At 52.6% G+C, this 56691-nt stretch carries 57 protein-coding genes and 1 tRNA gene (2 of these 58 only partly in view); 26 read left to right on the forward strand and 32 right to left on the reverse strand.

Annotated elements, in window-relative coordinates; all coding sequences use genetic code 11:
- A protein-coding gene (locus K7P01_RS14455) for a macro domain-containing protein (RefSeq protein WP_267294153.1) crosses the window boundary here: on the forward strand, nt 1-101 show its 3' end. 370 nt of this gene lie to the left of the window's left edge; 101 of the gene's 471 nt are visible here — the last part of the coding sequence; its start codon lies beyond the left edge, outside the window; its stop codon occupies nt 99-101.
- A gap of 76 nt (nt 102-177) precedes the next feature.
- The gene (locus K7P01_RS14460; protein ID WP_267294156.1) at nt 178-510 is read left to right on the forward strand and encodes a hypothetical protein; all 333 of its coding nucleotides are present in this window, start codon (nt 178-180) and stop codon (nt 508-510) included.
- 147 nt (nt 511-657) lie between these two features.
- Here the strand turns inward: K7P01_RS14460 and K7P01_RS14465 are convergent, their stop codons facing one another.
- The 3 genes from K7P01_RS14465 to K7P01_RS14475 form a co-directional block, all read right to left on the reverse strand.
- Nucleotides 658-1119 (reverse strand): hypothetical protein, encoded by a 462-nt coding sequence (locus tag K7P01_RS14465; protein WP_267294158.1) that lies wholly within the window; start codon nt 1117-1119, stop codon nt 658-660.
- A 239-nt stretch (nt 1120-1358) separates the two neighbouring features.
- A tRNA-Ser gene (locus tag K7P01_RS14470) sits at nt 1359-1443 on the reverse strand.
- Nucleotides 1444-1535: 92 nt separating this feature from the next.
- Nucleotides 1536-3074: a hypothetical protein gene (locus K7P01_RS14475; protein WP_267294160.1), complete on the reverse strand. Its 1539-nt coding sequence runs from the start codon at nt 3072-3074 to the stop codon at nt 1536-1538.
- 67 nt (nt 3075-3141) lie between these two features.
- Between K7P01_RS14475 and K7P01_RS14480 the strand changes: the two genes are divergently transcribed.
- Together K7P01_RS14480 and K7P01_RS14485 are read left to right on the forward strand one after the other, a co-directional pair.
- Complete coding sequence (locus K7P01_RS14480) at nt 3142-3519, forward strand: MGMT family protein (RefSeq protein ID WP_267294162.1); 378 nt, start codon at nt 3142-3144, stop codon at nt 3517-3519.
- 90 nt (nt 3520-3609) lie between these two features.
- Nucleotides 3610-3924, forward strand: a complete 315-nt coding sequence (locus K7P01_RS14485) for a hypothetical protein (RefSeq protein ID WP_267294164.1) — start codon at nt 3610-3612, stop codon at nt 3922-3924.
- Between the two features lie 104 nt (nt 3925-4028).
- Here K7P01_RS14485 and K7P01_RS14490 read toward each other — a convergent pair whose 3' ends face one another.
- Complete coding sequence (locus tag K7P01_RS14490; RefSeq protein ID WP_267294166.1) at nt 4029-5492, reverse strand: sodium:solute symporter; 1464 nt, start codon at nt 5490-5492, stop codon at nt 4029-4031.
- Nucleotides 5493-5612: 120 nt separating this feature from the next.
- Between K7P01_RS14490 and K7P01_RS14495 the strand changes: the two genes are divergently transcribed.
- The 4 genes from K7P01_RS14495 to K7P01_RS14510 all read left to right on the forward strand — a co-directional run bounded on the left by K7P01_RS14495 (nt 5613) and on the right by K7P01_RS14510 (nt 8823).
- Nucleotides 5613-5894, forward strand: coding sequence for an ATP-dependent Clp protease adaptor ClpS (locus tag K7P01_RS14495; RefSeq protein WP_254085300.1), 282 nt, complete (start codon nt 5613-5615; stop codon nt 5892-5894).
- 53 nt (nt 5895-5947) lie between these two features.
- Complete coding sequence (gene recR / locus K7P01_RS14500) at nt 5948-6562, forward strand: recombination mediator RecR (RefSeq protein ID WP_267294170.1); 615 nt, start codon at nt 5948-5950, stop codon at nt 6560-6562.
- Between the two features lie 353 nt (nt 6563-6915).
- A complete protein-coding gene (locus tag K7P01_RS14505) occupies nt 6916-7479 on the forward strand; it encodes a hypothetical protein (RefSeq protein ID WP_267294172.1) in 564 nt (187 codons plus the stop codon).
- Between the two features lie 147 nt (nt 7480-7626).
- Nucleotides 7627-8823, forward strand: a complete 1197-nt coding sequence (locus K7P01_RS14510) for a pyridoxal phosphate-dependent aminotransferase (protein WP_267294174.1) — start codon at nt 7627-7629, stop codon at nt 8821-8823.
- Between the two features lie 52 nt (nt 8824-8875).
- On the opposite strand, the gene K7P01_RS14515 is transcribed toward K7P01_RS14510, so the two are convergent.
- The 6 genes from K7P01_RS14515 to K7P01_RS14540 form a co-directional block, all read right to left on the reverse strand.
- Complete coding sequence (locus tag K7P01_RS14515) at nt 8876-9277, reverse strand: response regulator (protein ID WP_267294176.1); 402 nt, start codon at nt 9275-9277, stop codon at nt 8876-8878.
- Nucleotides 9274-10566, reverse strand: coding sequence for a sensor histidine kinase (locus K7P01_RS14520; protein WP_267294178.1), 1293 nt, complete (start codon nt 10564-10566; stop codon nt 9274-9276). Before K7P01_RS14520 ends, K7P01_RS14515 begins: the two co-directional genes overlap by 4 nt.
- A 4-nt stretch (nt 10567-10570) precedes the next feature.
- Nucleotides 10571-10864: a circadian clock KaiB family protein gene (locus K7P01_RS14525; RefSeq protein ID WP_267294180.1), complete on the reverse strand. Its 294-nt coding sequence runs from the start codon at nt 10862-10864 to the stop codon at nt 10571-10573.
- Between the two features lie 22 nt (nt 10865-10886).
- On the reverse strand, nt 10887-11180 hold the full coding sequence (kaiB, locus tag K7P01_RS14530) for a circadian clock protein KaiB (RefSeq protein ID WP_267294182.1): 294 nt from the start codon (nt 11178-11180) through the stop codon (nt 10887-10889).
- Nucleotides 11164-12921, reverse strand: coding sequence for a circadian clock protein KaiC (gene kaiC, locus K7P01_RS14535; RefSeq protein ID WP_267294184.1), 1758 nt, complete (start codon nt 12919-12921; stop codon nt 11164-11166). The genes kaiB and kaiC overlap by 17 nt, the downstream gene beginning before the upstream one ends.
- A gap of 211 nt (nt 12922-13132) precedes the next feature.
- Nucleotides 13133-14347, reverse strand: coding sequence for a carboxypeptidase-like regulatory domain-containing protein (locus K7P01_RS14540; RefSeq protein ID WP_267294186.1), 1215 nt, complete (start codon nt 14345-14347; stop codon nt 13133-13135).
- Between the two features lie 154 nt (nt 14348-14501).
- On the opposite strand from K7P01_RS14540, the gene K7P01_RS14545 reads away from it, so the two are divergent.
- Together K7P01_RS14545 and K7P01_RS14550 are read left to right on the forward strand one after the other, a co-directional pair.
- Nucleotides 14502-15605 carry a sensor histidine kinase gene (locus tag K7P01_RS14545; RefSeq protein WP_267294188.1) on the forward strand — a complete coding sequence of 368 codons (1104 nt, stop codon included), beginning with the start codon at nt 14502-14504 and terminating at the stop codon, nt 15603-15605.
- A 54-nt stretch (nt 15606-15659) separates the two neighbouring features.
- Nucleotides 15660-16403, forward strand: coding sequence for a LytR/AlgR family response regulator transcription factor (locus tag K7P01_RS14550; RefSeq protein WP_267294190.1), 744 nt, complete (start codon nt 15660-15662; stop codon nt 16401-16403).
- 58 nt (nt 16404-16461) lie between these two features.
- On the opposite strand, the gene K7P01_RS14555 is transcribed toward K7P01_RS14550, so the two are convergent.
- Genes K7P01_RS14555 through gloA2 form a run of 3 tightly spaced genes read right to left on the reverse strand, consistent with a single transcriptional unit; the run spans nt 16462 to nt 18122 of the window.
- On the reverse strand, nt 16462-17112 hold the full coding sequence (locus K7P01_RS14555) for a DUF4230 domain-containing protein (protein ID WP_267294192.1): 651 nt from the start codon (nt 17110-17112) through the stop codon (nt 16462-16464).
- Nucleotides 17113-17116: 4 nt separating this feature from the next.
- Nucleotides 17117-17743 carry a DapH/DapD/GlmU-related protein gene (locus tag K7P01_RS14560; RefSeq protein WP_267294194.1) on the reverse strand — a complete coding sequence of 209 codons (627 nt, stop codon included), beginning with the start codon at nt 17741-17743 and terminating at the stop codon, nt 17117-17119.
- Entirely contained in the window at nt 17733-18122 is a 390-nt protein-coding gene (gene gloA2 / locus K7P01_RS14565) for an SMU1112c/YaeR family gloxylase I-like metalloprotein (RefSeq protein WP_267294196.1), read from the reverse strand. The genes K7P01_RS14560 and gloA2 overlap by 11 nt, the downstream gene beginning before the upstream one ends.
- 86 nt (nt 18123-18208) lie before the next feature.
- Here gloA2 and K7P01_RS14570 point away from each other — a divergent pair, with 86 nt between their 5' ends.
- Entirely contained in the window at nt 18209-18661 is a 453-nt protein-coding gene (locus tag K7P01_RS14570) for an acyl-CoA thioesterase (protein WP_267294198.1), read from the forward strand.
- Between the two features lie 6 nt (nt 18662-18667).
- Here K7P01_RS14570 and K7P01_RS14575 read toward each other — a convergent pair whose 3' ends face one another.
- From K7P01_RS14575 to K7P01_RS14585, 3 genes are read right to left on the reverse strand one after another with little or no spacing between them, the layout of a single operon-like run.
- Nucleotides 18668-20644 carry a sensor histidine kinase gene (locus K7P01_RS14575; RefSeq protein ID WP_267294200.1) on the reverse strand — a complete coding sequence of 659 codons (1977 nt, stop codon included), beginning with the start codon at nt 20642-20644 and terminating at the stop codon, nt 18668-18670.
- Nucleotides 20645-20687: 43 nt separating this feature from the next.
- The gene (gene hemB, locus K7P01_RS14580; protein ID WP_267294202.1) at nt 20688-21671 is read right to left on the reverse strand and encodes a porphobilinogen synthase; all 984 of its coding nucleotides are present in this window, start codon (nt 21669-21671) and stop codon (nt 20688-20690) included.
- A gap of 22 nt (nt 21672-21693) precedes the next feature.
- Complete coding sequence (locus tag K7P01_RS14585; RefSeq protein WP_267294204.1) at nt 21694-22563, reverse strand: DUF3667 domain-containing protein; 870 nt, start codon at nt 22561-22563, stop codon at nt 21694-21696.
- Nucleotides 22564-22782: 219 nt separating this feature from the next.
- Here K7P01_RS14585 and K7P01_RS14590 point away from each other — a divergent pair, with 219 nt between their 5' ends.
- Nucleotides 22783-23730 (forward strand): alpha/beta hydrolase, encoded by a 948-nt coding sequence (locus tag K7P01_RS14590; protein WP_267294206.1) that lies wholly within the window; start codon nt 22783-22785, stop codon nt 23728-23730.
- On the opposite strand, the gene mazG is transcribed toward K7P01_RS14590, so the two are convergent.
- Nucleotides 23714-24529 carry a nucleoside triphosphate pyrophosphohydrolase gene (gene mazG, locus K7P01_RS14595; protein WP_267294208.1) on the reverse strand — a complete coding sequence of 272 codons (816 nt, stop codon included), beginning with the start codon at nt 24527-24529 and terminating at the stop codon, nt 23714-23716. The genes K7P01_RS14590 and mazG overlap by 17 nt on opposite strands.
- Before the next feature lie 150 nt (nt 24530-24679).
- On the opposite strand from mazG, the gene glmM reads away from it, so the two are divergent.
- The 4 genes from glmM to K7P01_RS14615 all read left to right on the forward strand — a co-directional run bounded on the left by glmM (nt 24680) and on the right by K7P01_RS14615 (nt 28963).
- Nucleotides 24680-26059 (forward strand): phosphoglucosamine mutase, encoded by a 1380-nt coding sequence (glmM, locus tag K7P01_RS14600; protein ID WP_267294210.1) that lies wholly within the window; start codon nt 24680-24682, stop codon nt 26057-26059.
- Between the two features lie 66 nt (nt 26060-26125).
- On the forward strand, nt 26126-27265 hold the full coding sequence (locus tag K7P01_RS14605) for a cysteine desulfurase family protein (protein ID WP_267294212.1): 1140 nt from the start codon (nt 26126-26128) through the stop codon (nt 27263-27265).
- A gap of 41 nt (nt 27266-27306) precedes the next feature.
- A complete protein-coding gene (locus K7P01_RS14610) occupies nt 27307-28254 on the forward strand; it encodes an NHL repeat-containing protein (protein ID WP_267294214.1) in 948 nt (315 codons plus the stop codon).
- A 265-nt stretch (nt 28255-28519) separates the two neighbouring features.
- Nucleotides 28520-28963, forward strand: coding sequence for a cold-shock protein (locus tag K7P01_RS14615; RefSeq protein WP_267294216.1), 444 nt, complete (start codon nt 28520-28522; stop codon nt 28961-28963).
- Between the two features lie 4 nt (nt 28964-28967).
- Here K7P01_RS14615 and K7P01_RS14620 read toward each other — a convergent pair whose 3' ends face one another.
- Both K7P01_RS14620 and K7P01_RS14625 read right to left on the reverse strand, forming a co-directional pair.
- A complete protein-coding gene (locus K7P01_RS14620; protein WP_267294218.1) occupies nt 28968-30755 on the reverse strand; it encodes a MutS-related protein in 1788 nt (595 codons plus the stop codon).
- An 11-nt stretch (nt 30756-30766) separates the two neighbouring features.
- Nucleotides 30767-31249 (reverse strand): GAF domain-containing protein, encoded by a 483-nt coding sequence (locus tag K7P01_RS14625; protein WP_267294220.1) that lies wholly within the window; start codon nt 31247-31249, stop codon nt 30767-30769.
- Between the two features lie 113 nt (nt 31250-31362).
- Between K7P01_RS14625 and K7P01_RS14630 the strand changes: the two genes are divergently transcribed.
- Nucleotides 31363-32094, forward strand: a complete 732-nt coding sequence (locus K7P01_RS14630) for a glutamine amidotransferase-related protein (RefSeq protein ID WP_267294222.1) — start codon at nt 31363-31365, stop codon at nt 32092-32094.
- On the opposite strand, the gene ribD is transcribed toward K7P01_RS14630, so the two are convergent.
- A complete protein-coding gene (ribD, locus tag K7P01_RS14635) occupies nt 32054-33100 on the reverse strand; it encodes a bifunctional diaminohydroxyphosphoribosylaminopyrimidine deaminase/5-amino-6-(5-phosphoribosylamino)uracil reductase RibD (protein WP_267294224.1) in 1047 nt (348 codons plus the stop codon). The two genes, K7P01_RS14630 and ribD, sit on opposite strands and share 41 nt — an antisense overlap.
- A gap of 46 nt (nt 33101-33146) precedes the next feature.
- Between ribD and prmC the strand changes: the two genes are divergently transcribed.
- Nucleotides 33147-33986 carry a peptide chain release factor N(5)-glutamine methyltransferase gene (gene prmC, locus K7P01_RS14640; protein WP_267294226.1) on the forward strand — a complete coding sequence of 280 codons (840 nt, stop codon included), beginning with the start codon at nt 33147-33149 and terminating at the stop codon, nt 33984-33986.
- Between the two features lie 9 nt (nt 33987-33995).
- On the opposite strand, the gene K7P01_RS14645 is transcribed toward prmC, so the two are convergent.
- The 10 genes from K7P01_RS14645 to K7P01_RS14690 are packed head-to-tail and all read right to left on the reverse strand — an operon-like array spanning nt 33996 to nt 39934.
- A complete protein-coding gene (locus K7P01_RS14645) occupies nt 33996-34349 on the reverse strand; it encodes a 2Fe-2S iron-sulfur cluster-binding family protein (protein ID WP_267294228.1) in 354 nt (117 codons plus the stop codon).
- Nucleotides 34350-34358: 9 nt separating this feature from the next.
- Nucleotides 34359-34583, reverse strand: a complete 225-nt coding sequence (locus K7P01_RS14650) for a hemerythrin domain-containing protein (RefSeq protein ID WP_267294230.1) — start codon at nt 34581-34583, stop codon at nt 34359-34361.
- The gene (locus K7P01_RS14655; RefSeq protein ID WP_267294232.1) at nt 34580-35092 is read right to left on the reverse strand and encodes a DUF542 domain-containing protein; all 513 of its coding nucleotides are present in this window, start codon (nt 35090-35092) and stop codon (nt 34580-34582) included. The genes K7P01_RS14650 and K7P01_RS14655 overlap by 4 nt, the downstream gene beginning before the upstream one ends.
- A complete protein-coding gene (locus tag K7P01_RS14660) occupies nt 35080-35520 on the reverse strand; it encodes a hypothetical protein (RefSeq protein WP_267294234.1) in 441 nt (146 codons plus the stop codon). Before K7P01_RS14660 ends, K7P01_RS14655 begins: the two co-directional genes overlap by 13 nt.
- Entirely contained in the window at nt 35517-35933 is a 417-nt protein-coding gene (locus K7P01_RS14665) for a group III truncated hemoglobin (RefSeq protein ID WP_267294236.1), read from the reverse strand. The genes K7P01_RS14660 and K7P01_RS14665 overlap by 4 nt, the downstream gene beginning before the upstream one ends.
- A complete protein-coding gene (locus K7P01_RS14670) occupies nt 35930-36337 on the reverse strand; it encodes a cytochrome C (protein WP_267294238.1) in 408 nt (135 codons plus the stop codon). Before K7P01_RS14670 ends, K7P01_RS14665 begins: the two co-directional genes overlap by 4 nt.
- Complete coding sequence (locus K7P01_RS14675) at nt 36334-36600, reverse strand: hypothetical protein (RefSeq protein WP_267294240.1); 267 nt, start codon at nt 36598-36600, stop codon at nt 36334-36336. The genes K7P01_RS14670 and K7P01_RS14675 overlap by 4 nt, the downstream gene beginning before the upstream one ends.
- Before the next feature lie 4 nt (nt 36601-36604).
- A complete protein-coding gene (locus tag K7P01_RS32250) occupies nt 36605-37633 on the reverse strand; it encodes a cytochrome c (RefSeq protein WP_267294242.1) in 1029 nt (342 codons plus the stop codon).
- Between the two features lie 13 nt (nt 37634-37646).
- Nucleotides 37647-39452 (reverse strand): cbb3-type cytochrome c oxidase subunit I, encoded by a 1806-nt coding sequence (locus K7P01_RS14685; protein ID WP_267294244.1) that lies wholly within the window; start codon nt 39450-39452, stop codon nt 37647-37649.
- Nucleotides 39453-39499: 47 nt separating this feature from the next.
- Nucleotides 39500-39934, reverse strand: coding sequence for an RrF2 family transcriptional regulator (locus K7P01_RS14690; RefSeq protein ID WP_267294246.1), 435 nt, complete (start codon nt 39932-39934; stop codon nt 39500-39502).
- Nucleotides 39935-40091: 157 nt separating this feature from the next.
- Between K7P01_RS14690 and K7P01_RS14695 the strand changes: the two genes are divergently transcribed.
- Nucleotides 40092-40868, forward strand: a complete 777-nt coding sequence (locus tag K7P01_RS14695) for a Rossmann-like and DUF2520 domain-containing protein (protein WP_267294248.1) — start codon at nt 40092-40094, stop codon at nt 40866-40868.
- Nucleotides 40869-40872: 4 nt separating this feature from the next.
- Here the strand turns inward: K7P01_RS14695 and K7P01_RS14700 are convergent, their stop codons facing one another.
- Nucleotides 40873-42660, reverse strand: a complete 1788-nt coding sequence (locus K7P01_RS14700) for a M2 family metallopeptidase (protein ID WP_267294251.1) — start codon at nt 42658-42660, stop codon at nt 40873-40875.
- Nucleotides 42661-43178: 518 nt separating this feature from the next.
- On the opposite strand from K7P01_RS14700, the gene K7P01_RS14705 reads away from it, so the two are divergent.
- The 7 genes from K7P01_RS14705 (at nt 43179) to K7P01_RS14735 (ending at nt 56463) form a co-directional block, all read left to right on the forward strand.
- Nucleotides 43179-44459 (forward strand): sensor histidine kinase, encoded by a 1281-nt coding sequence (locus K7P01_RS14705; protein WP_267294253.1) that lies wholly within the window; start codon nt 43179-43181, stop codon nt 44457-44459.
- 129 nt (nt 44460-44588) lie between these two features.
- Nucleotides 44589-46127: a glycine--tRNA ligase gene (locus K7P01_RS14710; RefSeq protein ID WP_267294255.1), complete on the forward strand. Its 1539-nt coding sequence runs from the start codon at nt 44589-44591 to the stop codon at nt 46125-46127.
- A gap of 163 nt (nt 46128-46290) precedes the next feature.
- Nucleotides 46291-47616: a deoxyguanosinetriphosphate triphosphohydrolase gene (locus K7P01_RS14715; RefSeq protein ID WP_267294257.1), complete on the forward strand. Its 1326-nt coding sequence runs from the start codon at nt 46291-46293 to the stop codon at nt 47614-47616.
- 344 nt (nt 47617-47960) lie between these two features.
- The gene (locus K7P01_RS14720; RefSeq protein ID WP_267294259.1) at nt 47961-50423 is read left to right on the forward strand and encodes an efflux RND transporter permease subunit; all 2463 of its coding nucleotides are present in this window, start codon (nt 47961-47963) and stop codon (nt 50421-50423) included.
- 149 nt (nt 50424-50572) lie between these two features.
- Complete coding sequence (gene ileS / locus K7P01_RS14725; RefSeq protein ID WP_267294261.1) at nt 50573-54046, forward strand: isoleucine--tRNA ligase; 3474 nt, start codon at nt 50573-50575, stop codon at nt 54044-54046.
- A 21-nt stretch (nt 54047-54067) separates the two neighbouring features.
- Complete coding sequence (locus K7P01_RS14730; protein ID WP_267294263.1) at nt 54068-54760, forward strand: lipoprotein signal peptidase; 693 nt, start codon at nt 54068-54070, stop codon at nt 54758-54760.
- 191 nt (nt 54761-54951) lie between these two features.
- Complete coding sequence (locus K7P01_RS14735) at nt 54952-56463, forward strand: APC family permease (protein WP_267294265.1); 1512 nt, start codon at nt 54952-54954, stop codon at nt 56461-56463.
- An 81-nt stretch (nt 56464-56544) separates the two neighbouring features.
- On the opposite strand, the gene ndk is transcribed toward K7P01_RS14735, so the two are convergent.
- Nucleotides 56545-56691: the 3' portion of a nucleoside-diphosphate kinase gene (gene ndk / locus K7P01_RS14740; protein WP_267294267.1), read on the reverse strand. 273 nt of this gene lie beyond the right edge of the window; the window shows 147 of its 420 coding nt (coding positions 274-420); the start codon falls outside the window, past its right edge; it ends in the stop codon at nt 56545-56547.

Here is a 56691-nt window from a genome sequence, read left to right on the forward strand (position 1 = left end):
GCTGTGGGCTGGCCGGAGGAACCTGGGACCAGATAGAGCCTGGTATTACAGTTGAATTGACCGGTGAAGGCGTGGCGACCATCGTGTACGATTTCAGTTGACGGTTTGTTTACTGCTGGTCGCTTGATTCAATGCCATGACTACTTCGTATACTTGTGCGACGAACGATACACTGCCATGGACGGATTATACCCGGATCTTGAGGATTATATTTACGAATACTGCGGCGATTTTAAGACTTCTCACGAGCAGTTGGCCTCGAAGACGCTTATTTACAACCCTGACGCTGAGTCGCTGCGTGCCATGATGTTAAGATATGGGTGGATAAGCAACGACCCCGCTGTTCTGGAGTTGATCGCAGACGGTTATGAAGCCTTCAAAAGCAGAACAACAACTCCTCTGGATTACCGCTCCTCCCACCCAAAAAAAATCGTCTCATTGGATTTTAGTGCAAACAAACAATACCAATCGCTAAGTGACGGAGCTACATTTATCAGCCGCCAGCAGTAATCGATTTCTTTTTCATGGATTCTCCAATGGCGGAGGTCGCGTATTGCGATAGTTCCTGATTTCAGAGAAGAGATATTCAGTTTAGCTAGAAGGAAATCCTCGACTTTTTGATGCAGGAGATTTGGACGTACCTACTATTTTCTTGCATTACGTTCCATGTTGCTCAACACGAACAACGATTCCATCTCTGAATTCAACTATTAACACATCGGGATCTATTTTCAGCAACTGCGGGCGAAAACCCAGGTAATAGCTCCAGTGGTTACCTTGACCTGTATTTCCTTCATCCCCAAGCAAGCGCCGAATTTCGGGCTTCGTCTTGCCTAGCAAGACTTCGCTCTCGATTAAATCTTTTGAGAGTTCGAAGCGCTTTTCCTGATCGTTTAGCCACTGTTGGCGGTTGAATTCTCGCGATGGATAATAGCTGATGCTAAGTATCCAGATTATTCCGATTGAAATGTAGAGTAATGGTGTGAGGAGTATCGTTGCGATCCATGTGATTTGTATTCGGCGGTGATCGACTTCTATAAATCGCTTGAGGAGCCAGCGCAAAAAGAAATAGACCGGGGTGCCGAGTGCGAGATTGATGAAATAGACTTCGATGCTCATTGGAAGCTTCGGGAGTAGCGTATAGGGGGATTAAACGGGGCGTTGCAGATTCTGTTGCGGGCTTTTTACCACGAGCGCTTTGTGTGGCGGGGGGCGAGGGAACGTGTCAGTCTCAACAACTCAAAGTTCGCTGACGCTCATTTTTTGTTTTATCGGCTGTCCTCATTGAAATGAGGCGCTTACGGCCAGCCGATAAACAAAAACCCCAGCGGAGCTGGGGCTTTGAGTTGTTGAGGCTGCAGAGGAGGAGGGATTCGAACCCCCGGACCTGTTACGGTCTCCGGTTTTCAAGACCGGTGCAATAAACCGCTCTACCACTCCTCTGTGTACCGGTTTATTTTAAGGATGGCAAAGGTAGCAGTTTCTGCCTTTTTGGCAAAAAAGCTGCCTTTTTTCTTTTTCTGTACTAAACAGCCCTATTTCTCCTCGTCCGCGAAGTCGACAAACGTCTTTTTGATGTCACGATCGTCGACCTTGGCTACGTTCTTGTGATATGCGTCCAGTTCCAGCAGCACAATGCGCTGGTCGTTCAAAATGGCGCGTAGTTTTTCGATCTCCTTATCAAAATCCGGTTTCCGACGCTCCGATTTCAGCGAATAACGGCGCGCAAACTCGTCGCCCGAAGACTGAATGCGGTTCCGGATATCGATGCTGATCTTAATCTTCTCCAGGATGGCGTCTTTCGAACGGCCGATTACTTCAGTGGCCTCCAGCGTACCCATGGTCAACACCGTCGTCCCGCCCACAGCCGACACAATCTTCGACTGATCTGCATTGTCTACCATCGCCGGTGTAAAACCCGTCACGGCACCCAGTGAGGCATTGACGATAGAGCGGTGCTTTTTGCCTTTTTTGGCAGACTTGTAGTCGGCGTTCAGTTTCTTTTGATTGGCATCCAGCTGTTGGATCAGAATCATGGCGTCTACCAGGTTGGTGCGGTATTTCTGGAACAGGTGGGCATCCTTCTTAATCAGGTTTTCGGTATCGGCGATTTTGATGCGAATCCTTCTTTGCGTCCGGTTGTTGGACTTGTCGAGCACGAAGAATACCAGCTCTATTGTGCGCGATACCTGGGCGTCGTCTACGAAATCGTAGCCCGGTGTCCAGGTAAACTCGGACTGCAGGGCAGTGTTTTCTTTCAATGCCGACGCGGGCACGCGCTTGTCGCTGGAGACGAAGCCTACGTTGCGTACGTTATCGTCGCCGTTGGGATCGGAGATATAAATCTTCAGGTTGAGGGTTTCGTCTTCTTTAATGGAGAACAGTGTATCGACGGGTACCACCAAAATATCCGGGGGCAGGTCTTGTTGGGTCTGGGCTACTTTGATGCGGCCCTTCGTTTCTGCTTTGTCGGGTTGATCCTGGACGACAAACTCCAGCGTGAGCGGATTGCCGCGAAGGCCGGCGAACTGGCTGCGCGAGGGTGTCCAGGTCAGCTGGCCAAGCGATGACAACGAAGAACCTTCCGGCATCTGTGATTGAATGGAACGAAACACCAGCGGGTCGCCGTCGGGGTCGTATACATACTCGCCGGCCACCTGGAAGGTGTTGGGGCTGGCCTGCTTGACGTAGAAGACAGGCAACTCTTCCACTACTGGCGGGCGGTTGATGTGGCGGACGGTGAATGTTATCGTTCTTCGGTCGCGCTTGCCGTCGCTGTAGGCGCATTGGAAGATTACGGAGAAATCTTTTTGAAGGCTCACACGATCTACGAGGTCGTAGGAGGGTCTCCAATAGAAATTGCCAAGCGAGTCGAACTGGATGCCGAGACCATCGGCGCCGTCGAGGGTGAAATATTTTGTGGCAGTGGCGTGAGATTTTACCTGGAAGCGCAGCTCGCGGTTTTCGTCCAGCACATTCCAGCCAGTCGAGTCAGGAAAGATCAAATGCGAAGACTGTCCAAACGCAGCAGCACAGCACAGAGACAGAAAAAGAACAAGAGCGGATTGCTTCACAAGAATCTAGTTTGCTTATTTAAAGGTCGTAAAGTTAATAAGATCGAGTTTTTGTGACATGCCAGGTATGAAAAAGACGCAATCTGCATCCAATTTCTTCGACGATGTGTATGAAGTATGCCGTCTGATACCGCCTGGGCGGGTGACCAGCTACGGGTCAATCGCACACTATTTAGGAGCGAAATCGGGTGCGAGGATGGTCGGATGGGCCATGCACGGCTGTCCAAAAGACGTTCCTGCCCACCGCGTGGTGAATAGCAGCGGGCTGTTGACAGGTAAGGTTCACTTTAAACCGCCCACCGCCATGGCGTCGCGACTCAAAAAAGAGGGCGTGAAGGTGGTGAACGACAAAATTCAGCACTTCAACGACGTATTCTGGGACCCATCGACCGAACTCACCCTCGATAAACCCAAAGCAAGAAAACGCGCTCCCAAAAAGGGATAAAATTTTCAGGCCAACCCGCTATTTACGCTGATTTGCGCCAATTGGCGCATGGCACAGCGTTCGCATTACCGTTGTCAAAAGACACTAACTATGAAACCCCTCATCAGAGTTTTTGTTGTCGGCCTTCTCTTCTTCGCTGCCCCCGTGCAGCGTTCACATGCGAAAGATGCTGTGGTGCCTGCGCCTCCTGCGGCCCGTGAAAGCAGCCTCTTTATTCTCAAAGCAGAGAAAGATTTTGTCGGCGCAACGGTGGAGATATTCCATGTCAGCGGTGATCTGCTGGCTTCTCAGCAACTGCAGAAACGTAAGGTTGTGATTGATTTCGGAAGTGTTCAGTATGGTACTTACATCATACGCCTGACGAAAGGGGATAAGATACAGGAGTATCAGTATACTAAGAAATAATACCATGCAAGTTCCGCTTACCTGAGCGGGCTCATGTCAAGAAATAGTGGGGTTGGTTTTAATCGGGTTTAGGCTGCTTCGTCCAAGAGGTAGCCTTTTCCTTTTTACACCGTTATGCGGGCTTCTTTGGGTTGTGAGATTAGCAGTAGGCCCAGGAACGTCAGTGTTCCATTCAATAGAATTACTTCTAATCCGAATTTGTAGCCGCCGAGCCAGGTTTCTGAGGTTGTGGCAATGGCGTATGTTACGGCGGGTGAGAGTACGCAGATTATCGGCACCAGTTTGCCGCGGACTTGCAGCTTGGTGAGCAGTCCAAAGGAGAACAATCCTAGTAAGGGGCCATAGGTATAGCCGGCGATCTTCAGCACGGCGTCGATTACGGATTGTTTGTTGATTTCATTGAATACAATGATGATCAACAGAAAGAGTAACGAGAAGCCCAAGTGCACAATGAACTTCTGCCGGCGCTTTTGTTTTTCGTCTTTGTTCTTGAAATTCAGGAAGTCGATGCAGAACGATGTGGTCAAGCCTGCGAGTGCGGAGTCGGCGCTGGCGTATGATGATGCCGTTATGCCCAAGAGGAAAAATACGCTTACGGCCAGGCCCAGTTTGTCGAGGGCGAGCATGGGGAAGAGGTGGTCGCTGGAGGTGGGCACCGCGATGTCGGGGTTGGCGGCCATATAGAGGTATAGCAACGCACCCAGGGTAAGGAAGAGCAGGTTCATGGCGACCGACATGAGGCTGAACCAGAACATGTTTTTCTGTGCACCGCCCAGTGTTTTTACTGTCAGATTTTTTTGCATCAGTTCCTGGTCCATGCCGGTCATGGTAAGGGTGATAAAGACGCCGCCCAAAAATTCTTTGAAGAAAAAGCTGGGTGCTTTCGGATCGTCGAGGTAAAACATTTTGGAGTAGTTGCTGTTCTTAATCGTCTCGATCAGGCTGCCGGGAGAGAGGCCGAGTTGTGAAGAAATCTGCCACACAGCGATGCATACGGCCGAGACGAGGAACAGTGTTTGAAAGCTGTCTGTCCACACGATAGTCTTCACGCCGCCCTTGAAAGTATATACCCAAATGAGCAGGATGGTGATGGCGACTGTTACGTAGAACGGTACGTGCCACTCGTCGAACAGAAAGAGCTGAAGCACGGTGGCCGCCAGGTAGAGGCGCAGCGACGAGCCAATGGTGCGTGATACGACGAAGAAGAAAGCGCCGGTTTTGTACGCGGCAGTGCCGAGGCGTTGCTCCAGGTAGGTGTAGATCGAGACGAGGTTGAGTCGATAGTAGAGCGGCATGAGTACGCCGAGGATGAGCCAGTAGCCGACGAGGTTGCCCATGATCACCTGGAAATAGCCATACCCGTAAATGCCCACCTTGCCGGGCACGGAAATGAAGGTAAGACCGGAGAGGGACGAGCCGATCATGCCGAAGGCCACCAGATACCACGGGCTTTGGCGGTTGCCCGTGAAGAAGGTGTTGGTGTCGGCGCCGCGTGATGTGAGGTAGGCGATCAGGATCAGCATGCCAAAATAGACAGCCATGATGGTGGCAACCAGGGTGGGGGTCATAGATTTTCGGTCAATTCGGGAACAAAATCAGCAAATTCCTGTTAAAACCAAATCGGCGGAGCGCTGCTCGCACTTCCGCCGGGAAATCATTACCTTTGTAATAAAACTTTAGAGTCATACATGATCCCCGAATACCAGGAAGAAACGTTAACCGATGTACTGGAAGCCGTCGAGACGACCGACCTCATGGACCTGGTCGTGTTCAATGACGATTTCAATACGTTTGAGCACGTGATCCAAACGCTGATCCGTGTGTGTAAGCATACCAACGAGCAGGCAGAGCAGTGCACGTATCTTATTCATTATAAAGGCAAGTGCACCGTGAAACACGGGACTTTCGATTTTCTGCGCCCCATGCGTGAGGCGATCTGTGAAGAGGGCATTGACGCCCGCATTATGTAAGCAGGCACCGTCCTGCCTGTAGACCAACTTGATTAAACCGTTCCGTAAGCGCCGTGGAGTACCCGTCGAGATTGATAGAAGAGGCTGTTAACCAAATCGCGAAACTACCCGGGATAGGCAAAAAAACGGCCCTGCGCCTCGTACTGCATCTTATCAAAGGCAAGGAAATTCACACGTACGCCCTAACCGACGCCCTCAATAACCTGCGTGCGAATATTAAATTCTGTGGCCGTTGCCACACCATCTGCGATGGCGAAACGTGCTCCATTTGCGCCAGCCATCGCCGCGACCGCGGTATGATCTGCGTCGTAGAAGATGTGAAGGATGTGATGGCGATTGAAAATACCGCTCAATACACGGGCTTGTACCATGTGCTGGGGGGCATTATTTCTCCCGTAAACGGCATTGGTCCGGCGGATCTTAAAATCGAATCACTGGTGCAGCGGTTGAGCCCCGGGCAGGGCTCCGAGCCGGTGCGGGAAGTCATCCTCGCCCTGAGCCCGACGATGGAAGGTGATACCACGGCCTTTTACATCAACCGCCGGATCAAAGACCTTGATTTGCGCATCAGCGTCATAGCCCGTGGGGTTCCTGTCGGCGGAGATCTGGAGTATGCCGATGAAATCACCCTCGGACGGAGCATCACCGGCCGCACCCTCTTCAACTAGCCAACCTTAGGGCATACTTATCACCATAGCTATGGCATACCTATACCATAGCTATGGATACCTTATTGTAAGCTTATAGTGAGTATGGTACAATGCACCCGAGCTCACCCCGAACCCAAGCCTGACAGTGTGGCACGAGTAGCACGTTTTTAGCGAGGTTTTTTCGCAATTGTTACTCCATAGTAAAGCCGTACTAAAGCCCTGTCGAAGTGCTATCAATCCGGCCGACCTGAGAAAGCGGAAATTTTGGCAGACACTAAGCTGTAGCATATAAGAATTACTGCGAACGCTAAGCTTTTAGATTGTGATTTCTGGCATCGGCCTTGCAGGCAGGGACTATATAATCCCACCCTATGAAACCCTGGATAGTGATTACCTGCCTCTCACTGATCGGCTGCACCACCGTCGCCCAGCAGCCGCAACCGACAATAACAACGTACGGTCATTTTAAACTCGACGGTCAGGAGCTGATCTGGCAGCACGTCATCGATACGACACTCCGCCCGGAAGATGTTCGTACGTTTTACAATCACCTTTCGCGCATGTCGGACATAACCTTGGAAGATAACACGCTGCTCGCGTCGTTCGACATGCTCACGTTCGACGGCAACCGGTATGGCGGCATCGCCTTTGGCCATTGGGCGCTGGTAAGCTCAACGCCGCTCCTCTCAGGCAGGCTGAAAATAGATCTGAAAAACGACCGCTACCGCATCACAGTGTACGACCTGCGCTTCATCGACTATCCGGAAGACAAGTCATGCGCCCCCAGATACCAATCTGCCTCCCACGCCTTACTGATGCGTGAGGCACGATCCATCAAACCAACAGCCGCTGTACCGGATGTGCTGGGCGTATACGACCGCTTCTTCCAGGAATACTTTCCGGTGCACGCCTCTGCCCGGGAGGACGATTTTTAGTCGGCCGGGACCGCTGCGCCGGCTAATTTTTGCACGAAAAACAACGTCTAACCCCCTCTAATACGAATTTTTCAATTCTGCGGCCTGCGGTTCCATGTTCGGGCATTAATGCTTTTCTTTGCTCGCTTTTTTGAAAACTGCGTAACCATGAACAAACTTTCCAATCGCATTGAAGCCATTCAGGAATCCGCCACACTGGCGATGGCTGCCAAGGCTCGTGAGCTGAAGACAAAAGGATTCGACGTTATCGGCCTGAGCCTCGGCGAACCCGATTTCAAAACCCCTGCGCACATCTGTGATGCTGCCAAGAAAGCGATTGATGACGGTAAGTACTTTGCCTATCCTCCCGTAGCCGGCTACCAGGACCTGCGCGAAGCACTGGCCGCCAAATACCAGAAAGAAAACAACGTGCCCTACAAGGCCGAACATATTGTCGTTTCCAACGGCGCCAAGCAGTCTATTGCCAACGCCATGCTGGCCCTGCTGAACCCGGAGGACGAAGCCGTCATCTTCTCGCCCTACTGGGTGAGCTACGACGCCCTCGTACGCCTGACCGAAGCCACGCCGGTACTCGTTAAAGGTACCATCGAAAACGATTTTAAAGTGACAGCCGCGCAATTAGAGGCTGCGATCACGCCGAAAACCCGCATCGTGATCTTCTCGTCGCCTTGTAACCCGACAGGCTCCGTATTCTCGCGCAAAGAACTTGAAGCTATTGCACAAGTAGTGCTGAAGCACGAACGCGTTATTGTGATAGCTGACGAGATCTACGAACACATCAACTATACGGGCGAGCAAGTGAGCATCGCGTCACTGCCTGGCATGTTCGACAAGACTATTACGGTAAACGGCTTTGCAAAAGGCTACGCCATGACAGGCTGGCGCGTGGGCTACATCGCCGCTCCCAAGTGGATTGCCGATGGCTGTAACAAAGTACAAGGCCAGATCACTTCGGCCAACTGCTCGATCGCACAACGCGCTGCACTGGCAGCCGTGACCGGCGACATCACCCCAACCAACAAAATGGTGGAGGAATACCGCCGCCGTCGCGACGTGGTATACGAGCTGTTGAAAGAAATTCCAGGCATCAAAGCGAACTACCCCGAAGGTGCATTCTACTTCTTCCCCGACGTAAGCTATTACTACGGCAAGAGCGACGGCACGCGTACCATTCAGACCGGCGATGACTTCTGCATGTATATGCTGGAGAAAGCACATGTGTCGCTGGTAACAGGCGACGCCTTTGGTGAGCCGAACTGCATTCGCCTGTCGTATGCCGCATCGGAAAAAGACCTGCGCGAAGCGCTGAAGCGTATCAAAGAAGCGCTGGCGCAATTGAAATAAAATTGTATTTATACCTATGCTACAAAGAGAGGCCACCAAAAGTGGCCTTTTTTTACTTCCGCACCAGCTGCAGGAAATTATCCATCATTTTCAGGTATCCCTCTTCCGTTATAGGCTTCACCGCGACCATCCCTGCACCCAGCTTTTTGCACTCGATGATCAGGTTGCTGTCGGCATAGGTGGAATAAATCACCGCCACGATGTTGGCAAACCGCTCGTTTGCTTTTAAAAAGGCCAGCGTTTGCCGTCCGTTCATCATCGGCATGTTCTGGTCAAGTATGATGAGGTCGGGCAGTGCCTCGTCGGCACCGAGGTTTTGCAGATACTCCACCAGCTCCACACCGTTTGCCATGGCGGGCAGCAGTTTCAGGTGTTTGCGGGAGGAGAAAAAAGAATAGAACATATCCCGATCGTCGGGATCGTCCTCCACCAATACTACACGCGTGATGGTCATCTCAGGTTGGTCTGCTTCAGCGGTAAAATAATACTAAACTCCGATCCTTTGCCTGGTGCACTTTTGGCAATGATCAGTCCGTGGTGTTTGTCGATGATCTTTTTGGCAATGGCCAGTCCGATGCCCGACCCTTCAAAGGTAGATTTATGGTGCAGCTTTTCAAACAGGCTGAAAATGGCATACGCAAATTTTTCATCGAAGCCGATGCCATTGTCGCGTATGCTGATGTGACAATATTCCTCTTCGTTCAGTAAGGCAACGCCCAGCTCTACGGCCTTCACAGGCTTGGCGGTTACAGAAATATAGGGTTTGCTGCCGGGGGTAGAAAATTTGAGCGCATTGCTCAGCAGGTTATAAAACACTTGCCGAAGTTGACCCCGGTTTCCTTCTACAACGGGCAGCTCGCCCACATCGATGACAGCATGCTGTTCAACGATCTTCAGGTCAAAATCTTCCAGGATTTCATCTACCAGCCGCTGTAAGTTTACTACTCCGGGCTGTGCGTCATTCGCCGACAGCCGGGAATAGGTGAGGATGTCGACGATAAGCGTCTTCATTCGGTTTGAGGCCGAAATGATTTTATCGATATACTGTTTGGAGGAATCAGTCAGCGCGTGGTAGCTGCGCTCCATTAGAAAATTGGAGAATACCTGGATCTTCCGCAGCGGTTCCTGCAGGTCGTGCGAAGCGACCGAGGCGAATTGCTGCAGGTCGTGATTGCTGCTCAGTAAGGCATTGTTCAGCGCTTCCAGCTGCTCATTTTTATGTTTCAGCTCTTCCTCCGTTTTTTTCTGTTGCGTCAGGTCGGTGATGATCATGCTCAGCGTTTTGTCGCCATCAAAATCCAGCACCTTCAACGACAGCTGTACCGGCAGCGACTCCATGTCGCCTAACAAAACCTCTTCGCGTTTGGCAGAGTCCTGCCAGGCCGCCGATAGTACCTGCTCAAATAGTGGGCGGTCGGCCGCAGCAACAAATTGTATAAAGGGGCAGCCTAGCACCTTTGACAACGGTTGCCGTACCATGGCGGCAAACTGCGCATTACTAAACAGAATGATGCCGGCGGCGTTCAACGTCACCGCGCCTTCTGTCATTTCCTCGACAAAGATCCGGTAGGTGTGATCTGCCGACCGCAGTGTATACAGCGCATGTCCATCGTCGCCCTTCACTACCAGTGCATCGATCTGGCCGGTGCGGATCGCGTCGAGCGTATCGTTGGCTTCTTCCAGTTGCGTCTTCAGTGCATCGATTTCGGCCTGCAGTGTATGGATGGAGGATTGTGGTTCCATGACGTTACCCATTTATGCCTAAGCCGTTTAGAACTTTGCGAAGGTCAGACATGTCTCCGATGAGCCTTCGTGCCGGTAGGGGACTGTCTTTGATCAGCATCGGTAGCGCGATGATCTGTTGCTGTTCCGCTACGGCGGCATCCTGGCGCACGTCGATGATCGTGAGGTGATAGCGACCCGCGAGGTGGGTTTCCAGTATATGCTGTAGATTATCGATGGCTCGCAGGGAATTGGGAGACGCGCCCGAAACATATAATTTCAGGACGTATTCGTGGGCAGAATGTGCAGGTGCTCCCATAGCGCGTTGGTACGTTAACGTATTACTGGCGGGCTGGACGAATGTCGAGGCCTACCAGTACCTTCTCTTCGTTGGAAAGGTCGCCGATGATCTTGCGTACGGGTTCCGGCACTTTTTTTACAAGCGTGGGGATGGCCAGGATCTGATCGCCTTCGGCCAGCTGGGGGTTCACCAGCAGATCGATCACTTCGATCTCATAAATACCTTTCAGATGCTCTTCACAATATCGCTTGAGATTGTTCAGGGCGGTAACAGATCGTGGTGTATTGCCGGCAATGTATAGCCGCAGCTCGTATTTTTTACTTGCTTTTGCCATTGCCTTTTCCGCTTTTTGATGCGTTTTCATTTAAGTACCGCTTTTTGACCAATTCCATCCTGTTCTTTTCCAGGATCTCCTGCCGCAGCTGCTCTTCCTGTTGGGTACGGTATAGCTCATCTTTCAACGACTCGAATTCCTCCTGAAGGCTGGCGATCTTGGCTTCGAGCACGGTCTTCTTGCGCTGAATCTCGCGGTCGCGGCGAGTGTGCCCATGTGATTTCAATGCCTGGCCTGTTACTTCTTCCAACTGCTGCGCTTCGCGCGCCGAGCCGATGAGTATGCCATTAGGCCCCAGGTAGACATCCACCAGCTCCAGCCCTTTACGGGTAATGATGAACTCACGCACCTGGTTGGAGTGTTTCATGCCCCGGGACTTCATGATGTATAGGCCGCGGTTGCGCTCGCCGTTCGACTCGAGATCCCGCACGGTAATCCAACTATCTACTAGCGATGACACGCCTTCATCCGTTTGCTCTGTTACAGAACTGTTTAAGGTCAGCGCTGTAAACAGCACCGTTATCTGCTTCCTCTGCAGAAAGTCAATAAGCCGTATCAGCATCGCCTTGACCTCGCTGACCGTTCCGATCGTGACCAGGTTGGTAATCGGGTCGAGTATGATGACGCGGGGATTAAACTGTTGGATCTTTTTGTGGATCTCTACCAGGTGCATTTCCAGGCCGTGCACGGTAGGCCGTGAAGAATGGAACTGTAGCAGGCCGTTTTCGACGTGCGCCTCGAGGTTCATGCCAATGGACCGCATGTTGCGCACGATTTGCTGGGGAGATTCCTCAAAGGCAAAGAACAGGCACCGCTCTTTGCGCAGGCATGCCGCGTTGGCGAAAGACGCCGCAATGCTGGTTTTGCCGGTGCCGGCCGTTCCCGAAATCAGGATACTGGACCCGCGGAAAAATCCCCTGCCCTCGTCCAGCATCTGGTCGAGCGATGGTATACCCGACGCGATTTTATCCCGGGATACAGGATATTTCAGCTCCAGCGAAGTGATCGGCAATACTGAAATGCCATCTTCATCAATCAAGAAAGGATATTCATTTGTGCCGTGCACCGTGCCCCGGTATTTCACCACCCGTAGCAGGCGGGTTGACACCTGGTTCCGCACGCGATGCTCCAACAAGATCACACAGTCCGATACGTACTCTTCCAACCCCTGCCGTGTCAGGGTATTGATGCCCCGTTCGCCGGTAATGATCGTGGTAACACCTTTGTCTTTTAGCCACTGGAACAACCGTCGTATTTCCGAGCGCAGGATGCCGTCGTTTGACAAACCACCGAATAAGTTCTCGATCGTATCCAGCACAACGCGCTTTGCACCGATGCTCGTGATGGCATGTTCCAGGCGGATAAACAGGCCCGAAAGATCATACTCGCCGGTTTCTTCGATCTCGGTCTTATCGACGTGTACATAATCGATCTTGATCTTTTTATCCCGCTGCAGCTTGCTGAGATCGAACCCGAGCGAGGCCACGTTTGTAGCAAGCTCATCGCTCTTCTCCTCAAACGCAACGATCACGCCGGGTTCTTTGAACTTCAATGCGCCGTTCACGATGAATTCGATCCCCAATAAGGTTTTGCCAGAGCCGGGACCCCCACAAATAAGTGTCGGTCGTCCCTGGGGCAAGCCCCCATGGGTAATCTCGTCAAGGCCAGTGATGCCAGTGGGGGATTTTTTTAATTGTTTGTCCGTCAAAACGGGTTGTAGACTCCTTTTGCTTTTTGCCATGCGCAATAAATTGAAACGACAATAACGGATCAGCAAAATATAAACGAGACAAGCTGATGCGTACCGCGGAAGGAAGATTTCTGATAGAATGCTAAAAGTAGTGAAACTCCCGAAAATAACTAGGGCTAATCAGCGAACGGGAAAATTATAGTAATTAAAGACACTTTTGCAAACGTCCCTCGGGCAGTCGGTACGGGTTTATCCGGAACTGTTATTCGTCTGCAAACTGCTGCTCCAACGGCGCGATCTTCTCCAGGTCTTCCCGGATTTTTGCGTCCAGCGTCGTTTCCTTTAGTACGTTATAGCTCGCCCAAAACTCTTTGTTGTACGGATAGTCCTGGTATTGCAGCCCATAGCTGCGCATCTTCTCCGTAGCGCCGATGCGGCTTTTGGTATCGGCGTGAATCTCGTTGATTACTAAATGCTGTACTAATTCAGTTTCAAACTTCGGCTCGTCTGTCCGTTCATCGTGCCAGCGTTCGCGGGAGTTGACAGTGATGTAGTTCAGGTACATCTTGCCCTGGTAGCGGCGGAAGTCGATGGCTTTGGTATACTTGAGGTATTTGCTGACCATGCCCTTTCGGATCGCCAGGTTGTCGCCGGCAGTCTCCATTTCAAATTCCAGGTGGACGATGGAGTAATCGGTCTTGTCGATATATACTTTCAGGAAGAACTGGTCGGTGGTGCTGACGACGAAAATGTCGTGTCCGTTGTAATGCGAGTCGGGCTCGCGGGTCATGCTGGCGAGGAACTCTTCGTCGGCCTCGATCTGGCGGTAACGGATGTTGTTGTGCAGCAGTAAGTCTTCGAGGAGGTTGGTCTGGCCAAAGTAAGAGGTAAATTTGTTGTCGTAGCCAATGCTCTTGCGTACCTCTACCAGCTTGACACGTTCGCGCAATTTGTTTTTGTTACGGGGCTCGGCGTAGTTGTCGTCGTATATCTTGACAGCAGCTTCCAGTAGGGCGATGCTGGTGCCGCCGATCTTTTTTACGTCGCGGTAAAAGCCGTCCATCAGGAACGGCTGCATGGGGAAGTTCTGGTCGATGCGCGACAGCGCTATACGGAAGATTTCGCCGCCTTTATCCAGCGAGTCGGTTACGACCACTTCCTCGAGCATCGTGATCGACTTGGTAAGCCGGATCTGAAGGGGTTGTTCGGCCAGGAGCGACCAGACGGGGGCTTCGTAGTTGAGGTACCCCAGCATACTAATGACCAGGATGTCATTGCGATAGGCAGCCTCAAAGTAGAAATCAAATTCACCCTGCAGGTTGGCAATGGTGCCCACGGGCTTGCCTTTAATCGCCATAGAGGCATAGGGCAGGGGTTCACCCGTGTCGGTATCGGAAACCTTTCCGGTTAAGGCTATTTTCTGCGTCCAACCCGGTAAAATGACGCAGAAGAGGCCAATAATGAGGATAAACCGCATGCAGAGAGTAGCAATAAGCGGTCAAGTTGACCATTAAACCGTTTCTTTCAAATACTTTGTAGGATAATCCCTCATTTTGCAGATTTAACGCCAATAATTCAGCCTAAACGTATTTGCATTTCATTGCTTACTTTTAATCATGAATTTGCCGGGCTTGAAGTCATTAGAAGAAATACCCCGTATCTGGAAAAGAGCCTACCTGGTGCTTTGCTTCTGGTTTGCCGCCAATTACGGCGTGGGCACCTTTATGAAGTGGAAGCTTGAAAACCAGCCGACCTATATCTTCTGGAATGCCCTGCAGTTGTTTGAGGCGCTCTGTATTTTTATCATCATCATCTTTTTCTATACCAACTGGCTGTTTCGTTTTAATATCTATGTGCAAATAGCCGGTCACGCAGTGGGAGCCATGTTCCACTTCCTGGCAATGGGTACCCTGTCTTATTACCTGGAAACCTATGTTGAGGGCTATACTGGCTGGGACTACTGGCGCGAGCACATCATCGGGCTGCTGAAATGGGAGGGGCTCCACTTCCACGACCAGTATATCATTACCATTGGCGTGTACTACGTCATTCGCTATTTCCAGGGCGTGCAGCACCAGGAGCAAGAGAAAAGCGAACTAGCCCTCAAGAACCGGGAAATGCAGATTTCACTGCTCAAATCGCAGATCAACCCGCACTTTCTGTTTAATACCCTTAACTCCATTAATACCCTGATCGGGTCCAGTAAAGAGCAGGCCCGCAAGGTGATCACCCAACTGTCCGATATCTTCCGTTATGCGCTCGACTCGCATGGCGACCAGATGGTCAAGCTCATACACGAGCTGGACTTTATCGACAACTATATTCGCATTCAGCAGGTACGTTTTGGCGACCGTCTGAAGTTCGTCAAGCAGGTCGATTTCTCATGCCTGAGTGTGGAAATCCCGCCGATGATCCTTCAGCCGCTGGTGGAGAACTCGGTAAAATATGGTATCGCCCCCAAGGATGATGGCGGTACGATTATTTTAACCGTGAAGCGTTTTAACAATATGATATTTTTCGAGGTCAAAGATGACGGTCTTGGCTCTAATGCCAAGAAGGTAATGGACGGCAGCTCCAGTGGGGTAGGTATGAAGAACACGGACGAGCGCCTGAAAAGTATCTTTGGTCCCGGTTCGGGCTTGCGGATACACTCCAATGAATGGGGGTATTCTGTCAGCTTCTTCATACCGTTTGAGGAGCCCGCCGTCGCGGAGCTCAATAGTAAAGCCGTGTAGACCCCTCTATGAAAACAGAATATATCAACCTCACCATAACTAAATTGTAGTTTCATGAATATAACCTGTGTTATCGTAGACGATGAAAAACTGGCCCGTGACCTGCTTCAGGAATATATACAGCAGATCCCGAACATCCAGATCATTGGTGAAGCTTCCAAAGGGAAGGAAGCCGTAGAGTTGATCGACAAAGAAAAACCCGACCTGGTGTTTCTCGACGTACAGATGCCTGGCATGACCGGCTTTGATGTGCTGGACGAGATCACCCACGACCCCTATGTTATATTTTGCACGGCCTACGACCAGTATGCCATCAAGGCCTTTGAGAAAAACGCCGTAGATTATATCCTCAAGCCACTGGACCAGGAACGGTTCAAACAGGGTGTTGAGCGCGCCATTGCCCGCATGAAGATGGAGCAAAATAATGTGGGCGAGCTGCTGCGCAACATGAAGACAGAAAACAAGACTTCGTACGACTCACACATCTTCGTACAAAAGTCTGAAAAGCTGCTCAACCTGCCGGTAGATGAAATTGTATACCTCGAAGCCTCCGGCGATTATACCATCCTCACGACCAAAAACGATCAATTCGTAAGCTCGTCGGGTATTGGTAAACTGGAAGAAATTCTGAACCCGGAAATTTTTATCCGTGTGCACCGCAGTACGATCATCAACATCAACAGCCTGAAAGAAATCGAAAAGCATTTCAACGGCGGCATGGTGGTAAAGATGCAGAACGGCAAAAGCTTCCCGGTAAGCCGCACGTATGCGAAGCTGATCCGGAAAAAGGTTGTTTAAATTGTCCTGTAATAACCAGACGGGATGTAAGCCACTCTACGGAGTGGCTTTTTTTATGTCAGCGCCGCTCGATTGTTTCGGTGGATGTATAGCGGATCACGGCATGCTTGTCGTGTTGTTTCAGGATTTCACGTATGCGAACCTCAAATGCCTTTTGCGCGTCGGCGACAAAGGGCGCCTGTTCGGCATACCGCCGGGCATCGGCCGAATACGCATTCATGGCCGCGGAGCGGTCAGCGGCATCGACCCAGTTCCAAATACCATTTTCGTCACGGAAGGTAACGTCGGGCTGCGATTCGAGCGACAGCAACTGCGGCGCGGGCAGGGTTACCGTGGCCACGGTGTCGTCTATGGAAATGGCGAATTTTTTCTGCAGATCAAACCCAGCCTTGGCTTCGAATGTACCCGTGATCTCGATCTTTTTTGTGCTCTTCATCCACGTGTTGCGCCACTCGTACCGGTGTTGAAACTTCTGCGACAGCGTAGCCAGCTCCAGAATAGGGATTTGTTGCTGCAGTACGACTGTGTTGTTGACCGTCACCTCGGGTGTAAAATGAAACGCCTCACGAAAGTCTTGTCCCAATTGTCGCGCGCCGGCGTAGGCCTTCTCGGCCAGGCGTGCCGGGATGACGACAATCAATACATAGGCCGTGATGCTGAGCGTGATCAGCAGGATGATGACGAGGACGATCTTGCGGTTTGAAAACATGCCGTTATGCCGGGTAGGTTACTTGTTCCACCAGCTCCAACCGGCGTACAATGCTGCGGGGTGTAAGAATGGTGCCAGGTGAAAGTACGGCGTTGGCACCGATTCTGGTATTGTCGCCTACCAACGCGCCGAACTTGGTAATGCCGGTGGCATAGCGATGGCCCTGGAGCATGACGTCGATAAGTTTGTCCGTGCGTTCGTTGTAGTGGTTGGCAATGATGGAGCCGGCCTCCATGTTGACGCCGGTACCGATAATAGAGTCGCCGGCAAAGTTGAAGTGCGCGAGTGCAGCACCCGGCATAATAAAACTGGACTTTACTTCGCAGCCCGGGCCGATGCTGGTCTTCTCACCAATATACACGCCGTTGCGTATGTACGCATGCGCGCCGATAAAACAGCCCGCGGAGATGATGACGGGTCCTTTGAGAATAACATGCTCTTCCACCCGGGCATCTTTATGAATAGCCACCAATCCCTGCACGGCATAGTCGTCGGGCAACATTTTGATCTTGTCACTCAGGATTTCCGACGCGGCAGCGACGACCTGCCAGGGCAGCAGGTGCGACAGGTCGGGAAATAACGTATTGAACCGGGCGACGTAGTCGCTGAGGCGAAGCATTTCAGGACTCATAAAGCTCCAGGGGTAAATTGTCAGGATCGCGAAAGAATGTAAACTGCTTGCCGGTATATTCGTCGATGCGTATGGGCTCGGGCGTTATGCCATTCTTCTGCAGCGTGGCTACGGCGGCCTCGATGTCGGTTACGGCAAAGGCCAGGTGGCGCAGGCCACAGGCCTCGGGGCCCGAGGGCCGCGGGGGCGGGTTCGGGAAAGAAAACAACTCCAGTGTATAGGTGTCGTTCAGCGCCAGGTCGAGCTTATACGAGTTGCGCTCGGCGCGGTAATACTCGCCCACGACGGTAAAGCCCAGGATTTCTGTATAAAACCGTTTGGAGGCTTCGTACGATGAGCAGATGATGGCGATGTGATGAACGTGGCGCAACGAAAGCATAAACAAGCAAAGGTTTACCTGCTAAAGTTCTATAAAATAATGTTCCCAAAATAGTACCTTGACCACTGTTAATGTCGATACATCCCATGGAAAAATTTATCCTGCCCATACAGATCCGCTGGTCTGACATCGATCAGAATCGCCACATGCGCCACTCGGTGTACTACGACTACGGCGCCATGATGCGCATGGCCTTGCTGTCGTCGGAAGGCCTGACTACCGCCAAGCTCGAAGAATTAAAGATCGGCCCCATTCTTTTTCGCGAGGAGGCCGTCTTTCGTCGTGAGATCAAGCTCGAAGATAAGATCACGATAGACGCCGAAGTAATCAAGGCGACACGCGATTACGGCCGTTGGAGCCTGCGTCATAACATTACGCGTGAAGATGGTGCGGTGTGCGCGATCCTTACCGTAGACGGCGCCTGGATCGATATGGAAAAACGCAAGCTGACGATTCCGAGCGAGTTTGTTCACGGGGCCTTTGCCAAGTTTCCGCAGGCCCCCGACTTTCAATGGGTAGAAGCCAAACAGCCGCAGTAGACGCGCCTATCCGTTTGCCATACTCTGGCGTATAGCCAGGTCGCTTTCCGGCAGCGAGAAGAAGAATGTGGTGCCTTTGCCTTCCGCGGTCTCAAACCAAATGCGGCCGCCGTTCTTTTCAACGAACTCGCGGCATAGCAGCAGGCCGAGGCCGGTACCTTTTTCTTTGCTGGTGCCCGGCGTAGTAATGCTGTTGAGCGTAAACAGCCGGTTGCGATGTGACGCCGGTATCCCTACACCCGTGTCGGCCACAGAGATAATCACCTGGCGGTCTGTGCGGAGGAAAGAAAGTGTAATCATGCCATCCTCACCGGTAAACTTAATGGCATTGGTAAACAGGTTGCGCAGCACTGACCGGACCATGTTCAGGTCGGCATACGCTTGTAGCTTATAGCTATGGAGATTGTTGCGTACGGTAATGTTCTTGCGCTTGATCTCGGTAGTCAGCAGAGACACGGTTTCGTCGGCAATGTCGGACAGGTTGATTTGTGACGGTTCGTACGACTCGCCCTTCAGCTGGAGCGTAGCCCACTGCAATAAGTTTTCGATGAACTCCGTGGTGTGGCTGAAGCGCTCCTCCAGGGAGTTGGAGAGCTGTTGGAATTCTTTGGCGCTTACGTCGCCGGCACGCAGTAACGAGAGTGCCAGTTGCAATGAGCTGAGCGGTCCTTTGATATCGTGTGATACAACGGAGAACAACTTGTCTTTTACCCGGTTTACCTCTTCGAGGCGCTCGCTCTTGTTTTGGATCTCTTCGGTGCGTAACAACACTTCTTTTTCCAGGCGCTCGTTCTCGTCCTGATTGCGTTTTAGCTCCAGTTCTTTGGCACGACGATTTTCCTTCTCCAGAATATTCCAGCGGTCGCCGAGCGCAAAGGAGATGAACAGCATCTGCAAGATGCAGCCGATCATCAGGCCGCTGTAGTTTGTGCTCATATACCCGGGCACAAATCCCAGGTTGCTCATGGTAAAGACAGACGTGGCGGTGAGGATGGTGATCCAGGCCATCAGGTAATAGCGGGCCGACCGGTATTTTTTATAGAAGCAATACCCTGCGCTGATCAGGGACAACATGCAGTGGATCAGGATAAAGTAATGATGGTACTGGTACGAGATCTTGCGGAAGAAAATAAACATCAGAATGCCCGCCAGAACATTCAGCGACATATTCAGCAACATGAGACGGTCCAGTAAGCGGCTGAATTTGGGCAGGTTCAGGAACGACCGTGTCAACATGGTGGAGGCTGTGACAAATGCCGGCCCCGAGAACATGGCAAAGACGTCGTTTAAAACAGGCGTCTGGGGAAAGATGTACAGGAAGGTATATCCTTGAAAGTACGCGACGATATTGATCATCGTCAGCAGCGTGCAGACATAGTAGAATGTGATCTTATCCCGTACGGAAAAGAACAGGAACAGCTGGTAAAGCATCATCAGGATCATGCCTCCATAGAAGAGGCCGTTTATCAACTGAATGTTATAAATACCGTTGAGGAATGCCCGGCGATGCCAGAAGGTTACGGGCAACTGCACCGACGACACGGTATGCACGCGCAAATAAATGGACTTCGACTCGCCTGGCTGCAGGCTGAACGTAAACACGGGGTGGCGATGGCGCAGGGTGCGGGAGGAGATCGGCAGGGTGTCACCACAAATCTTGTGCACCCATGTCAGCGACGAGTCCGAAGCCATGTAAAAGTCGATGTGGTCGAGCGGTGCGTAGTTCACCTCCATCATCCAGTCCTTTTCGTGCGAGTCGTTTGTTACATCAAACCGGAACCAATGCACCGCCCGGTCGAACCCAAAGTTGGGTGCGTCAGCCGGCGGTAGCGAGTCGAGCTGCATCTCGCGGATACGATCGATGGTCAGCTCGCCGGTGGCGTCGCGCCAATGCATCATGTTTCCTTTTACCACCACCCAGCCGCTGTCAGACAGCCGCAATCCCTGCGGCAGCGCCGTCAGTGACAGGAGGAGAAGAAGCAAAACAAGAAGAGGGGTCTTGCGGCGCATAAAAGGGGGATAGGGACTATTGACGCTTCACGGCCTGCGCAAACTCTTTGGCAAAATAGGTCAGAATAATATCTGCCCCGGCACGCTTCATGCTCAGCAGCATTTCCTTCGCCACACGCTCGCCGTCGAGCCATCCCTTCTGTGCCGCCGCCTTCACCATCGAATATTCACCGCTGACGTTGTAGGCAGCGATAGGTAAGTCGGAGTTGTCTTTCAATAATTTAATAATGTCCAGGTATGCCAGCGCCGGTTTCACCATCAGGAAGTCGGCTCCCTCTTCGGTGTCCAGCGCGGCCTCGATCATGGCCTCACGGCTATTGGCCGGGTTCATCTGGTAGGTTTTTTTGTCGCCGAACTTTGGTGCCGAATCCAGGGCATCGCGGAACGGATTATAAAAGCCGCTGGCATACTTGGCGGTATAGCTCATGATCGACACGTCGGTAAAACCATTGTTGTCGAGCACTTCGCGCAGGTAGCCTACACGTCCGTCCATCATGTCGGACGGGCCGAGTATATCGATGCCGGTTTCGGCTTGTGCCAGGGCCATCTTGCCTAGGATCTCCAGCGTCTCGTCGTTCAGGATATTACCGTCCTCTACCAGGCCATCGTGGCCGTCCGAGCTGTAGGGGTCCATGGCCACGTCCGTCATGATACAAGCTTCGGGAAATTGTTTCTTTACCTCGCGCAATGCCCGCAGGTAAAAGAAGTTTGAATCATAGCTTTTGGTGGCCGTTTTATCTTTCAGCGACTCTTCCACTACCGGGAAGATGTCGAACGCCCGGATGCCTAAGTTCAGACATTCTTCGACTTCTTTCAATACCAAGTCGGTCGACAGCCGGAAAATGCCGGGCATTGACGCGACTTCCACCTTTTGGTTCTTACCGTCCAGCAGGAAGATCGGGAAGATCAGGTCGTCGGTTGTTACTTTGGTCTCTTCCACCAGGGCCCGTATAGCTGCACTTTTTCGGTTCCGTCGGGGTCTGTGTGATAGTTGTATCATGGTCTGCGAACAATATGTTATGCTATAAAATTCCTCGGGTGACGATGTAGCCGGTGAACACTACTGCCGTTATAAACAGGCATAGCATCACGGCAAAGATGCCCTTCAGAATACTCTTCCACCAGGACTGTTCATGCACGTGCCGCAGCGATATTGCCACGTATACGCATACAACGCCTATGAGCGGCCCGCCAGTATAGCCGCGCCACGCCGGTGTCACCCACAGCAGGAGGGCCAGCAACAGCGAGATCAGAATGTACACAAACGATTGGAGGTGCATGGTATAAATCAGGTGGTCAACGTAATACGTCTTGCGGCGTATGTAAAAGAGCTTAAAGATCAGGGCATAAACCGGTAGCAGGAAGAACGAAATGTACTTGATGTTGTGAAAGAACTCCGCGAGGCCGGCCCGCGCATCCTGCATCATTTGCTCAGGTGTTTTCGCGCCGTCTTTACCATCGTCCCGGGTGGTGATGCTGACCCCGAACTGTTTTTTCCGGGGTGAAGCTTGGGTCGAGTCGGCAGAGGATACCTTTTCCTGTGTGATGATCTCCTGGCGAATAACCTCTTCGAACTTGTGATAATAGAGGTTGGAGATCAACACCATGAAGATGGTACAGAAAAAGAACAGGCGCAGGGGGTGTATGTTGCTGACGCGCTTGCCCTCCAGGTATTGACGGGTCAGGTAGCCGGGCCGGGTGAACAGCGGCAGCAGCCCTTTAAAGAACTTCGAGTCGTAGTGTAAGTAGTCGGAAATGAAATGGCCCACGATATGCACAAAAGAATCGCGCAGCTCGATATTCTCCTGACCGCATTCGGGGCAGAATTTACGTGTTACTTCGGCACCGCAGTTCAGGCAGTTAGTTTCAACGCGGTATTTCTTGTGGCTCATGGGCGGGGTAAGCGAAAGGTAAAGGTAACGGCTTCCGGGAGATCAAAAAACAGCCATCCTGTAAAAATGCACCCCAAAAGGTTAACACTTGTATATATTTTCGCCAGGTCCGGTGTGATGTTTTTGTTAAGAAGCCAGACGATGGCCGGGGATGGTGGAACCAGGCTCGAAACGATCCGTGAGGTTGGCACGTTAAAGACCTTTCTGTGAGTGCTTAAAATGAAGAATAGAACAAAGCTCATCCTTATTATTATAGTCGCCTTCGCAGCGATGAATGCAGTGGCCTTTTTACACGCCTATACGTTCACGCATTTTTCTTCCCCGGATGTCGTTCGCACCAAAGACCCCGAAGAGCTTTCTGTCTTTGCCAAAGCCGGGTTGCTTTTTACCGGCATCGACAATCCTCGCCCGCAGGCGAAAGAGCAGCCTGCCGATGCTTTTGAAACGGTATATGTACAAAGCTCGGGCAAGTTGCAATGCTGGCGCATCGCGCAACCCGGCGCCAAGGGTACCGTGATACTGTTTCACGGCTATGCCGGCGAAAAGTCGTCATTGTTAGGTCGTGCCGCGGAATTTCGCAAGATGGGCTATCACACCCTGCTGGTCGACTTTTACGGTTCGGGTGGTTCGGAGGGTAACAGCACGTCGGTGGGATATACCGAGGCGACGCAGGTAAAGGATTGTTTTGATTACCTCGCCGATACGGGGGAACAGAACATTATCCTCTTTGGCACGTCGATGGGTGCCGTGGCTGTACTGAAAGCCATGCGCGACGATGGCATCAAACCGACTGCCACGGTGTTGGAGTGCCCTTTCGGGGCATTGTATAATACCGTCTGCGCCCGCTTCAACCTGATGCACGTGCCCAGCTTCCCCATGGCGGGGCTGCTGACTTTTTGGGGTGGCGTGCAGCACGGTTATTGGGCCTTTGCGCACAACCCCGCCGATTACGCCGAGGAGGCTACCTGCCCGACGTTATTACTGTTTGGTGCGCAGGATGAACGGGTGACGGTGGCAGAGACAGAACGCATCTTTGCCAACCTGCCCAAACCCAAAACATTAAAGATATATCGTGAGGCGGGCCACAATGTTTTTATCCCGGGGAATCAATCCGCCTGGGTACACGACGTGGAGGCTTTTGTGGGCACGCTTACACCTTCCCTTTAGCGCGCTCCCAATACACGTCCATTTCGGCGAGTGTCATTTCGCCCATCTGCTTGCCGTCGCGGGCAGATTCGGTTTCGAGGTATTGAAAGCGTTTGATAAATTTTTTGTTGGTGCGTTCGAGGGCTTCTTCCGGGTCGATGCCGACAAAACGGGCATAGTTGACCAGGGAGAATAGCAGGTCGCCAAACTCGGCGGTAGCTTTTTCTTTGTCGATAGCCTTATTGGACTCCGTATTAAACTCGGTCTTAAACTCCTGCATTTCTTCTTCGACCTTTTCCCACACCTGCTCTTTGCGCTCCCAGTCAAAGCCTACACCGCGTGCCTTGTCCTGGATACGCATGGCTTTTACCAGGGCCGGCAACGAAGTGGGTACACCTTCCAGTACCGATTTATTACCGGTCTTGAGCTTGATCTTTTCCCAATTGGCTTTGACGGCTTCTTCATCGTCCGCTACGGTGTCGCCGTAGATGTGCGGGTGGCGTTCGATAAGCTTTTCGCAGATGGCGTTGAGTACGTCGGCTACATCAAAGGCTTTTTGCTCGGAGGCAATGCGTGCATAGAATACGTTGTGCAGCATGAGGTCGCCCAGCTCTTTCTTGACTTCCGTCAGGTCTCCCTCGAGAATGGCGTCGGAAAGTTCGTAGGTCTCTTCGATGGTGAGGTGGCGCAGGCTTTCGAGTGTCTGCTTTTTATCCCACGGGCAGTTCTCGCGGAGCTCATCCATGATGGTAAGCAGACGGTCAAAAGCTTTTACCTTGTCGGCACGACGCAGGTCGGGTTGTGATACGTTTTTTTTCATAGAGTGTATTCAGGCCATATACCCTCAAATTTTACGGCGTGTCCCCCAACAGGCACAGAAGATCATACGGCTGGCAGCGAAGGTACCACGCGGGGGTGGGTTGACGAAATTTTCTACTATTTTTGCCGTCCGCTTAAAACCATCCAACACGTGACGCTCATAAAATCAATTTCAGGTATCCGGGGTACCATCGGTGGCAAAACCGGTGATAACCTCACACCGGTAGATGTTGTAAAGTTCGCGGCTGCCTATGGCACCGTATTGAAGAAAAAAACAGCCACCCCCAAGGTCGTGATCGGCCGCGACGCGCGCCCCTCGGGCGAAATGGTAAGCGCGCTGGTAACGGCCACTTTGCAGGGCCTGGGTATAGACGTGGTAGACCTGGGACTGTCTACTACCCCTACCGTCGAGATGGCGGTGCCGTGGGAGAACGCTGCCGGGGGTATAATCCTTACCGCCAGCCACAACCCGGTACAGTGGAATGCCCTGAAGCTGCTGAATGAAAAAGGCGAATTTATCTCGGCCCAGGACGGCGAGGAGCTGCTGAAGATCGCCGAAGCCGAAGGCTTTGACTTTGCCGCCGTGACCAAGCTCGGCAGCTACGTGAAGAAAGACGAATATTTGAAAAAACATATCGACGCCATCCTGGCCCTGCCGTTGGTAGATGTCGACGCCGTTGCGGGCAAAGGGTATCGCGTGGTCGTCGACGCGGTGTGCTCCACGGGCGGTACGGCGGTGCCGATGCTGCTTAAGGCCATGGGCGTAGAAGTAAAAGAACTGCACTGCGAGCCGACGGGACATTTTCCGCATAATCCCGAGCCGCTGCCCGAGCACCTGACGGACATCATCCGGGAGATTAAAAAAGGCAAATACGACCTTGGCATTGTCGTTGATCCGGATGTAGACCGTCTGGCCCTGGTGGGTGAAGACGGGACGCCGTTTGGCGAGGAGTATACACTGGTGGCTGTGGCCGACTATGTGTTAAGCAAGAAAAAAGGCAACACGGTATCAAACCTGTCGTCCACCCGCGCGCTGCGCGATGTGACGGAAAAGGCGGGGGGTCAATATTCCGCTGCCGCGGTTGGCGAAGTGAACGTGGTAACGATGATGAAAGACGTTCACGCCGTGATCGGTGGCGAGGGCAATGGCGGGGTGATCTACCCCGACCTGCACTACGGCCGCGACGCGCTGGTGGGCATCGCTCTTTTTCTGACGCACCTGGCCAAGTCCGACACGACGGTGTCGCGCCTGCGCGCCAAGTACCCGGCGTACATCATCTCTAAAAATAAAATTGAGCTGACTCCCGGCATTGACGTAGATAAGGTGTTGGAAGAAGTACAGAAGAAGTACAAAAATCAGCCGATTAATACGATAGACGGAGTCAAGATTGAATTCGACAAGGAGTGGGTACACCTACGGAAATCGAATACGGAGCCCATTATTCGCATTTATGCCGAATCTGACCTGGAAGCGAAAGCTGACAATCTGGCGCGTAAGATCATTTCCGATATAAAGGAGATCATCAGCTAAAAAATACTACGGCATTTCCCCAATGCACCGTACCTTTGGGGTCGACTCATTAACATTTAGCTAGCCATGCGCATTTACCTGGACAATGCTGCCACCACTCCGCTGGACCCGACGGTTTTCGAGGCCATGAAGCCTTTTATGCTGGAAGATTTCGGAAATCCGTCATCGACCCACGCCCACGGACGCAAGGTGCGGGCGGCCATTGAATCCGCCCGTAAAAAAATTGCAGAATTGTTAAACTGTACGCCCGGTGAGATCATCTTTACTTCGGGTGGTACGGAAGCCGACAATTCCATTCTTGCCAGCGGCCTGCAGACCTACGGTGTGCAGACCCTCATTTCGTCGCCGATCGAGCACCACGCGGTAGAGCACACGCTCCAAATTCTGGCCGCGCAGCGCAAGATCGCATTACGCATGGTGAACCTGGATGAAAAGGGCCATGTCGACATCGGCCACCTGGAAGTCCTGTTACAGGAAAATCCGCGGGCGTTGGTGTCGCTCATGCACGCCAACAACGAAGTGGGCAACCTGCTGGATATCGACCGGGTAGGACAGTTGTGCGACCAGTATGGCGCGTACTTCCACTCCGACACGGTGCAGACGATGGGCCACTACCGGCACAACCTCGGCGCCCTGAAGGTGCACGGCATCGCGGCGGCGGCGCACAAATTCCACGGTCCCAAAGGCGTGGGCTTTATGTTCATCCGCAAGGACAAAAAAATCCAGCCGTTCATACACGGTGGTGCCCAGGAGCGCAACATGCGTGGGGGTACCGAGAACGTGTATGGCATTGTGGGCCTGGCAAAAGCATTGGAAATCGCTTACCGCGACATGGATGACCATAAAAAACACATCGAGCAACTGAAAGCCAGTATGATCGGCCAGTTGAAGGAGCAGGTACCCGGCGTGACTTTCCACGGCGACTCCGACAACCTGAACCGCAGCTTGTACACGGTGCTGAACGTCAGCCTGCCCGAGTCGGAAGAGAATGACATGATGTTGTTCAACCTCGACCTGCAGGGCATTTCCGCTTCCGGCGGCAGCGCCTGCTCGAGCGGGGCGACTACAGGCTCGCATGTTCTCGGTGCGTTGTATCCCGATTCCAGGCGCGGCGCGATACGTTTTTCCTTCAGCAAATACAACACGCAGGAGGATGTAGACGTTGCCGTTAAGAAGCTGGCCGAGCTGGTAAAAGTACCGGCATAAGCGCCACACACCCTAACCCGAATATTCCCTTGTCGAACTTCATGAACTTTACACGATCGTTTTCTTCTGCTGTTGTTCTGCCGCTGCTCGTATTGCTGGCGTCTTGCGCCGATACCAATACAGACCCGACATATCCCAAGGCCACACACCTTTACTTCACCGACTATTCCGGTCGGCAAGTGGGCGTGGTAGACCTGAACAACATCGGCACGTACACCTCGTTGTTTGATGCCAATGATGGGCTCGACACGCTGGCGGGACTGACGATCGATTTTACCAACGGTCACCTCTACACGGTGGAAGAGACCAACAACCGCGTGTTGCGCCTGAACCTCGACGGCTCGGATAGCCCCACCGTACTCTACGACGAGGCAGACAGTGTAAACATGCCGACGGCCATTGCCATCGACGTACAAAACAAACTGCTGTACTGGGCCAACTCGGGCACGGGTCAGTTAAAAAGTGGTCCCCTGGCCGGTGGCGACGCTTCGGGATCCATGTACAACTACCGCGAGTACATAGACTACTGCTACGGTCTGGTGATCGACAACAAAAACCACTTGTTGTACTTCTCCGACCTGGGCGACCAGGCTTCTATCTGGGCCGCCCGTACCGACGGAACCGGTTCCCGCGGTATTCTTTTCGGCAGCAGCATTCTGAGTCTTCAGAATCCGTCGGCGTTGTATTATGACGAGCCCTCGAGCTCACTGTTCTGGGCGGACGAAGGGTTGCAAAAAATTGTTCAGGGAACGATCAACGGAGGTACGCTCGTACTGTACGACCGCGAAGACGGCGTCACCCGCCCCGACGCGATTGCCGTAGACCGTGGAAACAGCATGATTTACTGGTCGGAGACCGCCAGCGATCCTGACACGGGTGCAAAAACGCATCAGATTAAACGGGCTGCTATGGATGGCACCGGCACACCGGAAGTGGTAGTGGACGGCGTCGAGTCATACGGCATGGTGCTGCGTTTTGCAAACCAGTAGTTGCCGGACCGGTTGGCGCTGATCGCAAAGACCGGAAGCACCTGATTTTTACAGTATTTTCAGACGATTGCGAAGGAACGGCTAAAATTAAAATAGTCGTAACATGACTATTGCCGTGCAATCCGCTCCAGGAATTGTATCTTTACAGACGACTTCGTACGCCTAATCCAGCTTCAGTGCGCTTTATCGGTTTGATAGCGCAACTTTCCCTAGAAAAACGTTGTTGGCGTATTTGAACACTAAATATTAACCCTAATAATAGCCTATGGCAGAAACATTCAGTAAAAGAGAGAACGAAAAAAAGAAAGACCAAAAGAAAAAGGAAAAGGAACAGCGCAAAGCTGACCGCAAAGCAAACGCCAAATCCGGGGCATCGTTGGATGACATGATGGCGTACGTGGATGAAAATGGTAACATCACTACGGTACCGCCCGATCCGACCCGGAAAAAAGCCGTCATTAACGAAAATGATATTGTCATCGGCTCCCGGAATATCGGTGGTCAGGAGGCAGCTCCACTTCGTAAAGGACGCGTTTCTTATTTCAACACGTCCAAAGGATACGGATTTATTAAAGACCTGATGACCCAGGAAAGTATTTTCGTACACGCCAATGCGCTAAGCGCGCCGATCAAGGAAGGCGATATGGTGACATTCGAAACCGAGCACAGTGCAAAGGGCCTGAATGCTATTCAGGTTAAAAAGAACTAATCGGTCAGACGGGGATTATCCCCATCTTCTTCATTAAGAACGTGGCATTCATTTTCTGCGCGAGTCCCGGCTTTAGTTTGTAATCAAACGAAAGCTGGTCATTCTCAATTGTGGCCTCAAAGCAATAGCTTTTTACCTGCTCAGGATACTCCTGCTCAAGCTCGCCCAGCGCTAGGTCGTGTGTAGCGATCAGCGCCAGGCAGGGGTGGGGCAGCAGTTGTTTTACCAGGGCGATCGAGCCCGCTTGTTTGTCGGTCGAGTTTGTCCCTTTTAAAATCTCATCCAGCAAAATCAACAACGGTCGGTCCTGACGCAATTCGTCCATGATGGTCTTGAGCCGGTTCAGCTCGGCATAAAAATACGATTGATGATCTTTTAATGAGTCGGCTGTACGCATACCCGTGCGCAGGCCGATCACCGGGCAACGAAATTCTTCGGCACACACCGGTGCGCCGTTCAACGCCAGCACCAGGTTGATGCCGATCGTGCGCAGAAACGTACTTTTTCCCGCCATGTTTGCCCCTGTAATTACCAATACTGATTGTTGCGCACCCACCGACAGGTCGTTGTCGACGCGTTCGTCGGTACTGATCAACGGATGCCCCAGGGCCTTCACTTCAATGGCGAGCTTCTCCTGGAGGGTGGCGTACCGGAATGCCGGATGATTAAAGGCAAAGGTGCCGAGGCTGCAGAGCACTTCGGTTTCGCTGATGGCTTCCAACCAGGGAATGAGCTGGTCGGCATGCCGGGCTTTCCATTGCTCCAGTTTGTATACACACCGCAGGTCGTACAGGAACAAGCTGTTCATCACGAGGGAGGTCATGGCATTAAGCCGGGCGTCGAGTGCGCTGACGCGTGCTGCCAGGGTGCGCACGTGTACATCGGCCTCGTGTGCCTGGTGGGTGAGCTGTTGCAGCAGCGGCGCCTCGAACCGCTCGCGCTGCATCTCGTGTAACAACCGCGCGTATTTACGGAGTATATTTTTCTTGCGACTGATATAGTCGTGAAAGGCATTGATCTTTCGGAGGTGAAAACCGAGAAAGGCCCATTGTGACAAGGCAAACAAAATAGCCCACGGCTTTGCCTGTGCGACAAAGAACGAAGCGATGACCAGCAGCACGGTAACGGCGGGCATGATCATAAGCCCGTAGCGGTAAAACGCTTTGCCATATAAAAACGCAGGCTGCTTTAGCCAGGTTTCCAGCTGCTCGCGATCGCCGGCTTTTTCGTCGGCACTCATACCGGCCGCCTGGAAGTGCTGGCGGAAATCGGTGGCGCCGGCCAGCGCCTGCACCGCCTGCTGGTAGGCTACGATATCGGGTGCCGAGGGTAATGGATGCGCCAACCGGTGGGCAAATTTTTTCTTACCGCTCAGCGTGTTGCAGCGATTGACAGCCTGGAACAACGAGCCTTCGCCAAAGATGTCGAGGTCGTGGGTATAGGGATGATGCGGGTCTGTGAACTCGATGCCCGACGGAAACGCATCGTGCTCTCCGGTCAGCGACTTACGTTCACCTTCGTTTAAGCGTACCAGGTTTTCCAGGTGCACGCGCTGGTCGAACAGCTGCGCGTGATATTTCACAAGCGCGATGAACGCAGCCAGCAACGCCAACGCACCATAGAGGTATAGGTTGTCTTTTGCCAGGCCAATATACAGCACGATCAGGAACACCACGGCGGTGGTCAGGCGTATATTCGAAACGTTGTTGATCTTCTTACGAAGGGTCGCCAGCGTCGCCGTAAAGGCGGCGTGTCGTTGGGTATAAAAGGTGTTGAGTTCAGCAGATGTCATACAGGCACAGATTACAGAAGACCCTCGATGATACGCATGATCTTTTCCAGGTATTGCTGGTCAACGGCGTCGAAGTCGGCCGGCTTGTCGCTGTCTACATCCAGCACGAGGGCCACTTCGCTATTCTGAAAGGCAGGTAATACAATCTCCGATCGTGAAGCTGAGCTGCACGCGATGTGCCCCGGGAAAGCCTCTACGTCGGGTACGAGAATAGTCTTTTGTTCTTTCCAGGAAGTGCCACATACACCCTTGCCAAAGTCGATGCGGGTACAGGCGATCGGACCCTGGAAAGGGCCGAGCACCAATTGATTTTGTTTGACGAGGTAAAAGCCTACCCAAAAGAACTCCATCGATTGCCGCAGCGCCGCGGCGATGTTGGAAAGATTGGCGACCAGGTCGGGCTCGCCCGTTACGAGCGCTTCGATTTGGGGAACCAGTGTTTTATACCGTTCTTCTTTGTCGGTAGAGGTGGAAATGATAAGCTCTTCTGCCATGCCTGCTAAACTGTTATTTTGATAGAATGTTCCAGGGTGCAAGGTTAACGTTTTCCGGGCACCCGACGTTTACGCCTATAGCAGGAAATATTATTTTTATCCAAAACATCCCCATGAAACCCATCCATATTGCCCTGATCGGTGACTTCAACGAAAAGAAGCACACACACCTGGCGCTAAATACATGTGTCGGGCATTGCCGTGAAAAATTACAGTTTCCTGTAAAAACTACTTGGATCCCCACAACCGCTATTCCCGATCCAATCGTATTGTCGCGCGACTATGACGGCCTGTGGATTACGCCCGGCTCACCCTATGCAGACGACGAAGCGGTCTACGAAGTCATTCGCTGGGCACGGGAGCAAAACGTTCCGTTGCTGGGCACCTGCGGTGGTTTTCAATATATGGTCGTCGAGTATGCGCGAAACGTGCTCGGCATGCCGGACGCAGCGCATGAAGAAAGCGATCCCACCCAGCCGCAGCTTGTTGTTGCTAAGCTGAGCTGCTCGCTGAAGGGTCAACAAGAGGAGGTTCGGATTACGGACAAACAGTCCTGGTTATACCGCGTATTACAACGCGACGTGATGACAGGCTTCTTTAACTGCGCGTATGGGGTAAACCCTGCCTATACCGACAGGCTCAATCAATATCCTTTTGTCTTTACAGCGTTTTCTGAAAGCGGTGCCGTGCGCGGTGTAGAATTAAAAGGCCACCGTTTCTTTGAAGGCACCTTGTTTCAACCTCCGCTGGAGTCTACGCCGGCAGTGCCCAATCCGTTAATCCTGAATTTCTTTGAGCACTGCGCTACACCGGCAGTGGCCGGAACCGTTGCAACAGATCGGTAGCAACGGGTACCTGTTCCGTTAGCGTACCGTTCAACACGGGCGCGCTAACGCCTTTACCAAAACGTTGGGAGGAGGTAAAGACACGGGCCTCGTCCCAGAGTGCACGTTCGATGAATAGTTGAAGAATGGTGGTACCACCTTCTACTACCACCGACTGGATCTTTTGCCGGAGCAGGTCGTGCAGCAGGTTTAACAGGAAATCGTTTTCATCCAGACGGACGAACGAGATGTTCGGACGCTCTTCGTGTTTCAGCACGTTGTAACACAGCGTACGTTGTGCGCCGTCAAACAAGTGCAAGGTGTTGGGTAAGCGCAGATAACGGTCTATGACCACACGCACGGGATTGCGTCCGGTCCAGTCGCGTACGTTCAGCTGTGGGTTGTCGTGTGCAGCGGTGCGGCCGCCTATCATAAAAGCATCTTCTTCCGTGCGCCAGCGATGTACCATCTGCCGCGCGTATACATTGCTGATCCACTTGGAGTCGTGGTTCTGCCGGGCAATAAATCCGTCGGCGGTCTGAGCCCACTTGAGTATGATATACGGCCGTCCCTTTTCCATCGCGGTAAAGAAACGTTGGTTCAGTAGCCGCCCTTCTTTTTCAAGTATACCGGTAATGACTTCAATGCCCGCCGCGCGTAATTTTTTGATGCCGTTGCCCGCCACCAGGGGATTCGAGTCGAGGTTGGCCACGACAACTTTGGCCGGGCGATGGGCGACCAGCATGTCGGCACAAGGTGGTGTTTTACCAACGTGCGAGCAGGGCTCGAGGTTGACATATACCGTGCTGCCGGCGACCAGGTTTTTGTCCGCCAGGTTTTGTACAGCATCTACTTCGGCGTGAGGGCCGCCGTATTGATGGTGCCACCCTTCGCTGATGATCTGGCCGTCGCGTACGATCACACACCCTACCAGGGGGTTGGGGCTTACATGACCGCGACCCAATGTGGCGAGCTCCAGTGCGCGCCGCATAAAAAACTCATCGTGCGAGTGATCGTGCTTTTCCATTGATTATACTTGCAAAGATTGCCAGCCCATGACGAATTCCAAAACAATGCTTCACGATTTCGTACGCCGCATCACCCTGCGCGACGATCCGGACGAGATTCAGGGCATTGCATACCAGGTGTTTGAACACCTGTTCCACCTCTCGCGCACCGAAATGGTCATGGGTAAAGAAATTACCCCCACGCCGGCGGAAGAGGACCGGCTGGAAGAAATCGCGGCGCGCATCAACCGCCATGAGCCGGTGCAATATGTGTTGGGAGAAGCCTATTTTTTCGGACGCAAGTTCGCGGTGAGCAACGCGGTGCTGATTCCACGCCCTGAGACCGAAGAGCTGGTACAAGCCGTAGTGCATCACCCCCTGCCGGGTGAGTCGGACTCTTTATCCATCCTGGACATTGGTACCGGCAGCGGCTGCATCGCCACCACCCTGGCCCTGGAGCTGCGCCCGGCAAAGGTATATGCTACCGACATAAGCCCGGCAGCGCTTCAGGTTGCCGCACAAAACGCGAATACTCTACGGGCATCTGTATCCTTCCTGCTACACGATATTTTAACAGCGCCGCTACCCTTTACAAAACTGAGTGCGGTTGTCAGTAACCCCCCTTATATCACAACGTGTGAGCAGACAGCCATGCACGCCAATGTACTGGATTACGAACCCCACCTGGCGTTGTTTGTGCCGGACGACGACCCGCTGTTGTTTTACCGTGCCATTGCCGCCCGCGCGTTCCCGACATTGCTGTCAAAAGGCCTTCTGGCGGTTGAGATTAACGAGCGCTATGCTGCCGATGTGGAGGATGCCTTCGGCGTAGCCGGGTTTAGCAACATGAAGACAGTACGGGATATACCGGGCAAAGACCGGATCGTAATGGCCGTGAAGCCCTGAGCACGAGTATCAATATAGTCCGGGTTCTTCGCCCTGCATAATTTCCACCCGTAATCCGTGGAGGCGTTCGTCGATCGGTATGTGACATGACAACCGGCTGGTGGGTAATACGCCCGTCATTTTACCCAAGGTGTTGGGCTCATTGCCCGCGCGTACCAGTAATGTCTCTTCGGCATATTCCGGCAAGCGTACGTGGCAGGTGCCGCAACGGCCAATGCCTTTGCAGTCGCCGAAGTTTACAACGTATAGTTTGTCGTAGATCAATGCCATCAGGCTGCGGTATTCGTGTGTATAGGTACGAAGAACGTGTTCACGTCCCTCGTACACGATGGTGACGGCGATATCGGCTTGACGCGCTGGCATGGTGGTGGATCAGGCTGCGCCCGGCCCGTTCAGGGCAGCTTCAAGTTGAACGGCTTTCGCGAACAGAATGTTGTTTTCCAGGTGAATGTGCAGGTGCATATCCTTTTCGTAGTCCTTTAGCATTTTGTACGTAACGGTATAGGTAGAGCAGGCATCGGCGGGTGGCGTGTAGTCGTTGCTAAGGGCGGCCATTTTCTGAAGTTGTTGTCCTTCGTCGAGGTGGTCGTCTTTCATAGCATGGATGGGATTGCTGACGCTGCCAAAGATGGGGGAGCTGACAGGTCGTGATTTTCGCCGGCTTTTGCCAGGCGCTTGATATAGGGGAACAACATCAGCTCCTCTTTTTTCATGTGTACAGCCAGTGTGCCGGATGTTTCCTGAAAGATGCGACGAATCTCGTGCAGCTCGGGATGGCGATCGCCGTGTACAGCGCAGATTTTGTCGAGGTAGCCCTGGATGATGGGTGTTTTCTCTTCTACGTAGTGGTGGTGGCGTTGGTAAATATAGTCGGCGAGCAAGTCGAGGGGCCAGGTGTCGAAGTTTATGCCGTCGCTGCCTTCGGCTTCCAGCGCCTGCAGGGCCGCGGTTACTTCGGCGGGGTCGCGTTGGCTGGCCTGGCAGGCCTCTGCCAGCGTTTGGCTGCCCATACAACAAAAGTCCAGTCCGAATTTTTCAAATACTTCGGCAGCGCGGAATTGTTTTTTGACGATCTCACCCAGGGTGAGGGTTGTTAGAGTTTCCATGTGGCTAATAATTTAAATCCGTATAATAAAAGTGAAATGAGCTTGACGGCTTCCAGCACGACAAAGTTGATATGCGCGTTGGAAGGTGGTGGTAGTTTACCGGCAAGGTATATGTCAATGTGCGAGGATAACAAGGGTAGAAGCCAAACGCTCTGTAATATCAGGATGGCCAGCGCCACGAGGTAAAATACCTCGGTACCCCAATCTATCTTTCTTTTAAAAAGCCAGGGAAGGGCAAGCAGCACGGCGAACGTCAATTCTACTTTGTTTAACGCGGCAAATACTACTTTGCCGATGCTGAGTCCGATCGTCAGCGTGACGCCGGGCGCTGTGAATTTAAGCCAGGCTTCCAGGAAGCTGATGGCGCCGACACAGCCCACCCAGATAAAGGGAATGGCAATCTTACCGTATGCTACTTCTTTTCTCATGGTGCTTTGCGGATGGCGGGTAGGTCGTGCAAGGCCTTCTCTTTGCCGGCATGGATGCGGCCATAGAAGGTATGTGCCATGATCATGGCGCGGCGTTTGGCTTCGTCGGCAATCAGTCCTTCGAACCGGTCGTCGATGGTAGCGTAGAACAAGTTGATCCATTGTTCAAAGTGCTCGGCCTCTAAAGGAAGTGCCGCGTGCCTGGCAAAAGGATTTCCTACATACCCACGCACGCCAAACAACGCTGCATTCCAAAAGCGGTACATGATCTCGAGGTGTGGTTGCCAGTCGTGTATACGCGCCTGGAAAACCGGCCCCAACAATGAGTCAACCCGTATTTTATCATAAAAGGTATCGACGAGATATTTGATGTCGTCGATATTCTCAATGTCTTTCTTTGTGGTGCTTGTCATAACGCAACTTGTAGTGATGTAATAAAATAGTAGGCGGCCCAGCCGGCAAACAGGATCATGGCAGCCCAGATCCACGCCGACGCGCTGCGGGGTGTTTCGCTTCCTTCGATAAGGAACTTGTGCTGGTCGCCTTTGCCGTAGGCATTGATCATGAGCGGCAGCACACCGTCTACGACATCATGCGCCTTGAGGCCTTCGATGCTAATGGCGGGACCGTTGCGAACGGTGAATGGTATGGTACGGAGACCTTCCTTGCCGGAAGGATCCTGCCCTACGATCTTGAGCACGTGTTCGCCGTCTACGAGCCGGCGCGTGTCGAGCTCAAAATGAATGGGCGTGTAAAAGTCACCCAGCGGAACCGTCTCGTCGTCCAGGAAGAGACGCACTTTGCTTTTTTCGCTCATACAGATTCCTGTGTAAAGATGCTATGCTTGATATGGTCTGCCTGTTTCTCGCCGGGTCTGATCAGCCACTTGATGGAGTAAAAAAGTGTAACCAGCACCACGACGGCGATTGTGATGACAATGACATAGTCCCAGTTGCTTTGCGGACCCGCGCCGTGCGTAATGCCGCGCAGCACTTTGGGTTGTTGTTTCTTACACACATCGCAGGCGAAGGAGGCACTGTATAGTACTACTGCCAGCAGGGTTATGATGATTCTCTTCATGTTCTTATGGATTATTCTTTTTTGATTCCAGCATCGCGATGATGTCTTTGACTTCGGCCACCGACACCTCGCGTGCGCTGTTCCCCCAGCTCGTGCGCTCGTGGTTGATGATGGCCGTGATTTCTTCGGGTTTGAGATGATTGATCGTGCCGATGGCCGGCATCTCACCATATTCTTCGCGGGCGTTATACCCCTGCAGGATGATGTCGATCAATACTTCCGGATTGTCGTTTTGGACTATGGCGCTTCCCTTCAGCGGTGGGAAGGCGCCTTTGAGTCCGGTGCCGGTGGCCTGATGGCAGGCCTGGCAATTCGCGGCATAGATCGCGGCGCCATCTACGACGGCTTCGGCGGGTGCTGCGTCGGTGGTAGTGGTTTGCGCCGTGGCGGCAGGTGCTTGTGATTTATACAGGAAGGCAGGTGTAACCGTACCATCGGGCAGCGGCGCTTGTTGCAGCGACTGCAGGTAGGCAACCAGTTGCAGCGCTTCGCGTGTGGCCACGACAGTGCCCTCCTGGCCGCGCAGAAACTCAGTCGGTACGTTTACCACTTTGTCGCCTTCTTCTACGTGCGTGGTGACCTTGAACATCCACGGATAGGCGGGCATAATCGATTCTTCTACGACCGCGCGGGGATTGTACAGGTGCAACAGGTGCCAGTCGACACTGGGCAACCGGGTGCCGATGTTGGTCAGGTCGGGGCCGGTGCGCTCGGTGCCCATGAGGGTGGCCGTGTTCATCCACCAATGCATGCGTGTGTTGTGGGCATAGTCGGCGGCGACGTTCGGACGCGGGCCCCAGACGTTGTCCATAGCAACGTTGCGCACTTGTTGGGAGTGGCAGGCCACGCAGCCATTGGCAATAAAGACATGCTTGCCCGCCAGTGCGTCTTCACGCAAGGGCTCGGTGCCGGGCAGCGGCGCGTTGTTCTTCTGGTTATACAGCGCCGGAAGTATCACGACGACAAGCGACAAGCCTACAAAGAACAGGAAGGCTGTGGTATATAAGTATGTGTTATTACGAAAGAGATTCATATTGGTCAGATGATTAAGCCAGCGCTTCGCGTACAGGCGTTGCCGCCGGGTGGGCCGCGCGTACGCCCACCACCATGCGATAAAAATTATAGGCAAAGAGCAAATGCGACAGCCACATCAGCGAGCCGCCAATGGCGCGCCACAGCCAGTAAGGGGCCATGAGCACAACACTTTCGATGAAGGGTTTACCTTCCATCCACATCAGGCCGCGCAGCGTACCGCCGATCATGAGCGGAATAGTATAAAACATCATCCCCAGGAATGCCAGCCAGAAGTGTGCGCCCACCAGCCACTGCGGAGGCTCGTGGCCGGTGAGGCGTGGCACCAAAGCATAGATGCTGGCCCACAGTAAGAAGGCAATGATGCCATACATCGTCAAGTGTGAGTGGGCCACGGTAAAGTCTGTAAAGTGCCACAGCAGGTTGGTAAACCGAAAGGCTTCGGCCGTTCCCTGCAAGGAACCGGTAAAGTAGAAGATGATGCCCGTGACATAGAACGGCAGCGTATAGCTGCTGGCAATCTTGTTCCAGCCACCTTTTAAGGTCATGAAGAAGTTGGTCGTGCCGGCAATGACCGGTATCAACATGCCCATGCTTCCTACAATAGCCACCGTTTGCAACCACCAGGGTATGGAGCTGAACACAAAGTGGTGCGTGCCGATAAGCGTATAGAAAAGAATCTGTGCCCAGAAAGCCAGGATGCCGAGACTGTAGGAGTATATCGGTTTGTTTAGCTGTTGTGGCAGGAAGTAATACACGAGGCCCAGGTTGAAGAGCATGAACCACATGCCTACGCCCTGGTGCATATAATACCCCTGCACGATGGTCTCGCCCAGGCCGTTTTGCCACGTAGGCCAATAGGCAATGACGGTGATTACCAATACAAAGATGATGGCCGAGAGGATGTACCAGTTCGAGATATATATTTCTGTTGTGGTACGGCGGGCTACCGTGCGAAGAAAGTTGATAAGCGTAATGATCAGTCCCAGGCCAAAGAGCGCCATCACCGGCCACACGTACTCGCGGTATTCGCCGCCGGCGTTGTTGATGCCATTCATCAGGCAAAGGCTGCCGAGCGCTACCGCGGCATTCACGAGGATGAGTGTTTGCCAGCCCTGGCGTATACTGGCGATTGCGGTATTACTAACCTTTGGCACAACATAGTATCCCAGGCCGAGCATGGCGAGTGTCGACCAGCCCCAGAACACCGCGTTGGTGTGTACGGGGCGAAGGCGCCCAAAGCTCAGCCACGGCACAGTGTCGGCATCGGGCGATACGAACTTGATGCCAAGGTACTCGCCCACCGTTGTACCAATCACCAGCCAGCACGTGGCGGAGCCCAGGTACCATAGAATGAGGCGTGTGAGCTTCGGGTCGACCGCCGGTCTGGACTGTGCTTTTTTCTTTTCGGCTACAAACGGTATAACATGTTCGTTGCTGGCCTGTTGAATGATGCCCCGGCTGTCGTCCGGGGTGTTGGCACCCGCCAGTTCGCGGCCGCTAAGTTGATATACCAGGGTGGGCTTGCGCTGCAGGCGGGCGGCATTGATGGCCTCTCCCTCCAGGTATTCAAGCTGGTCGGCTTGCGTGGTGGGTTGCTTCTGCCACTGCAGACGGAGCAACGTTCTGCGTACCTGCCATATCATAAAGATGAATGCGGCCAGCAGCGGGATAAGAATCAGCACCAGTGTAATGAGAATGCCGGGCTGTGCTAACAAGGGGGCACTTTGTTCTGCCACGGGCTGCGCGTAGCCTGCCAGCGGCAACGCGGGAATCGTGAGCAAGAGAATGTAGGTAAGAAGCGTTCGTGCAGGTCTCATAACCGTATATATTAAGACATTTTTGTCCTTTATTTGAGTAAATTTTTTTAGACGCGCTTCAGGTGGAGAACTCCTTTTTCCAGGAGCTCATTGAACTCGCCCACCTGGGTAGTTTCTAAAAGTGATTTGATCTTATTGCGGATGAGCTTAAACTCATCGTGTATAGGGCAGGGTTTTTTCTCGTTACACTCCGGCAAGCCGAGACCACAACCAGTAAAAAGTTGATCACCGTCGATTGCCAATACCACTTCGGCCAACGTTACTTTCAGGCCCGGGGCGTCCATATAAAAGCCGCCATTGGGACCTTTGACCGATTGCACCAAACCTTGCCGGCTAAGCGCCTGCAGGATTTTGGCCATAAACGCCTCGGGCGAGTCAATGCCCTGTGCGACGTCTTTCAACCCGACACGCTCCCCCTGCCGCGATTGCTGGGCAATGTAGATCATCGCACGTATGCCGTATTCACAAGCCTTTGAGAACATGCCGTTTAGTGGTTGGTATGACGTTGAACGGGGCAAAGATACAATAGGTTGAGGAATAAAGGATAATTTTGTCCTTTTATTGTTCATGGATGGTTCTGCTAACGGAATGCGGTTTTTCCCGGAAAAAGGGCATTTTTACAATTGAAACGTAACAAGTATGCAGGTATCGATCATCGGTTCGGGCAACCTGGCGTGGCATTTGGCGCCGGCCCTGGACAACACGGACTTTGCCGTCCGCGAGGTATATAGCCGGAACCCGGTTCACGCCGCCGCCCTGGTGGAAAAACTATACGAGGGCCAGGTGAAGGCGTCGCTGGATTTTTCCACCAGCACATCGCGCATCTTTATCCTGGCGGTGACCGACGATGTTATAGAAGATATTGTGCAAGAGATCATCCTGCCGGCCGATGCGATTCTGGTGCACACATCCGGTAGCAGGCCGCTGAGCGTGTTAGGCTTTGCGGCCACGCCAAACATCGGTGTATTTTATCCCCTGCAGACCTTTTCTAAATCCAAGAAGGTGGATTTTAAGGACATACCGCTCTTTATAGAAAGCGATAACAAGGAGACCGAAAAGGTACTGCAAAAGATGGCGAAGGCACTGGGCCGTGATGCTGTGAAGATTACGTCGCACGACCGGAAGGCTTTGCATGTGGCGGCGGTGTTTGCATCGAACTTCACCAACCATATGTTGCTGCTGGCGCAGGAGGTTATGAAAGATAATAGTCTCAGCTTTGACTGGCTGAAGCCACTCATTGCCGAGACTATTAATAAGAGCTTAAGCATCGGCCCCGAGAATGCGCAGACCGGACCGGCTAAGCGTGGTGACTTTGAGATCTTAGACAACCATATGATCTTTTTGCAGACCGATCCGTCGTTGGCGGAGGTGTATAAGATCGTGAGTCAGCATATCGTTGATCGGTATCACAGTTAGCCGGCTATAGTTGCTCGGGCAGTGTATACTTCCGACCCTGGTTTTCGGTCTTGAGCCATTGCATGAGCGGCTCGAAGTAGCGTACCATGGCCGTTGCGTTCATGTCTTCACCGGTAGCTTCTTTCAATACGTCGCGCCAGTTTTTAGAGGCGCCGGACGCCATGATTTTCTTTAGGAACTCACCGGTCGATTGATTGCCAAAGTAATTGGTGGCGCGGGCATCCTGGTGCAGGATCTTTTCGGCGATGTGCTGGTGCAGCTGGAACAAAATGACATACGACAACGCATAGTCATAATACTGTGCGGCATCGTCGTTGATGTGTGTTTTGGTAGCGGCGTCGCAGTAGGTCTCTTCGCGATCGGAGGGTGGCACAATGCCTTGATATTGTTTTGTCAGCTCCCACCACTTTTTATTGAACTCGCTTTCGGGCAGGTTATCGGCGTACAATGCCTTTTCAAACTCGCTCATGGTGCCGGCGGCGAACGGAATGAAGACGGCAAAGTTGAGTGCCTCCTTTAACAGGATCTGAATGGAGTCGGTTTTGGCGCCCGGAGCGATCAATCCGCGGCCGACAAGGTAAGGCTTCTGCATGGCCGCCATGCCCATCATGCTGCCGATGGCTTCGTGAAACGCGCGGTTGGCACCCTCGCGCAGCAGCGGGGGTATTTCGGGGGTGGTATAACTTTGATAATAATAAATGTGGCCCAGCTCATGGTTGGATGTTTCAAACCACTCGGCGTTGGTCTCGATGCTCATGAGGCTGCGTAGGTCGTTGTTCAGATCGACGTGCCAGGCAGAAGCGTGGTTATTTTTCTTGACCACCGAATCGGATGGATAGGGGTATAAGCTGGACTTCTCCCAGAACGACGCCGGTAGGGCATCGAAGCCCAGGCTTTTATAGAAGGCTTCGCCTTCCTGTACAATCCACTGTGGTGTTTTTGTCGCCAGCACGCTGTCGACGTTCAGCCCTTTAACATCCAGCATGGCGCTCCAGTCCTGGCCCCAACGGTTGGGCAGCCAGTGTGCCGGCAGGTAGTCGGGTACTTCTTTGGCGCCGTACTTTTTGGCCAGGGTATAGCGGGCGTAGGTGTGCAGTTCGCGGAACAGTGGGCGCAGCTCCTGGTTAAGGCGCTTCATGAGCTCCATCATGTCGGGCGTGGAAAGACCATAGTCCGATACCTGGTATGAAAAGAAATCGGGATACTTCAGCGCCTGCACGGTTTCGTTGCGCAACCGGCGCAAGTTTACCAGGCCGGGCTTCAGTACTTTGCCCACCTCCTTGCTGGCGTTCCAGGCCGCCAGGCGTTTCTGCTCGTCGTTTTCGGTTTTGAGGATGTTGTCGATGTCGTTGGTCGACACGGGTTTACCGTCCAGGGTATACGCAAACCCAAAGAGCTTTTCGGTTTGGGCTACCGAGGCACGGATCTTTTCCTTCACCACGCCGCTTACGGTTTGCGGGTCGCTGCCGGCTTTATACAGTATAATCTCCAGCTGGCGGATTTGCAGGTGTGTGAGCTTGTCCTTCTGCGCCAGGAATTTCTGGGCCTGCCCGATGTTCTCCACACTGCCGGTGAAAGAGGCGAGGGCTTCATCGGCCACGCGCGAATTATAGGCATTGACCGTATCGCCTTCTTTAATCTCGATGTTGGTTTTCCAGGCTGCCTGGGAGGAGGCGGTATACCGTTCCACATAGGTTTTGGTATACTGATCGATGAACTTTTGGGCGTCTTGTTGCGGATTGGAACACGCGCCCCATAAAATGATGGCCAATAGAGGTAAATACCGTCTCATACACGTAAATAGGTTTGGTAATCAGTGAAGGTATATAAAAAGTAGCAGCTTGAGCAAGCAGGGTGGGGAGTTCAAGCCAGATCCTAATCGGCATAAGGTCGATATTACCCGGAATTCCAGTGCCCCCGGTTTCGAGATCGAATTGCGCCCTGGCGTTTTTCTAACGACACGGAACAACGCAATTTTCGCAACCACCGTATAGGGTTGTGCATTTTTATTGAAATAGTGCTTTTGATACCAGGAAACGAGCTATATGCCGGCAGAAAGTACGGTCGGTGTGCAACTCGTGTGTGGTGGGCTGCCACAGGGTAACCTTCCAGTCAACGGGATAAGCGCCCGCATTATCCCTGAATAACTATAGGTTGTCCGTTTTACCTTGATTGCTTTGTTGAGGTGCAATTTTCCCAAACTGTGAATTTCCACTAAAAAACTTGCATGGCTACCAGCCACCCGAGAAATCTAAAATCTACCCCGTGCCATCCGCCTACTTTTGCCAGAGGCAAAATATTACTGTGGGTATGTCGCTGAAGAAGAGAGTACGGAACATCATCATCGGGGAAGATCGATATATTGAGTCGTGGGGGGAGTACAAGCAGGTCATGCTGTCGGGGCACTTCGCGTTGATCGGTATCTTGTTATGCCTGGTGTATATGCTGTTCGACTTTTCGTCGGGGAACTACGTATCGATCCCGGTGTTTGCCACGTCGATATTTTTTCTGGCACTCTCCGTCTTTATACATCGCCAGGGTGACCACGGCCTGGCTAACTACTTCATGCTGCCTACCTTAAACATTACGGTATACCTGTTTTCTGCAAGCGAATCGCCCAATACCGGAGCGTTTATGTTTTTTATTGTCGTGGCTGTCGCTGCCTTTGCGGTTTTTAATTATAAAGAGCGGTTGGTGTCAATCTTGTTTGCGGTGTTCACGTATATACTTTTTGCGCTGGCCTATTTTATTGACTTCAGCATCATGCCGAAGCGCGCGTACACGGAAGAGATGTTGCTTTTCCATGTCGTGGTGAACTTCACGGTCGCGCTGCCGGCCACGACCATGGGCGTGTACCTGCTCATCAGCCTGAATCATTATAACGCCATCCAGCTGGTGCAAAGCAACGAGATGCTCACCAAGACCAACTCCGAGCTGGACCGCTTTGTCTACAGCACCTCCCACGACCTGCGCGCGCCGCTTAGCTCCGTGCTGGGACTGATTAACATTGCCGACCGCACGGAAAATCCGCAAGACGTTAAACGGTACCTGTCCATGATGAAGGAACGGGTGCATTCACTGGATAAATTTATCCGGGATATTACCGATTATTCCCGCAACAACCGGCTGGAGATTGTGCGGGAGAAGGTGAACCTGTCGGAGATGGCCCACGAGATCTGGGACAGCCTGAAGTTTGCACCCGAAGCCGAACGCATTAACTTCCAGGTGGAGATACCCCAAGATGCCATCGTGGAGTCGGATAAGAACCGTCTGCGTGTGATCATGGGCAACCTGATTTCCAATGCCATACGGTACCACGACCTGGCCAAGGCCGAGCGGTTTATCAGGCTGCAGCACCAGATGAACGGCAAGGTGTTTTACCTGCGGGTGGAAGATAACGGCCAGGGCATTGCACCGGAGTATCACACCCGTATTTACGACATGTTCTATCGTGGTAACGAGCAATCGAAAGGCTCGGGCCTCGGCTTATATATTGTAAAGGAGGCCCTCGTCAAGCTGTCGGGTTCGATTCATCTGGAATCGGCGCCGGGCAAAGGGTCGATCTTTACCGTAAAGTTGCCGAAGCGTTAACCGCCGCTTACCTTTTTCGGGAAAACCGGCTCCTAACGACCGGAAGGATTCCTTTTTCAGACCGGGCTTTTAACAAATTCCCACAGCCTGTACGCCGCAGACTGTGGAGTAATATTATCTTTGCCCGCTATGGCGAATGAAGACAACCTTTTCAAGAACGTGATTGCCCATGCCAAGGAGTATGGGTTTGTATTTCCCTCCAGTGAAATTTATGACGGGCTGAGCGCCGTATACGACTACGGTCAAAACGGCGCCGAGCTGAAAAATAATATCAAGGAATATTGGTGGAAGTTCATGACGCTGCTGCACGACAACATCGTGGGCATTGACGCCGCCATCTTCATGCATCCCACCACCTGGAAGGCGTCTGGCCACGTCGATGCCTTTAACGACCCGATGATCGACAACCGCGACTCGAAGAAGCGTTACCGCGCGGACCAGTTGATCGAAGGTGTGATCGAGAAGCTGGAAGAGAAGATTGAGAAGGAAGTTGAAAAGGCCGCCAAGCGCTTTGAGAATTTTGACCGGGCCATGTTTGTGACCACAAACGCCCGCGTCGTAGAGTATCAAAAGAAGATTGATGATATCAACGCCCGGCTGAAAGACGCCATGGGCAATGGCGACATGGCCGCTATGAAGCAGCTGATCGAGGACCTGGAAATTGCCGATCCTATCTCCGGCACAAAGAACTGGACCGACGTGCGCCAGTTCAACCTGATGTTCTCGACGGAGATCGGATCGCTGGCCGATGATGCCAATAAGATTTACCTGCGTCCCGAAACGGCCCAGGGTATCTTTGTGAACTTTCTGAACGTGCAGAAGACCGGCCGGATGAAGATACCCTTTGGTATAGCGCAGATCGGTAAGGCCTTCCGTAACGAGATCGTTGCCCGCCAGTTCATTTTCCGTATGCGCGAGTTTGAGCAAATGGAGATGCAGTTCTTTGTGAAGCCGGGCGAAGAGATGAAGTGGTACGAGTACTGGAAAGAAAAGCGGATGAAGTGGCACCAGACCCTCGGTTTGGGCAGCGAGAACTATCGCTACCACGACCACCTCAACCTGGCGCACTATGCGAACGCGGCGTGCGACATTCAATTCAACTTCCCGATGGGCTTCCGCGAGCTGGAAGGTATACACTCACGTACCGACTTCGACCTGAAAGCACACGAAAAACATTCCGGCAAAAAGCTGCAGTACTTCGATACCGAAGATAACCAAAACTTTATTCCCTATGTGGTAGAGACGTCGGTGGGTCTTGACCGGATGTTCCTGTCGGTACTCTCCAAATCGTATGTGGAGGAAAAACTGGAAGACGGCAGCGAGCGTGTGGTGCTGCGTATACCCGCACCGCTGGCCCCGCACAAAGTGGCCATTCTGCCGTTGATGAAGAAAGACGGCCTGCCCGAAAAAGCAGGCGCGATCATGAACGACCTGAAGTACGACCTGCGCTGCTTCTACGAAGAAAAAGACGCCATCGGTAAACGTTACAGAAGACAGGACGCGATCGGTACACCGTATTGTGTTACGGTCGATCACCAAACGTTGGAAGACGATACCGTCACCATTCGCGATCGTGACACCATGAAACAAGAGCGCGTGAAGATTGCCGAATTGAAGGCCAAGCTGGTTGACGCCTGCTCGATCAACAACCTGCTGCGGAAGATCTAATCACGTTTAACAAGAAGATAATCAACAGGCGCCCGGGCACTCTCCCGGGCGCTTTTTTTGTGCTCCGGGGACTTTTTGCGCCAGCGAGCAGCGCGCAAAGCCACCGGGATTTTGTGCTGACGGCAGAAAACGATTAATCTTGCAGCAAATTTTACCTGTACCTATGGAGTGGAAGCAGCTTTTTTCGCCGCAACGAGCCGGGCAGACCCGGGTGGTGGCGTCGGAACAATCGCGCAGCGCCTTTGAACAAGATTACGACCGGATTATTTTCTCGCAACCCTTCCGGCGGCTGCAAGACAAAACCCAGGTGCATCCGCTGCCTGAGTACGACTTTGTACATACCCGCCTGACGCACTCGCTGGAAGTGTCCAGCGTGGGGCGCTCACTCGGTAAGCGTGTGGGAGAGGAGCTGTTAAAGCGCCACCCCGAGCTCGCTCCTGAATATTCACTTTTCGATCTTGGCAGCATTGTGGCGGCAGCATCGCTGGCCCACGACCTGGGCAACCCGCCTTTTGGCCACGCTGGCGAAGATGCCATCTCTGACTTTTTCCTTTGCCACGAACAGGGCCAGCAGTTTAAAGTGCATGTGTCGGAAGCGGAGTGGTGCGACCTCATCAAGTTCGAAGGCAACGCGCAGGGCTTTCGCATCCTCAATAAAAATCAATACGGGCTGAAGCTGACCTACGCCACGCTGGGCGCCTTCACGAAATACCCTTGCCCCGCGTTTTTTCCCAACCGCGACAAGAACCAACGCAGCCAGAAGAAATTCGGGTTCTTTCAATCAGAGAAAGACATCTTTACAGACGTAGCCGGACAGCTGGGACTTGCGACCACGAGCGACATCAGCTGGAACCGCCACCCGCTGGCTTTCCTGGTGGAGGCTGCGGACGATATTTGTTATAGTATAATAGACCTGGAGGACGGGTGCAGCCTGGGGCTGGTAGGCTACGAAGAAGCACGCCAGCTTTTTGAAAACGTGCTGACAAAGGGTAAAACCAAGATCGGCAAGCTCGGCGAGATCAATGGCCAACAGGAAAAGATCGGCTATCTGCGCGCCCTGGCGATTGGCGACCTGATGGGCGAATGCGCCACGCTGTTCCTGGATCACGAGCAGGAAATCCTAAAAGGGACCTTTGACGTGGCCCTGGCCGATAAATGTCCCTCGTGGCAGGCGCTTGAGCAAATAATTAAAGTGTCACAAGAAAAGATCTACCGTGCGCGCAAGGTGGTGGAGATCGAAGCGGCCGGGCACGAAGTGTTGCCGGGCCTGCTGGAAGAGTTTTCGAAAGCCGGGATGTACCTGATGGAAGGTCGGAAGTCGCGCAAATATGAGAACCTGCAGAAGCTGTTCCCGGCGGAGATCGAGGCGGCTATACGCACGGAGAAAAATGTGTATAACATGCTCCGCCTGGTGATTGACTTTGTGTCGGGATTGACAGATCGGCACGCGTTGTCGCTTTACCGCCGCATCAAGGGCATCTCCTTCTAACCGGCGCCAGACAAAAAAGGCTTCAGCGTTCCCTGAACGCTGAAGCCTTTTGAAGATCGGAAAAGCCGTTTTTTACTTTGACTTCTTTTCGCGCTTTTCAGCACGTTTTTCCTTCAGGGTCTTAACCGGTTTTTTCTTCTCTTCTTTCCGAGCATCTTGTGATTTTGCCATAGCTTGTAAAAGTTATTTGGTCTTCAAAAATAGTAAAAAAAAATCCACTGTTCTATGGCTGGGGGGCTGGTAAATAGCACGTTATGAGCGGCGCGAACGGACGTACGGGGGGTGTGCCGACTTCCGGCCAAAATTCTTAGCTTTGGCCCCTCGGATTACTGATATAAACAGCTATGTGGAATAGGATCGCCCGGTTTATCATTCAATACAGGTTGCCCTTGATTATCGTCATCGGTTTGCTGACGGTGGTCATGGGGTATTACGCATCACGCGTGGAAATGAGCTACGATTTTGCCCGCACGGTGCCACTGTCGGACCCGGACATGATCTATTTCAACAAATTCAAGGAGCAGTTCGGTGAGGACGGCAACGTGATTGCCGTAGGTGTAAAAGACAGCAACGTCTACAAGCTGAAAAACTTCGAGGCCTTCCGCACGCTTTCCGCCGACATCAAAAAGATTGAGGGTGTGAACGAGGTGCTGAGCCTGCCGGTCATGAAAATGATCGTAAAAGATACGGCGGCGCAGCGGTTTACCCTGCTGCCGGTATTTTCCGAAAAACTTTCCAGTCAGGCCGACCTCGACACTGCCCTGGCGGTAGCCCGCAATCAAAAGGTATACATGGACCGCATTGTCAATACGCGCAATGGTGCCGCGATGATGTTGGTGTGGGTACAGAAAGAAGTGATGAACTCTTCCCGGCGCGAGGCCCTGGCACAGTCGCTGCAAGATGCCGGCAAACGCTTTGTCGATAACACCGGCATTGAACTGCATTATGCCGGCTTGCCCTTCATCCGCACGCTGGTTGCCAACGAGGTGAAGCGCGAAATGGCGTTCTTTCTCTACGCTTCGGCCATTGTCACCGGCCTGATCATGTTCCTGTTCTTCCGTTCGTTCCGCGCCGTGCTCTTCTCGATGATCATCATCGGTATCGTGGTGGTGTGGACACTGGGTACACTGTCGTTGTTTGGCTTTAAGATCACGCTGCTGAGTGGTCTTATTCCGCCGGTGATTGTCACGATCGGGATTACCAATGCCATCTATTTATTGAATAAATACCATCTGGAGTTCGTCAAGACCAACAACAAGCTCGAGGCGATTACCACCGTGGTACAGAAGATGGGTCTGGCGACGTTCCTCACCAACCTGACGGTAGCGATTGGCTTCCTGACGCTCCTGTCGACGGATATCCTTATCCTGCGCGAGTTTGGTATTGTGGCGGGGATCAACATCATGGTATTGTTTCTGGTTAGCCTTGTGATGATTCCCAGTGTGTTTTCGTGGCTGCCGACGCCGTCAGAGAAACACTTGCGCCACCTCAACTTTCGCATCATGGGCGACTTCCTGAAAGGTATCGACGCAGTGGTACATCGTCGTCGTCCGCTGGTTTATATGGTGTCGATGGCGCTGGCGATCTTCTCGGCGTATGGCATGATGCAGCTGCGCTCGGTGTCGTACATGGTAGACGACATTCCGGAAGAAAGCCAGATCAAAAAAGATTTGCACTTCTTTGAAGCGAACTTCACCGGCGTCATGCCGCTGGAGATCGTGGTGGAATTTAAGACGAAGAAACGCCGCCCGGTACTGGATGTGAAGAACCTGCAGAAGCTGGAGGAGTTTGAAAACTTTCTCGACTCGCTGCCGGAAGTGTCACGGCCGGTGTCGGTGTTAAGCCTGATCAAAGCATCCAAGCAAGCCTTCTACAACGGCAATCCCGATCGCTACGCGCTGCCGTCGAAGAGCGAGGGCGCATTTATTCTGCGCTATATGAAGGGCCAGGTCGACCCGAGTGCGGGTGGACAAGGCAGTGGCGATGGCAAGGGCCTGTTCAAATCTTTCGTAGACTCGACCTTTACCAAGGTGCGGATGTCGAGCCAGATCGCCGATGTGGGCTCCATCCGCATGGACTCGCTCGTGCACGATGTGATCGAACCGCGCATGCGCGCGATCTTTGTCTCGACAGAAAAAGACTCGGTGGTCGCGACTGTTACCGGCTCAACCAAGATCTTTATAAAAGGCAACAAATTCCTTGTCGACAACCTGCGCGAGAGCTTGCTGCTGGCCTTTATTCTCATCACACTGTCGATGGCGATTATGTTTGCCAACGTGCGGATGATTGTGATTTCGCTGGTGCCCAACTTGCTGGCGCTGATGATCACGGCGGGGTTGATGGGTTATTTTAATATTCCGCTCAAGGCCAGCACGGCGCTGATCTTCAGCATTACGTTTGGTATCTCGGTCGATAACTCCATTCGTTTCCTGGCGAAGTACCGGCAGGAGATCCTGGCCAACAACTTCTTTATTCCGGTGGCCGTGACAGATGCTATTCTCGAGACGGGCAAGAGCATCATGTATACTTCCATCGTGCTGTTTGCGGGCTTTATCATCTTCACGTTCTCGTCCTTTGGCGGTACGATTGCGCTGGGCTTGCTAACATCGGTGACGCTGATCATTTCGATGTTCACGAACCTGATCCTGCTGCCAGCGTTGATTCTCACATTCGACAGACCCAAAAAGAAGAAGGGCGAGCACCTGCCGATCGATGATTTTGATGCAAGCTTTTATGGCGAGTCGGAGGATGAAGAGATCGACCTGAACAAGATCCAGATTCACAACCGGCACTCGGCGGCCGAGTAAGCGGAATAAGATGCTGACGACAGCGCACCGAACCCATAGGAAATTTGGTGAGGTGTGCCGTTCCATGTCTCGGAAATCGTAAATAACAAATATCTTTGCGGTCTTAAAATCGAAGTAGTACCCATTAACGCGTAAGATCGTACCTCGAAATGGCCGCCAGATATAATGACCTGAAAGAACTGAATTTTGCACAGATAGCTGCTGAAACCCTTGAATTTTGGAAAAAGGAAGGGATTTTCGAGAAATCTGTGACGAACCGTGAAGGGGCACCGTCGTTTACCTTCTACGAAGGCCCGCCCTCCGCGAACGGCACCCCCGGCATTCACCACGTCATGGCCCGCACGGTGAAAGACATCTTCTGCCGTTACAAAACCCTTCAGGGCTTCCAGGTAAAACGCAAAGGCGGCTGGGATACACACGGCCTCCCGGTAGAGCTGCAGGTGGAGAAGCAGCTGGGCATTACCAAAGACGACATCGGCCGGAAGATCTCGATCGAAGAGTACAACCGCAAGTGCCGCGAGACGGTCATGATGTACAAAGACCAGTGGGACGATCTGACCCTGAAAATGGGCTACTGGGTCGACCTCAAGAATCCCTACGTCACCTACGAGAAAGAATACATCGAGTCGCTGTGGTGGCTGCTCAAGCAGTTCTACAACAAAAAACTGCTCTACAAGGGCTACACCATTCAGCCTTATTCACCCGCCGCCGGTACCGGCCTCAGCTCGCATGAGCTGAACCTGCCGGGCTGCTATAAAGATGTGAAAGATACCTCCATCGTGGCGCAGTTCACGGTGAAGCGTGACGCGAAGTCGGCGTTCCTCTTCCCGGATGCGTTTGGCGACAAAGTATATATCATGGCCTGGACGACCACGCCGTGGACACTGCCTTCCAACACGTCGCTGGTGGTGGGTGAGAAGATCCAGTATGTGCAGGTAAACACCTACAACCCCTATACGCACAAACCCGTTAGTGTGGTCGTGGCAAAAGACCTGCTGGGTAAATACTTCTCCGAAAAGAATAAGGACCTGGCGTTGGATGCCTACAAGGCAGGCGACAAAGCAATACCCTATCAGGTTGTGCGGGCGTTTACCGGCAAAGATCTCGTGGGCATTGCCTATGAGCAATTGCTGCCATACGTACAGCCGCTGTACGATGCTGACAAAGCCTTTAAAGTAATTGCGGGTGACTTTGTGACGACCGAAGACGGTACGGGGGTGGTACACGCATCGCCGACGTTCGGTGCGGACGACTTCCGGGTATCCAAACAACAAGGTATTCCGCCCATTACAGTAAAAGATGAAGCGGGCAACGAAGTGCCGACGGTAGATCGCAAGGGTAAGTTTATCGACGCGATCGGTCAGCAGCTGCAGGCCGGTGTGGCGCGCTATAACATCAAGACGCACAAGCCGCTGGGTCCTGCTGACTTTTACGTTAAGAACTATACCAACGAAGACGAGTCGAACCCGGACTACAAGAATACCGATGTGATCATCTCTATCATTTTGAAGGAAGAGAACAAAGCCTTCAAAGTGGAGAAATACGAGCACACCTATCCACATTGCTGGCGCACGGACAAGCCCGTGTTGTATTATCCGCTGGACTCGTGGTTTATCCGCACCACGGCCCTGAAAGACAAGATGGTGGCACTGAACAAAACCATCAACTGGAAACCGGAGTCAACGGGTACGGGGCGCTTTGGCAACTGGCTGGAGAACCTGGTAGACTGGAACCTGTCGCGCTCGCGCTATTGGGGTACGCCGCTGCCGATCTGGCGCAGCAAAGATGGTAAGGAAGAAATTTGCATCGGCTCGCTGGAAGAGCTGAATAATGAAGTAGCCAAGGCCGTGAAAGCCGGGCATATGGCGGCACCGTTGTCGCCGGACTTCGATCTGCACCGTCCCTATGTAGACGATGTAGTGCTGGTCAGCGCCAGTGGCCAACCGATGTACCGCGAGCCCGACCTGATCGACGTGTGGTTTGACTCGGGCGCCATGCCGTATGCGCAATGGCATTACCCTTTCGAGAACAAAGAAATCTTTGAAAAGAACTATCCCGCCGACTTCATTGCCGAAGGCGTGGACCAGACGCGTGGTTGGTTCTTTACGTTGCACGCTATTGCCGCCATGATCCAGGACAGTAGCCCGGAAGTGCAGGCGGTCAACAAAAAGACCGGTAACGGCGGCGTGGCCTTTAAGAACGTTATCTCCAATGGCCTGGTGCTCGACAAGAATGGCAACAAAATGTCGAAGAGCAAGGGCAACGTGGTGAACCCGTTTGAGACGTTGAGCAAATACGGCGCCGACATTGTGCGGTGGTATATGATCGAGAATGCACCGCCGTGGGACAACCTCAAGTTTGACTTTGAAGGCATTGTAGAAGTACAGCGCCGTTTCTTCGGTACGTTGCAAAACACGTACTCGTTCTTTGCTTTGTATGCCAACATCGACGGCTTTGTAAAAGATGAGTCCAATGTAGTGCCGTACGAAAAGCTTACGTCGCTGGACCGTTGGATCATCTCCAAGCTGCAGTCGCTGATCACCGAAGTGACCAGGGCGTATGAAGAGTACGAGCCGACACGGGCTGCGCGCGCTATTCAGGATTTTGTGAACGATCATCTTTCTAACTGGTACGTGCGTCTGAACCGCAAGCGTTTCTGGAAAGGCGAGATGAGCGAAGATAAAAAGGCGGCGTATGAAACGCTGTACGAATGCTTGCTGGTAACAGCACAGCTGATGTCGCCGATTGCGCCGTTCTTTAGCGAATGGTTATACCGCAATCTGACGGACAACATCCGCGAGGTGGCTGTTACCAACGGTACACCGCTGCGTCACCCGTCTGTACACCTGACGGACCTGGTACAAGCCGAAGCCAATCGCACCGACGCCGAGCTGGAGAAGTCGATGGCCTATGCGCAGCAGATCTGCTCGTTGGTGCACTCCATCCGTAAGAACGCACGCATCAAGGTGCGTACGCCACTGCAGCGCATCCTGTTGCCCGTGCTGGATACCGCTTTCGCTACACGCATCAAAACCGTGGAGGAGATTATCCTGGCCGAGGTGAACGTGAAGAGCATCGACTACATGGACGATACCTCGGGCGTGTTGGTGAAGAAGGTGAAGCCTAATTTGCCCAAGCTGGGTAAACAATATGGACCGAAGATGAAGGAAGTGGCCGCCGTAATCGCTACACTTACCGCGGACGATATTCGTACCCTGGAGAAGCAAGGTGCGCTGGCGAAAGGTGGATTCGATCTGGCGTTGGATGATGTACTGATCTCATCCGAAGATATACCGGGCTGGTCGGTCGCGACGGAAGGCGCCGTGACGGTAGCGCTGGATATTACGTTGACTGAGCCACTACGCCGCGAGGGCATTGCCCGCGACTTTGTAAACCGCGTGCAGAACCTGCGCAAAGATATGGGCCTGGAAGTGCTCGATAAGATTGCGATTGAAGTCGGCAAGCCCGACGACGCTGTTACGGCGGCGCTGACGGACTTCAAAGAGTATATCAGCACGGAAACACAGGCCCTTACGTTGGATTTCCGTGAAGCATTGGTGGAAGCCACCGAGGTGGATATGGACGACTTTACTCTTACTGTAAAAATCAGCTTAAAGAAGTAGCCAGGAAATGGCTTGAAGCCCATGAAAATATATAAATACTTTATTCTCGCCCTCGTTGTCATCCTGATCGACCAGGCTTCTAAAGTGCTCGTGCATCATCACATGGATTTGCACGAAGAGATCACCATCCTCGGTGGCGAGCGTTTTGGCTTTAAGCTGCATTACTTATTGAACCCGGGTATGGCATTCGGTATACGCTGGAACAATGAATTCGGCAAGCTGGCGCTGACGGTGTTTCGTATCCTGGCCATGGGGGGCATAGCGTATTATTTGTGGAAGATGGCGCAACGACATGCCCATACCGGTTTTCTATGGTGTATGGCATTGATCCTGGGCGGGGCCGTAGGCAATGTTATTGACAGCACCTTTTACGGTGTGTGGTTTAATAACCATCCGGTCGATTCGCCTACACCGTGGTTTCACGGGCAGGTAATCGACATGCTGTTCTTCCCCTTATTTGATTTGACGTGGCCGAAGTGGGTGCCCGTCGTCGGCGGAGAGTATTTCTTATTCTTTAGTCCGGTATTTAATATCGCCGATTCCTCCATTTTTGTCGGTGTAGTTGTCATCCTGATCTTCCAGCGCCGTTTCTTTGGCGAGCACATCAGCGACACTGTACCGCCGGAATTGCATACAACACACACCGATACGCAGGAGCCTTCCTCGGGAGAAACGATTGAAAAGCCTGCAGACTCCACATCTTCTTCGCGTTAACAGTAACGCAGACACCTCTACCGAGCCTGTAGATTTACTACAGGCCCTGCATACCGTCGATCATTAATTTTGTTGATCGATGCTACTGCTCGTTAGCCAAGTTCATTATTATTATTACTTTTAAGGCTGATAAGTATTTATCGGATAACGTATAGTTAATTATCCCCTAACCTTAAACCTATAACACTATAATGAGTTTGTTTATTAAGAAGCCGCTGGAGCAGCTGCTTTCACAGGCCGACGAAGGAGAGAAAGGATTGAAGCGAACGTTGGGCGCTGGAAATCTTGTTGCGTTGGGTATTGGCGCCATTATCGGCGCGGGTCTTTTTGTGCGTACAGCGGCAGCTGCCGGCCAGGCGGCTGGTCCGGCCGTTACTCTTTCGTTTATCGTTGCCGCGGTGGGTTGTGCCTTTGCGGGATTGTGCTACGCCGAGTTTGCCTCGATGATCCCGGTTGCCGGGAGCGCCTATGCCTATAGTTATGTGACGATGGGCGAGCTTACCGCCTGGATCATTGGATGGGCCCTGATCATGGAATATGCCCTGGGCGCGGCTACTGTTAGTATCGCCTGGAGTGAATATCTCAATAAACTGTTGGGTGGAGGCATACCGTATGAATGGTGTCACTCGCCTTTTGAAAGTTATACCGACTCGGCCGGAGTGTTACATCAGGGTCTCGTCAATTTTCCGGCCCTTATCATTCTGGTGGCGCTGACCATGCTGCTGATCAAAGGCACACAAGAGTCTGCTGTATTCAACGCCATTATTGTATTTGTTAAGGTTGCGATCGTATTGCTGTTCATCGCTATCGGATGGCAATTCATCAATCCTGCAAACCATACGCCTTACCTGATTCCAGAAGGTACACCCCCCGTGGTGGACCAGGCTGGTAAAGTTATTGCCGACTACTCCGGTGTATTTAAGCACGGCTGGGGCGGTGTACTGGGCGGTGCTGCCATTGTATTCTTTGCGTTCATTGGTTTTGATGCGGTGTCTACTGCTGCTCAAGAGGCAAAGAATCCGAAACGCGACATGCCGATCGGTATTCTCGGCTCGCTTCTGGTATGTACGATCCTCTATATATTGTTTGGTCACGTATTGACGGGTGTGGCGAACTGGCAGGACTTTGTCGATCCGGAGAAAGGCCGTGAAGCGTCTGTCGCCTATGCCATTAGTACCTATATGGCCGGTTATGGCTGGTTGGCTACTGCCGTGACGGTCGCCATCCTGGCGGGTTTCTCGTCGGTTATTCTCGTGATGTTGATGGGTCAGAGCCGGGTATTTTATACCATGAGCAAAGATGGTCTCATTCCTCCCATCTTCAGCGACCTGCATCCTAAATTCAAAACTCCTTATAAGGCCAACTGGATTCTTTTTGTGTTCGTTGGTTTGTTTTCAGGGTTTGTCCCTGGGCATGTGGCCGGTGACCTGACCAGCTTCGGTACGTTGTTTGCGTTTGTACTGGTGAGCATTGGCGTATGGATTCTGCGGTTTAAATCGCCTAACGCCGAGCGGCCGTTTAGATCGCCGCTGTCAAATCCTTACTTTCCCCTGGTGCCGATCCTGGGCGCACTCATCTGCCTGGGCATGATCGTGGCGCTGGACCGCCAGACGCTGACCGTAGCGTTTGGGTGGATGATTGTCGGGTTGGTGGTATATTTTGGCTATAGCAAACACCATAGCAAGCTGCGGCAAAAGAAATAGGCTGGTGCGCTGGCACAGCAATAAAAGCAATAAAAAAGGCTCCTTGTGGGAGCCTTTTTTATTGCTGTGTATTTTCTACGATTAGAATTGCTCGAATGCCGAGAAGAAAAAGTTTCCTTCGTTGGCTGCATTTTCGTCGCTGTCAGAGCCGTGGATGGCGTTCGCCTCGATAGACTTGGCAAAGTCGGCACGGATGGTGCCGGGAGCTGCTTTCTTCGGGTCGGTTGC

Origin of the sequence: Parachryseolinea silvisoli (assembly GCF_021190955.1) — a bacterium.
In the GTDB taxonomy this organism is placed as follows: domain Bacteria; phylum Bacteroidota; class Bacteroidia; order Cytophagales; family Cyclobacteriaceae; genus Ohtaekwangia; species Ohtaekwangia silvisoli.

Bases quoted from the DNA above. Each gene is read 5' to 3' on its own strand.
- K7P01_RS14465 (WP_267294158.1), bottom strand. From the start codon at position 1,119: ATGAGCATCGAAGTCTATTTCATCAATCTCGCACTCGGCACCCCGGTC.
- mazG (WP_267294208.1), bottom strand. From the start codon at position 24,529: ATGAAAAAAAACGTATCACAACCCGACCTGCGTCGTGCCGACAAGGTA.
- K7P01_RS14585 (WP_267294204.1), bottom strand. From the start codon at position 22,563: ATGAGCCACAAGAAATACCGCGTTGAAACTAACTGCCTGAACTGCGGT.
- K7P01_RS14485 (WP_267294164.1), top strand. From the start codon at position 3,610: ATGAAACCCCTCATCAGAGTTTTTGTTGTCGGCCTTCTCTTCTTCGCT.
- hemB (WP_267294202.1), bottom strand. From the start codon at position 21,671: ATGATACAACTATCACACAGACCCCGACGGAACCGAAAAAGTGCAGCT.
- K7P01_RS14645 (WP_267294228.1), bottom strand. From the start codon at position 34,349: ATGCCAGCGCGTCAAGCCGATATCGCCGTCACCATCGTGTACGAGGGA.
- K7P01_RS32250 (WP_267294242.1), bottom strand. From the start codon at position 37,633: ATGAATCTCTTTCGTAATAACACATACTTATATACCACAGCCTTCCTG.
- K7P01_RS14490 (WP_267294166.1), bottom strand. From the start codon at position 5,492: ATGACCCCCACCCTGGTTGCCACCATCATGGCTGTCTATTTTGGCATG.
- K7P01_RS14515 (WP_267294176.1), bottom strand. From the start codon at position 9,277: ATGACCATCACGCGTGTAGTATTGGTGGAGGACGATCCCGACGATCGG.
- K7P01_RS14690 (WP_267294246.1), bottom strand. From the start codon at position 39,934: ATGTTCTCAAAGGCTTGTGAATACGGCATACGTGCGATGATCTACATT.
- ileS (WP_267294261.1), top strand. From the start codon at position 50,573: ATGGCCGCCAGATATAATGACCTGAAAGAACTGAATTTTGCACAGATA.
- K7P01_RS14460 (WP_267294156.1), top strand. From the start codon at position 178: ATGGACGGATTATACCCGGATCTTGAGGATTATATTTACGAATACTGC.
- K7P01_RS14685 (WP_267294244.1), bottom strand. From the start codon at position 39,452: ATGAGACCTGCACGAACGCTTCTTACCTACATTCTCTTGCTCACGATT.
- K7P01_RS14605 (WP_267294212.1), top strand. From the start codon at position 26,126: ATGCGCATTTACCTGGACAATGCTGCCACCACTCCGCTGGACCCGACG.
- K7P01_RS14510 (WP_267294174.1), top strand. From the start codon at position 7,627: ATGAACAAACTTTCCAATCGCATTGAAGCCATTCAGGAATCCGCCACA.
- K7P01_RS14670 (WP_267294238.1), bottom strand. From the start codon at position 36,337: ATGAGCGAAAAAAGCAAAGTGCGTCTCTTCCTGGACGACGAGACGGTT.
- gloA2 (WP_267294196.1), bottom strand. From the start codon at position 18,122: ATGCTTTCGTTGCGCCACGTTCATCACATCGCCATCATCTGCTCATCG.
- K7P01_RS14590 (WP_267294206.1), top strand. From the start codon at position 22,783: ATGAAGAATAGAACAAAGCTCATCCTTATTATTATAGTCGCCTTCGCA.
- K7P01_RS14570 (WP_267294198.1), top strand. From the start codon at position 18,209: ATGGAAAAATTTATCCTGCCCATACAGATCCGCTGGTCTGACATCGAT.
- K7P01_RS14625 (WP_267294220.1), bottom strand. From the start codon at position 31,249: ATGGCAGAAGAGCTTATCATTTCCACCTCTACCGACAAAGAAGAACGG.
- K7P01_RS14665 (WP_267294236.1), bottom strand. From the start codon at position 35,933: ATGACAAGCACCACAAAGAAAGACATTGAGAATATCGACGACATCAAA.
- K7P01_RS14710 (WP_267294255.1), top strand. From the start codon at position 44,589: ATGGCGAATGAAGACAACCTTTTCAAGAACGTGATTGCCCATGCCAAG.
- K7P01_RS14650 (WP_267294230.1), bottom strand. From the start codon at position 34,583: ATGAAAGACGACCACCTCGACGAAGGACAACAACTTCAGAAAATGGCC.
- K7P01_RS14715 (WP_267294257.1), top strand. From the start codon at position 46,291: ATGGAGTGGAAGCAGCTTTTTTCGCCGCAACGAGCCGGGCAGACCCGG.
- K7P01_RS14660 (WP_267294234.1), bottom strand. From the start codon at position 35,520: ATGAGAAAAGAAGTAGCATACGGTAAGATTGCCATTCCCTTTATCTGG.
- K7P01_RS14615 (WP_267294216.1), top strand. From the start codon at position 28,520: ATGGCAGAAACATTCAGTAAAAGAGAGAACGAAAAAAAGAAAGACCAA.
- K7P01_RS14655 (WP_267294232.1), bottom strand. From the start codon at position 35,092: ATGGAAACTCTAACAACCCTCACCCTGGGTGAGATCGTCAAAAAACAA.
- K7P01_RS14540 (WP_267294186.1), bottom strand. From the start codon at position 14,347: ATGCGGTTTATCCTCATTATTGGCCTCTTCTGCGTCATTTTACCGGGT.
- ribD (WP_267294224.1), bottom strand. From the start codon at position 33,100: ATGGAAAAGCACGATCACTCGCACGATGAGTTTTTTATGCGGCGCGCA.
- K7P01_RS14610 (WP_267294214.1), top strand. From the start codon at position 27,307: ATGAACTTTACACGATCGTTTTCTTCTGCTGTTGTTCTGCCGCTGCTC.
- K7P01_RS14705 (WP_267294253.1), top strand. From the start codon at position 43,179: ATGTCGCTGAAGAAGAGAGTACGGAACATCATCATCGGGGAAGATCGA.
- kaiB (WP_267294182.1), bottom strand. From the start codon at position 11,180: ATGGCAAAAGCAAGTAAAAAATACGAGCTGCGGCTATACATTGCCGGC.
- K7P01_RS14480 (WP_267294162.1), top strand. From the start codon at position 3,142: ATGAAAAAGACGCAATCTGCATCCAATTTCTTCGACGATGTGTATGAA.
- K7P01_RS14630 (WP_267294222.1), top strand. From the start codon at position 31,363: ATGAAACCCATCCATATTGCCCTGATCGGTGACTTCAACGAAAAGAAG.
- K7P01_RS14730 (WP_267294263.1), top strand. From the start codon at position 54,068: ATGAAAATATATAAATACTTTATTCTCGCCCTCGTTGTCATCCTGATC.
- K7P01_RS14695 (WP_267294248.1), top strand. From the start codon at position 40,092: ATGCAGGTATCGATCATCGGTTCGGGCAACCTGGCGTGGCATTTGGCG.
- prmC (WP_267294226.1), top strand. From the start codon at position 33,147: ATGCTTCACGATTTCGTACGCCGCATCACCCTGCGCGACGATCCGGAC.
- K7P01_RS14520 (WP_267294178.1), bottom strand. From the start codon at position 10,566: ATGGAACCACAATCCTCCATCCATACACTGCAGGCCGAAATCGATGCA.
- K7P01_RS14495 (WP_254085300.1), top strand. From the start codon at position 5,613: ATGATCCCCGAATACCAGGAAGAAACGTTAACCGATGTACTGGAAGCC.
- K7P01_RS14700 (WP_267294251.1), bottom strand. From the start codon at position 42,660: ATGAGACGGTATTTACCTCTATTGGCCATCATTTTATGGGGCGCGTGT.
- K7P01_RS14560 (WP_267294194.1), bottom strand. From the start codon at position 17,743: ATGAGTCCTGAAATGCTTCGCCTCAGCGACTACGTCGCCCGGTTCAAT.
- K7P01_RS14735 (WP_267294265.1), top strand. From the start codon at position 54,952: ATGAGTTTGTTTATTAAGAAGCCGCTGGAGCAGCTGCTTTCACAGGCC.
- kaiC (WP_267294184.1), bottom strand. From the start codon at position 12,921: ATGGCAAAAAGCAAAAGGAGTCTACAACCCGTTTTGACGGACAAACAA.
- K7P01_RS14555 (WP_267294192.1), bottom strand. From the start codon at position 17,112: ATGTTTTCAAACCGCAAGATCGTCCTCGTCATCATCCTGCTGATCACG.
- K7P01_RS14620 (WP_267294218.1), bottom strand. From the start codon at position 30,755: ATGACATCTGCTGAACTCAACACCTTTTATACCCAACGACACGCCGCC.
- K7P01_RS14720 (WP_267294259.1), top strand. From the start codon at position 47,961: ATGTGGAATAGGATCGCCCGGTTTATCATTCAATACAGGTTGCCCTTG.
- K7P01_RS14525 (WP_267294180.1), bottom strand. From the start codon at position 10,864: ATGGGAGCACCTGCACATTCTGCCCACGAATACGTCCTGAAATTATAT.
- K7P01_RS14505 (WP_267294172.1), top strand. From the start codon at position 6,916: ATGAAACCCTGGATAGTGATTACCTGCCTCTCACTGATCGGCTGCACC.
- K7P01_RS14550 (WP_267294190.1), top strand. From the start codon at position 15,660: ATGAATATAACCTGTGTTATCGTAGACGATGAAAAACTGGCCCGTGAC.
- K7P01_RS14675 (WP_267294240.1), bottom strand. From the start codon at position 36,600: ATGAAGAGAATCATCATAACCCTGCTGGCAGTAGTACTATACAGTGCC.